This window comes from Priestia aryabhattai B8W22, assembly GCF_000956595.1.
Classification (GTDB): Bacteria; Bacillota; Bacilli; order Bacillales; family Bacillaceae_H; genus Priestia; species Priestia aryabhattai.
Genome location: NZ_JYOO01000013.1, coordinates 1 through 57,671, shown reverse-complemented (window position 1 = coordinate 57,671; position 57,671 = coordinate 1). Strand labels below are relative to the sequence as shown.

Genomic DNA, 57,671 nt, shown 5'->3' with positions numbered 1-57,671 from the left:
AGCAGAAGCATGTTTCCTGAACTGGTGAAGGAACTAAAAGAAAAAACGGCTATCGACGTAGAGCTCATTCAAAAAGGCTTATTAAAAGTCGCTGTAACAGAAGAAGATGCACACGTATTAAAGAAAAAAGCCGCTCAGCACCACCGGTGGGACAAAGATGTAAGATGGATTGATGTAAAAGAAGCGCGTTTGTTAGAACCCGGGCTCTCTCCAGACATATACGGAGCCATTACAATACCGGGAGACGGTCAGCTGGCTCCGGCTAAGTTAACGCAAGCTCTTGCTCATGGAGCCTTGTATCACGGAGCAGATGTATTCGAATACTGTGACGTTCATTCTCTTATTATGGAAAATGAAACAGTAAAAGGTGTACAGACGTCCAAAGGCTCTTTTTATGGAGAAAAAGTAGTTATCGCAGCTGGCTCATGGGCTAAACGCTTTATTTCTTCTGAACATTTAGGTGAGGTGTTTCCTGTAAAAGGAGAGTGTATTGCTCTGCAAAGTCATAAGCCCCTGCTTTCTAAAACGATTTTTTTAGATGAAGGTTTTTACTTAGTTCCTAAGACTGGTGGAAGAATCGTAATCGGGGCAACTAAGCTGCAGCATGATTTTACTAAGACCGTTTCTGCACAAGGTATTCAATTTTTGCTGAATAAAGCTTCTGCGCTTCTGCCGGCCATTAAAGAAGCTACATTTGAAAAAGCATGGGCAGGTCTTCGTCCACAAACAAATGATGGCTGGCCTTATTTAGGAGAGCACCCTGAAATAGCGAATCTACACATGGCTTTTGGCCACTACCGAAACGGTATTTTATTAAGTGCTGCAACTGGAAAAATTATGGCTGATGCTTTGTTAGGGAAAAAGCCGAATCATTCATTTTTTACATCATTTCAGCTAACAAGAGCAATGGAGGGAGTTCATTGAATCTAATTATTAATGGTAAGACCGTCACTGTCGGAAATGAAATTGAAACGGTCGAGCACTTGCTGCAGGCTCAGAGTCTGCATGAGCGAGTTGTAATTGTTGAATTAAACAAGAACATTTTGCAAAAAGAAGAACATAGCGATGCATGTTTAAAAGATGGAGATACATTAGAAGTTGTTTCATTTGTTGGAGGAGGATGAAGAGTATGTTAAAAATTGGACAATATACATTTAATTCACGTTTATTATTAGGAACAGGGAAATTTCCGGACTTTACGACTCAGCGTCAAGCGGTAGAAGAGTCGGAAACAGAAATTTTAACATTTGCTGTTAGACGAATGGATATTTTTGATCAAAATCAGCCTAATTTATTAGAAGCACTTGATGTGAAGCGTTTCACTCTTTTGCCTAACACTGCTGGAGCAAAAAATGCAGAAGAGGCCGTACGTATTGCTAAATTAGCAAAGGCTTCTGGACTTTGTGACATGGTAAAAGTGGAGGTAATTGGATGTAATAAAACGCTGCTTCCTGATCCAGTTGAAACATTAAAAGCTAGTGAAGAACTGTTAAAAGAGGGCTTTACCGTTTTACCTTACACATCAGACGATGTTTTACTTGCGCGCCGTTTGGAAGAGTTAGGCGTACATGCCATTATGCCAGGAGCTTCGCCTATCGGTTCAGGTCAAGGTATTATTAATCCGTTGAACATGCGTTTTATCATTGAACAATCAACTGTTCCAGTAATTGTAGATGCAGGTATTGGAACGGCTTCAGACGCAGCTCAGGCTATGGAGCTAGGAGCAGATGGGGTGTTATTAAATACAGCTGTTTCAGGAGCAAAAGATCCTGTGAAAATGGCTCGTGCTATGAAGCTAGCGATTGAAGCAGGACGAGCAGCATTTGAAGCAGGACGTATTGAAAAGAAACAATATGCAACGGCAAGCAGTCCAACAGAAGGGATGAGTATCGGTTGATTAATCGTTATTCCCGCCAAGAATTGTTTCAACCTATTGGAAAAGGCGGACAGCAGCAAATTCAAGAAAAGCATGTTCTCATTGTAGGAGCAGGTGCTCTTGGAACAGGGAACGCCGAGGCCCTTGCGCGAGCGGGAGTAAAGAAAATAACGCTCATTGACCGGGACTATGTAGAGTGGAGTAACCTTCAGCGGCAGCAATTGTATAGTGAAAAAGATGCTGATAAAAGAATCCCAAAAGCAATTGCCGCTAAAAAAAGGCTTCACGATATTAATCATGATGTAAAAGTAGAAGCCCACGTAGCAGACGGTACCCCTCAAGTTTTAGAACAGCTTGTTGAGGGGGTAGATGTTATGATTGATGCAACCGATAATTTTGACACACGCCTTGTAATGAATGATTTATCACAAAAATATGATATTCCTTGGATTTACGGAGCATGTGTAGGAAGTTACGGAATTAGTTATACTATCATACCAAGTGAAACACCGTGTTTATCCTGTTTGCTTGAATCTGTACCGCTTGGAGGGTTAACATGTGATACAGTGGGGATTATTAGTCCTGCTGTACAAATGGTAGTCGCTCATCAAGTAACAGAAGTGTTAAAAATATTAGTTGGAGACTGGAATGCACTCAGGAGGGAACTTGTTTCGTTTGACTTATGGAAAAATGAGTATACGAGCATTAATGTGAACGTGTTTCGCAAATCCGCTTGCCGCTCATGCGGCAGTGAACAAACGTATCCCTTTTTACAATATGAAAATCAAACGAAAACAGCTGTGCTATGCGGCAGAAACACGGTACAAATCCGTCCGGGTAAATCAGCCAAGCAGCCGCTGCAGTCTTTAGGTGAACGATTAAAAGAAAAAGGATATAAAATTGAACAAAATCCGTATCTGCTTTCTTTTTATGTAGATGATTACCGTTTAGTGATGTTTCAAGACGGGCGCGTCTTTGTCCATGGAACAAACGATATAGTAGAAGCAAAGTCACTTTATCATCGGTATATTGGGTAAGAAAGAGATGGAGGTTTCAAGCATGACAGTACCAAAAGCATTAACCATTGCTGGATCAGACAGCGGTGGAGGAGCAGGCATTCAAGCAGATTTAAAAACATTTCAAGAGCGTGACGTTTTTGGCATGTCTGTTATTACAGCTGTGACTGCACAAAATACAGTTGGGGTTCAAGGAGTTTATCCTTTAGAAGTAGAAGCAGTTGAAACGCAGTTAGATTCAATTGCGACTGACTTATTTCCTAATGCAGTGAAGACAGGTATGTTGTTCAGTGCTGATATTATTTACGCAGTGGCTCGTAAAATCAAACAGTACGGACTGCAAAATGTTGTAGTTGATCCCGTTATGATTGCAAAAGGCGGTCAGTCTCTTCTTCAAAGAGAAGCTGTACAGGCTCTAAAAGAATTATTGCCTCTTTGTGAAGTGATTACGCCGAACATACCGGAGGCGGAAGTCATCACGGGTAAAGAAATTCACACGATTGAAGACAGAAAAGAAGCGGCAAAACAGATGCATGAGCTAGGTGTAAAGTACGTGGTAATTAAAGGCGGACATGATCAATCTCATCAAGATATGATTGATCTAGTGTATGATGGCCATACGTACGTTGAAATCAAGCATGAAAAGATGACCACAAAGCATACACACGGAACGGGATGCACGTTTGCTGCTTGCGTCACGGCTGAACTAGCGAAAGGCAAAAGCGTAGTTGAAGCAGTTCAAACCGCTTCGGATTTTGTTCACTATGCGATTAAGCATACGCTTGAAATTGGTTCCGGACATGGTCCTACTAATCATTGGGCGTATGGAAAATACTTTCGTTCAAATATATAAAAAAAACGTGCCTACAATCTAGGCACGTTTTTTATGAAGAAGGAATATGTGTCGGAATCTCTCCATCGATGCCTAAATAATAATGTCTAAGGGGCTTTAAATTATCATCAAGCTCATAAACAAGCGGCACGCTTGTGGGAATATTCAAGTTCGCAATGCCATCAGGTGAAATGTTATCCAAATACTGCATCAGAGCTCTAATCGTATTACCGTGAGCGGAAATAATAACCTTTTTGCCAGCTTTAATAGAAGGAGCAATAGTTTCGTTCCAATATTCTAGAACCCGCTTTTCTGTATCGGCTAAGTTTTCCGTTACAGGAAATTGTCCCTTAGCTAATTCCTTATACTTCGGGTTGGAAGCTTCATAGCGAATATCTGTTGTCTCTAAAGCAGGAGGGCGTTCGTCCATAGATCTTCTCCACAAATGTACCTGCTCTTCTCCAAATTTTTTTGCGGTTTCTTCTTTGTTCAAGCCTTGAAGAGCTCCGTAGTGACGTTCGTTCAGTCTCCAAGATTTATATACAGGAATCCACATAAAGTCCATTTGGTGTAAGATAATCCATAGAGTACGAATGGATCGTTTTAAAACAGAAGTATAGGCGATATCAAAAGCATATTCGTTTTTCTTTAGCACTTTTCCGGCTTCTCGCGCTTCTTGTAATCCATTTTTAGAAAGGTCTACATCCGTCCAGCCTGTAAATTTATTTTCCAGGTTCCATACGCTTTGTCCATGCCGAATCAATACAAGTTTTATCATCATATTCTCCTTTCAACAGTGACTAAGGACTCTATTCTTTTTTATTATGAGAAGGAAAGAGTTTTTTATCCTAAAGCCGGGGAAAGGAGTTTTTAACATTTAGAAAAAGTGATGCTGAAAAGTAAAGCTTTAACTTTTTTACGCATATGATAAAAATAAAAAAGGGAAGGGAAGATAGTGGATGAGTGACCAAGAACGTCAGATTCAAGCGCTGCACGGCCAGATTGAAGATTTAAAAGAAGAAATGTATCAAATGAAGCTTGATATTAGCACATTAGAGAAAGAAAAAGGAAAGCCTGTTTTGACACCGGCTCTCGTTGGTCAAATAGGAGGTTTTGTTCTAGGTGGATTAGCCATAATCGGTATTTTTTGGATGTAGAACTTCTCGTTTTGAAAACGAAAAGTTCTCCTGATTTTTCAATAAGCAATTCCAACGCGGCATTTGGGAAATTTTTGAGCCCATATCTCATGGTAGGTAAAGTGAGCGGTATCTCCCGTTGAAATTTTAACAGCATCAGCTGGTAAAATATCTTTTTCCACTCGGTACGTGCCTGTTATTTCACCCTCAGGCAAGTATGTTGGGCATATAACAGTCCAGTTTAGATCACTTTCCTTCAAGTGTAAGTATCCTTTTAAATGATCTTCTGCTGCTCTGGTCGTTTTACGCTTTGATTCATTTGATTGAAAACGATATTTTTCTGGTTCTGTTCGTGATTGTAAGATGCCTGCAGTTCCAATAGTAATAATACGATGAACGCCGTAATGCTTCATGCTGTTTATAATGAGCGGCATACTTTTTGAAATGGTCTCTGCACCATCTGTATTTAACGCGCTGACTACGATATCTTGGTGCTTGAGGGCAAAGTTGATATTTTCTTGATGACAGACATCGCCTTGTAAGATATGTAGGTTTGGATGACTAATCTTTAGCTTGTTGCGGTCTCTAACAAGTACAGTAACGTCGTTTTCATCTTTTAGCATCATTTTTAATAAAGACTGTCCAACTCGTCCTGTTGAGCCTAATAGTAAAATTTTCATTGGCTACACCTCTCTATAAAAGATAGTATCTATTCTTTAGGATATACAATCTGTATACTTATTCATAATAAAACGCATGCGTAGCATAAAGTAATACAAAGTTGATGAATGAAATATTCAACAACAAAAAAATTTGATATGATAAAAAGACAGAAAAATCAAAAAATAGGAGAGTGAATGTCTTTTGGGAGACTTGCCTCTGAATCAAATGATGATATTAGTCGTTTTGCTTATGTTATCAGCTTTCTTTTCATCTGCTGAGACAGCCTTTTCAAGCGTAAATAAAATTCGTTTAAAACACTACGCTGAGAAAAAATATCGAGGAAGTAAAAAAGCGCTGCATATTGCTGAACACTTTGAGCAGACGCTATCGACAATTTTAGTAGGAAATGTTGTTGTAAACATTGCTGCGTCCTCTTTGGCAGCTAAAATTGCCCTCGATATGTTTAAAGGAAACCTAGCACTTGTGATTAGTATCATCGTTATGACCATCATCATTTTGATTTTTGGTGAAGTCTTACCGAAATCGTTAGCGAAAGAGCATGCCGAATCTTTTGCGCTGATGATTTCTTCCTTGTTATTTCTTATTATTAAATTATTAACCCCGATTTCCTTCTTATTTTTACAGGTGAAAAAAGGAGCTTCTCACTTGTTAGCGTCTGCTCCCACACCAACGATTACAGAAGATGAAATTAAAGTGATGGTAGATTTAAGCGAAGAAGAAGGAACGATTAATAATATTGAAAAAGAGCTAGTTCATCGTTCACTCAATTTTAATGATATTGTGGTGGGGCAAATTTTAAAACCTAGAATAGATGTCACAGCAGTTGACGTAAATGCCGATATTGATTCGGTTTGTCAAATGTTTCTTGAAGAGAGGTATTCGAGAGTTCCTGTATACGAAGATCATATTGATAATATTATTGGCATTTTATCGGAAAGAGAATTTTTAACCTGTTTAGTCCAAAGAAAAGAGATTTCTATTCGTGATTTGTTGAGACAACCTATTTTTGTAGTAGAATCCATGAAAATATCTGTTCTATTGCCAGAGCTCCAAAAAAGTAAGGTGCACATGGCAATTGTAGTTGATGAGTTTGGTGGAACGGCCGGTCTTGTGACCTTAGAGGATATATTAGAAGAAATTGTAGGAGAGATTTGGGATGAACATGATGAAGCTGTTAAGTATGTACACCAGATAGGGGAAAAGGAGTACGAATTTAACGCCGACATCCCTATTGATGAATTTTTAACCTATGTAGCAGTTAGTTCTCCTGACAGTACGTGCCATACCTTAGGGGGATGGATATATGAGCAGTTTGATCATATTCCTGCTAAAGGAGACTTTTTCTCATATGAAGAGATATTGTTTACCATTAAGGAAGTAGAAAATCGACGTATTCGCAAAGTTTCCGTAAAATCATTTGCGAATACGAATGAGGAAGCTGATTAAAAGAAACTAGAAAGCGCTCCAAGAGATCTTGGAGCGCTAAAGCCATAATATGAAATTAGTTAATATTAGTACTTGCCGCCTAAGTTTTGCTCAGCTAATTGTACTAAACGTTTTGTGATTTCGCCACCAACAGATCCGTTCGCACGAGCTGTTGCATCTGGTCCTAAGTTTACACCAAACTCACTAGCGATTTCGAACTTCATTTGATCGATAGCAGCTTGAGCACCAGGCGCTACTAACTTGTTTGATGAATTTCTGTTTGATGCGTTTTGATAATTTGCCATGTGTATTCATCTCCTCGTTAGATAAAATAGATTGTAATGGTTGAGTTAGCTGGAGTTGAACCAGCCGAGCAGATGCATCGATTAGATCTGCTTGCCTACCGCGGCGTAACTCAATGTTTGCGAGCCGTTGTGCTCGGTTGTTACTAGTATTATGGCGAAAGGGAAAAAAACATATACATAGAAATTAATTGGTAATTTATAGAAAATATTATGTGGAGTTTGATAAAGAGTAAGAGAGTTTTATTCCGTGCATATTATAGGTACATATTGATCAGGTAAAGAGAGGTGTGCGGATGTCGATTTGTTCCTTATGTAATGGGTTTAGTGATGTACAAATGACGTGCAAAACATGTGGAGGACTGCTGGGGGATATGGGAAAAGTCAGCGATTATTTTGATGATTACAGTGCTTACATGGAAATCGATCAGTTAAAAGTAGAAAATGGGTATCCTAGTGATTTAGCAAATCACCAATGTATTCATCTCTTTTACTGCTCTGCTTGTCACAGTGAAGAGTTGAAGCAAATACAGGAATAAAAAAAGACCCTAGGGTCTTTTTTTATTCGTGTTCAGCACGGATGCGCTGTTCGGATTCTGCATCAAAGAAATGCGCTTTGTTCATATCTAATGCTAAGTCTAGAGATTGAAGCGGTTTAATATCTGTTCTTGAATCTACGCGTGCTACAAAATCTTGTCCGCCAAGTTTAGAATAAAGCATGGTTTCAGCTCCCATTAACTCGGATACATCCACTTTGATTGTAACTTTTGTGCCAGGTGAAGATTCAATAAATACAGGCTCATCATGGAAATCTTCAGGACGGATGCCTAAAATAATTTGTTTGTTTAAATATCCTTGCTCGCGAAGTATTTTCATTTTACCTTCCGGAACTGCAAGAAGAGAATCGCCTACTTGAACCTTTCCGTCTTTTAACGTTCCGGTTAAGAAGTTCATAGCAGGAGAACCAATAAACCCGCCTACAAATACATTTTCAGGTTTTTCATATACTTCTTTTGGTGTACCAACCTGCTGGATAATCCCATCTTTCATAACAACTAGCCGAGAAGCCATTGTCATTGCTTCGGTTTGGTCATGTGTTACGTAAATTGTCGTTGTACCCAAACGCTGGTGAAGCTTCGCAATTTCAGAACGCATTTGCACACGTAATTTCGCGTCTAAGTTTGATAAAGGTTCGTCCATTAAGAAGACCTTAGCATCACGAACGATTGCACGACCTAGAGCTACACGCTGACGCTGTCCGCCGGATAATGCTTTTGGTTTGCGTTCTAAGTATTGCTCAAGTCCTAAAATACGAGCGGCATCTTTTACGCGGCGGTCGATTTCATCTTTTGGTAATTTACGAAGTTTTAAGCCAAAAGCCATGTTGTCATATACGCTCATATGCGGATACAATGCGTAGTTTTGGAATACCATTGCAATATCGCGATCTTTTGGGGCAACGTCATTTACACGCTTGCTGTCAATATAAAAATCACCTTTGGAAATTTCCTCTAGGCCTGCAACCATACGAAGCGTTGTCGATTTCCCGCAGCCTGAAGGCCCAACAAATACAATAAATTCTTTATCTTGAATGTGAAGGTTAAAATCTTTTACCGCCGTCACATCTTTATCATACATTTTATAAATATGTTCTAAACGTAATTCAGCCATTTCCATTTCCCCCTTGTATGTATTCTGTGAAACCGTTTTCTTAACTCTAGTGTAATTTTTTTTTATGAAACGGTAAATGGCAAACATGCACAAAAAAAAGAAAGAGTTTTCGTGCACTATTTACGAAAACCCTTTCATTTTATTTTTCATCCTGCGAATTTTTTAAAGCAAGAATAGCTAAGTAAGCAGACACAGCTCCTGTGAAGTGTTTGATATCAAGGTGTGTGCGATCAATAAATTTCTCAATTCTATACTGCAAGCTGTTGCGATGCATGTACAATTTCTTAGCAGCAAGAGATACGTTTAAATTACATTCTAAATAAATTTTAATCGTTTCTAAAAGATCTCCATCATCTTTTACTAAATCAAGTAAATGTATCATATGGTTTTGGATTGCCCTTGAAGACTCTTGCAGAACCAAATGGGGTAAAACGTCGATAAAATGGATAACATGTTTTTGTTCGACTGTATGCTTAATTTGATAAAACCATTTCTTTTCACGTTCAAAAATTAATTGCGGTGAAGACGGAAAAAAGTGAATTTGTCCTTCAAAGAACTGAATTGAAGTTTCAAAATCATGACATAGCACCTCGATAGAGTCTGATAAATTTTCGGTTAAGTCATTAGGATCATCAAAGGTTTCGATAACGATACCTGATTGTTTATCGATCCACAACACAGTGATGGAGGTAGAATACAAGGCGTGAAGCGCATTTTCAAACTCTATTTTTTGTTCAAACAAACGTTTAATTAAAAACTGGGTGAAGCGAAAAGAATGGTGCGTATGATGAGAGTGAATGACTTTTTCAGGTGATTCAAACAACAGGTTTGACCAATACAATTGTTCTGGCGTCAGTAAAGAAACTTCCTCATCATAAGGCGTTAAAAAAGCAGAAAGTAACGCCTGCTCTTTTTGAGATAAAGCCGTGTGTTCAATCCCAATGAAGCCTTCATCACATGAAAACCATTTGTATCGTTCAAATTGAGAAGGGATTTTAGCCTTAATCATTTTATCCCCAAATAGTGTGTGCAGCTGTTTCATCTGTGCTCGTTCCCTTCGGCGAAAGCTTACTATTCATAAACGTGAAAAAGCATAAGCTCATGAATATAATCAATTAATTGTGTTTCATCTATTTGATTAGAAAGCGCAGTTTTCCATACAATTTGTCCATCTTTTAAATAATCAGCCTCATAATAAACCCGATTCATATAAAACGAGATATGCCAGCCCGGCATTCGATTATTTTGATAGAGTGGTTTAACCTGAAAATGTGAAACCATAAAGAAAATCTCCTTTCTCAATTAGTTATTATAAGCTTACCATGAGAAAAGGAGATGAAAAATCATTTAATCTAAAAATTTTGTTAATTTATAAAATATGTTGCATATGTGTTTAGCACCTTGCGTTTGAATGTCTGTTTCATCAAAAATCATTGGTTTTGCATTCACTTCAAACAGATAATACTGCCCTTGGACTGACTTTGCCATATCGAGAGAAAATTCTTCAACTAGAGGGAAGGACTTTTGAAGGACTTGCCCGCACGTATTTACAAAAGATGAAAGAAAGGAAGTATCTACTTCATCTTCAAGATCTTGAAAAGGTGAAATGCTTCCGCCGTTTAACGTATGTGTTGTAATGGATTGATAGGGACTATGTCGAATACCGACGCCGCTAATAACATATCCACTATCTTTGTGATGCGCTAAAATACGTAAGTCATAGCGCCGGTCTTTGAATGGCTGCGTCTCAATTGCTTCTTGAATGAGATAAGCAGATCTGGGAAGGTCAATTGCTTGTAAAGAAGAAAATTCTTCTTTGCGAGTATGATCTTGATAAGTAATTGTATGCTTATCGGAAGATAATCGAAAAATTCCAGCGCCTTTACTGCTGTTAATAGGCTTAAAATAAAGGGAAGAGTGTTTTTGCAGAAGCTTAGCAATATCAATTTCTGGTGTTAAACGATAGGTTTTAGGAAGGTAAGAAGATAGTAGTGGATCCTTTGAAAATAACTGATAGACTTTCCATTTTGAAAAGAAAGCGGAATTAAAAAGGGGGATGTGCCTGCTTTTTATTTTTTGGTGTAAAGATGTCAGCTTTTTGGTTTCTGATTTTCTTCCTGGATAACGATTATATATAACGTTTGGCAGCGGCAAAGTTGTTTTGATCCACTGCTTTTTTGCACGGTCAAAGCAATACCCTTCAAAGAAGTGATGAGACATTGTTTCTTCAGCGAATAAAGCAAGAAGCCCGCCTTTCTTTTGCAGGGTATGATGTAAGAGTTCTAATAAAGGACGCTGTTTTACATTCAGTTTTTCTAAAACAGCTTTGTTCGTTAAAACTCCCACAATAGGACCTGCTTTTTCTCCTTTTAAACGAAGAAAAGCTTGAGTAGAAGAAATGTTTTGAGTAAAGGGAAGTTCAATTTCTTGAACTCCCCATGTGTAAGATGCTGAAGGGTTATTATGAAACCACTGCTGCTTTTCTTTGTGATAGTAAATTGTAATCATATGCTGATGCCTTCAGGTGTATTTAGATAGTATCCAGATAAGTAAATCGCATATTCTAGAGAAAGTTTTCTAGTGTGTTGATCCGCTTTTCGTAAGGCAGGGTGTGAAAAAATAGAGCGACCGGGTTTAGAGTTAGCTTCAAACAGCCACACGTTTCCTTGATAATCCACTCCAAAATCGAATCCAAGCTCTCCAATTAATCCGTTCAATTCCTGTTCAAGCACATGACTAATTGAGATAGCGGCATCTTTTAGCTTATTTTCAATTTCTTTTTTGTAAGAAGGGTTGGTGAATATTTTGGCTGTAGCTTCAATTTCTCCGCCGTAATCAAGATGCGTAGTGATGCTGTTGGGACCGGCTACTTTAGCAGCTAGAGCAGTAAGCACCCATTGGTTATTCCCGTCTTTATTCGTATGCACGCGAAAGTCTACACAGCGCTTTTCTTTTTTGATTAATGAAATACCTTGCTGAGCAATGTAAGAAGGATTAGTAAGTAAATATTCAAATTCTGATAATAACTCCTCTAAGGTTTCTTTTTCTTGAACATGAAGACCTTTTTCTCCTTTGTAAGTCAGCGTGTACATGGAATCTTTAAAAGATAGTGTATAAATGCCGCGGCCTAAGCTTCCGTTTTTCGGTTTTAAATAAACAGTTTGATGAAGAAGTAGAAGTTTTTTTATTTGCTCACACGAAGGACTTTCAACCGTGTAAGGTAACAAATAAGCTGTCTGCTCGTTCAGTTTTAAAAGCTCATGAATTTCCCACTTGTTGAAAAAATCAGGATTAAAAAATGGAATGCCGTAATCAGTCATCATCTTTTCTTTAATGAACTTAAAAGGAGCTAACCCTTCTGTTTTTCGATTTGGCAAACGATTATATACAACATTGGGAAATGGAACTTCATGCTGTGTCCAGCCGCTTTCTTCATAAAAATAGCCGTTTATGGTCCCGGTTTCCCAGTTGATATGATGGGTTCCAAAAATAAAAGGCAGTCCCCCTGTGATACTTGCAGTGGAAAGAAGTTTAGCTAAGTGAAGGGAACGCTTTCCAATTGGCCGCAGCAGAGAACCAGTAAAACCAGCTGATAGCACACCAATTAAAGGTCCTAAGTGAATGGTCTCATTCACAATAATAGGGTGCATCATATGAGCGAAAGGAATTTGCAGTTTTGTCATTAGCTCAGCTGAAATCTGAATTTCTTCACGTTCTGAAGATTGTATAAGGCATGAAGCTGTCATTGTTCCAAAAGCTGCTTGTTTTAAGGAGTCTTTGTAAAGAGATGCAGGAACAGAAAGATCGCATCCTAGCTGCTCTACTACAACAAGGCGAGTAAGAGTTTTTTTCATAGCATTACTCCTTACGATACGATAGTGTGTTAGCTAAATAGACGCAGTAAGACAGGACATTTTTATACATGACTTCTTTTTGTTCAGGGGCTGTCTCCATTACTATTTTTCTTCCCGGTTTCGAATTTACATCTAGAATCCAGATGCTGAAGTCTCTCGAGATACATAAATCAATACCTAATTCAAAAAGAGAAGGAAAATGATTTTCCAGCACGGACGGAATCGTTTTACAAATGGTGTTGATTTCATCCATTACATATTGACGGTGAACGCGAGGGATGCGAGGCAGCAAGTTCTCAAAAGGTACAATAGAGGCTCCTGAACTTACATTTGTTACGATGGAGTCCCGTTCACCTTGTCTAAGTCCTCTTCCAATTTCTTTCCAAGCACCATCGTTTCCTTTTTGTAATAGCAGTCTTATATCAAAAGGAGTGCGTTCGTAAGGGAAAAATGAAATATGGGGCTGAGCAATATACAATACATCACGGGTCGTTTTCGTAAACCAGTTCTTAAACTCCTGAAAAGAGGAAAATAGAATGGTGTTTACAATGTCATTTTGTTGATAAGAAGCTTCAATTTCACGTCCGCGCTGTCTTAATTTCACAATCCCTTTACCTTGTGAGCCGTTGGCAGGCTTAATCATTAGGCTATCGTTTGTTCGAAGCAGCTGAACAAGCTGCTCTACACTTTCGATTGGAGTGGTGGGAGGAATATATGAAGATAAATAGCTATCTTTTTTAATTACTTCATAGACATCTAGCTTATTGGGCAATCCATGGCCTAAAAATGTAACATCTTCCCGCTGCTTAAGCCAGTTTACAATAGGGCGAGCCTTTTTAGACAGCGAGTCTTTTCTATAAAAGCAGCGATCGTAAATAAACGAAGGAAGTAAAAAGGAATCTTCTATCCATTTTTTTTGTTGTAAATCGTAGCGGAAGCCTTCAATATTTTCGGTGTTAGGATGAATGTTAAAAGGAGTAAAACGGTATATTTCAATTGAAAACTCAGAAGCATGTTTAGCAATTTCGGTTACGTACTCCACTTCTTGCTGTGGGTGAATCGTTAAAAAGCCTAATGAAATCATCGTAAATCCTCCTTGGCAAATTGAAAATTCGTTGCATGCAGACAATAATCAAGCAGTGCTTTTGTTGAGGGACGAACAGAGAAAGCGCTTGAATCTAATTGTTTGGAAGGTTTGACATTTACTTCAATAATCCAAGGCTTTCCTTCTTGATCGATTGCTAAATCAATACCAAATTCTGCATAAAGTTCAGACGGGTGAGAAAGCTGTGTGCAAATTTCAATCGCAATCTCTTTTAAAAGTGAAAGGATATGGCGCGTAGTTTTTGAATCATAGAGCTGAGTTAAAACTTGCTGAGGAGGATGAATATCTCCTCCACGGGCAAGATTTGAGACGAAATTGCCGGGTTTTGATACACGTGTGACAATGGACGTGATTTTCCACGTCAAGTCGTCTTTTTTATGACAGAGAATGCGGAAATCAAAAGGGCACTGTTTGTATGCCTGCAGTGAAATTCCTTCTTGGATGAGAAACCCTTGCCTTTTTAATTGACTATAAAGCGTTTCAAATAAGTCATAGAGAGATTCATATTCTTTTTCATACGTCTGCGTAAACGTTGTATAGTCTAAAATATACTTCTCTTTCTTTGAAATTTTAAAAATATTTTTTCCTTGGCTACCATGAACAGGCTTCAGAAAAACATCGTCATGAAGTTCCAAAGCGTCAAGAAGATCTTGACGTGAACGAAGCTGATACGTTTTTGGCAAATATGGAAGCAAGTGTACGACATCTTTAAGCTGTTGAAAAACCGTCCATTTATTTAAGTAGCGTGCGTTAAAGAAAGGAACGTCATGCTCTTTTAAAAATGTTTTAAAGGTTTGAAAATCAGCGCTTTGCTCGGTTTTCCTGGCATGAATCCGGTTGTGTACGATTCCAGGAAAGGGAACGTCTGAATAAACCCATCGATCAGCGCGATAAACATATCCTTTAGGTGACAATGACTTCAAGTCGCTCAATTTGCTCACGTAGCAAAAACACCCTAACTCCTTGCAAGCTTGAACAAATTCCTTACAAAATACAGAAATGCTGCCAAAGGGTTCTTCATCTTCTCGAACTTCTGTTACGATGCTAATCACGGGTCCCAGCCTAAACGTATTCTCTTCATAAATGCCTCTCAGCTGATGCGTTTCATACGGAAAACGAAAGTCTGTAAATAGAGTTTCTGACATCATGAAGCAGCATTCTCGATGTTGAAAAACAGTGGCTTTGACTTCTTTCGTAATGGAGCCTACTGTTAATGTAAACTCATGCTTGCATTTCACACGTGAGAACAGAGCAGAACTAATGTAAATGTCGTCGCTCATATGGTTCTCTAGTGGTTTTAGAGAAATGGTAAAAGTATTCATAAACGAATCCTCTTTTTCTTTCCTTTAGTAGGCGAATGCTGATATATACTATGAGGAATTAGCCCAATCCGTGAAGAGAATTTATCGTTTTCTGAGAAAATAAAGGTCTTAAGCTGAATTTTATATAATAATTTGTTATAGTTAGGGAAGTCAAGAAATTATAGAACTTAATTAGGAGGAACTTAACGTGTCTGTAAATTTACATGATGTAGCAAATGATTTAGAAAAAGCAATTCGTCACAGCGACGATTACACAAACTTAAAAAACTTATATGCAGCAGTAAACGCTGATCAAGGTTCAAAACAATTATTTGAGCGTTTCCGTACAATGCAAATGGAGCTGCAACAAAAGCAAATGATGGGCCAAGAGATCACTGAAGAAGAAGTTCAGCAAGCTCAACAAACAGTTGCAATCGTTCAACAAGATCAAAATATCGCGAAGCTAATGGAAGCTGAGCAACGTATGAGCATGGTAATTGGTGAATTAAACAAAATTATCATGAAGCCACTTGAAGAACTTTACGGTGCGGCTGAATAAGAGATAGGGAAAAGAGGAAAAGAGAAATCTTTTCCTCTTTTTTTTATGCGGAAATTTCTTCTAATTGTGCAGTTCTGCTCATAAGCTTAGTAACAAGGCTACACATGCCGACTATCATGAAAAGGTCATTTATAACCGTATCCTAACGGATTAGACATCTATGAAAGAAGGGGTTCTCATATGGCTTATCGATTGCTAGCGTTGAATATTGATGGAACCATTTTAAATAGCCAAGGGCGCGTTACAAAAGAAACGAAAGACGCAATTCAATTTGTGAAAAATAAAGGGGTTTACGTTACATTAGTAACAAACAGGCATTTTCCGTCTGCTAAAAAAATTGCTCGGTCACTTAAAGTTCATCCTGCAATGCTCATTACTCATAGCGGTGCCTTTATCGGAACATCGATAGACAAACCGATACTAGATAAGAGAATTAGCGAGGAAAAAACATTTAATCTCATTCAGCTTTTTGAAAATTTTAATTGTCATGTCCGCATTTTACATGAAAGGTTTTCAATTGGAAATCGTGTAAAGCTTCCTAACAATATTGTAGCTAAAAGCGTGTTGAAAACGGGAGAACCGCTCTTTTATCCCGTGCAGTTCGTAGATTCATTAGGAGATACGCTTCGTGATGAACCTGTTTCTACGCCAAAAATAGAAGTTTATTTTGCAGATCGTAGAGAAAAAGAATACGCTGAGCAAACAATTGCTAGTGCAGTTCCGGATATTGAATGGTTTTCGTATCCAAATGAAAATAGATGTTATATTACGCCAAAAGGAGCCACAAAAGCTGCCGGCGTTCGTTATGTAGCAAATCGTCTAGGGATACCAATGGAAGATGTGGTGGCAATTGGAAATTGCTATGATGATTTAGAAACGATTGAACATGCGGGAATGGGTGTGGCCATGGGCAATTCACCAACGGAATTAAAAATGCTTGCGGATTGGGTTACTCGTTCTAATAATGAAAATGGTGTAGCCTATATGGTGAAAGAATTATTTAGAAAGCAGCAGCGCCTTGGTTATCTTCATCAAATTGACAGCTTTCGTTTAAAATAAATAAAGGAAAAAAGAAGCTAGGACAAAAGTAGTTTAGTCGAAGGGAAGATCCGAACGATGAATCAAGATTCCTGATAGAGAATCCAATTCGTTCGGATTTTTTTATTGGTAGGGTGAACGTAGGTTTCATATATGTAGGTGCTTCTAGCTGTTGATTAGAGGGCAAGGCGAAGACTCCTGAGGGAAAAGGGCAAGCGATGAGGAGGCTTATCGGCCGCCAGCGGAAAGCAAAGCCTTGCACGGAAACCAACAGAGGTGTAACAAGCAATTCATATGAGCTCATTTATCCCATTTGTTCGTCCTTAGATTGAATTAATGTAATTATGGCTCAATCTCTTTTTCCGTTTGTTTCCTGTTTGCGTATTCCCTTGAGCTGAGCACCTTGACCGGACATACGTAGGTTTTGTAAACTGATTACTTAGATAGAATTGATTTGAAAGGTGATTATATTGAACATTTATATAAAAGGTATAGAAGATGAGCGTTTTTTACGTCCGCTTCACCGAATTTCAGATTTGTTTTTTGAAGAAAGCAACGTTTCCTTTGAGGATGATAACGAAGCTCAGCTGAAGGTCGAAGTAGAGCTAAAAGTTCATGAAGAAATTTATGCGAAAGCAGTGCTGCATGATGCTGCAACGGACAAGGTGTTTACAGAAGAGCTTTCTAAATCGTTTACGCCGTATGAAACAGAAAAAGAAAAATTTAAGCAAATAAAAAATGTAGTGCTTCGCGTCTACTTATCTGTGTTACAGGAGTATACAAACATTGTTCAAAAATGGGGTATTTTAACTGGTATACGTCCGACGAAACTGCTTCATATGAAACTGCAGTCAGGCAAAAGTAAAGAACAGGCACATCGTGAGCTAAAGGAAGAATATTTAATCACCGATGACAAAATTAATTTAATGCAGCATATTGTGGATCGTCAACTAGCAGCTATTCCTGATTTACATGAGTTAAAGAACGAGGTAAGCATTTATATAGGCATTCCGTTTTGTCCGACGAAGTGTGCATACTGTACATTCCCAGCCTATGCGATTAATGGACGTCAAGGATCCGTTACGTCATTTTTAGGCGGCTTGCATTATGAGATGCGTGAAGTAGGAAAATGGTTAAAAGACAATAACGTCAAGATTACAACCGTCTATTATGGCGGAGGCACACCAACGAGCATTACCGCTGAAGAAATGGACATGCTGTATGAAGAGATGTATGAATCGTTCCCGGATGTACAAAATATCCGTGAAATTACGGTAGAAGCAGGAAGACCTGATACGATTACGGAAGAAAAGCTAGCTGTTTTGAACAAATGGAATATTGACCGGATTAGTGTAAATCCACAGTCTTATATTCAAGAAACCTTAAAAGCTATTGGACGTCATCATACAGTTGAAGAAACGATTGATAAATTTCATCTTTCTCGGAAAATGGGGATGAATAACATTAACATGGACTTAATTATTGGGCTTCCAAATGAAGGTGTAGAAGAATTTCAGCATACGCTAGACGAGTCTAAAAAATTGCTTCCTGAATCTTTAACTGTTCATACGCTATCGTTTAAACGCGCGTCTGAAATGACTCAAAATAAACGGAAATACAAAGTAGCAGATCGCTATGAAATTGGTAAAATGATGGATTTAGCGACTGAGTGGACTCAAGAACAAGGATATGAACCTTATTACTTATATCGCCAAAAAAATATTTTAGGTAATTTAGAGAACGTTGGATATTCATTCCCTGGTCAAGAGAGTCTGTACAATATTATGATCATGGAAGAAAAGCAGACGATTATTGGCCTTGGGTGCGGGGCATCCAGTAAGTTCGTGCATCCAGAAACAGGAATTATTACAAGGTTTGCGAATCCAAAAGATCCAAAATCGTACAACGATGGATTCGAGCACTACACACAAGAGAAACTCAAGATTTTAGGTGAATTGTTTAAGAAATAAAAAGGTCACTTTTTAGTGATCTTTTTTTATTTTCAGCAGGGAAATGTCGGAATCTGTTGAATATATAAAAAAGTTGTAAGCGTTTTCTTATTATGACGATGCGAGGTGCCGCTTAATGATGAATGTACAGTTAACCGTACCATCTATGATGGAAAGAGCTGAAAAGCTGTTTGGTAAAAAAGAAGTGGTTTCTAAATCTTCAAAAGGAATTCAGCGTTTAACTTATAATCAGTTAATAAAACGGACTCGGCAGCTCTCTAGTATGCTAGAACGAATTGGAGTGAAGCGAGGAGAAAGAGTCGGAACGTTTGCATGGAATCATCATAGACATCTAGAGGCTTATTTTGCTGTGCCGGGAATAGGCGCTGTTCTTCACACAATTAATATTCGGTTAGATTCTGAGCAAATTGTATACATCATTAACCATGCACGCGATAAAGTCATTTTACTTGATGAATGCTTTTTACCTTTATTTGAAAGCATTCATCAAAAGCTTCCACATGTTGAAGCCTATATCATTATGTCAGATGAAGGTGAGCTGCCAGAAACAGACTTGCCAGTTTATCATTACGAAAATTGGATTCAACAAGGGCATGCATCGCATTCCTTTGTTCAAGATTTAAGCGAAGAAGAACCAGCAGGCCTTTGTTATACCTCTGCTACTACAGGAGAGCCAAAGGGCGTTGTATATTCTCATCGCGCTATTTATTTGCACTGTATGGCGCTAGGGCTTGCTGATAGTGCTGGATTATCAGAAGCTGATACCGCTATGCCTATCGTTCCAATGTTTCACGTAAACGCATGGGGAATTCCTTTTGCTGCGGTCTGGTTTGGAACAAAGCTCGTGCTGCCGGGTGCTTTTTGTACTTCGGAGACGATTGCTTCTCTGATTGAACAAGAGAGAGTAACTCTTGCAGCAGCAGTACCTACCGTTTGGTTAAATTTTTTACAAGAGTTAGAAAAAAAACCTTACGCAGTTGATAGTTTGCGAGCTATTTTATGCGGCGGATCAGCGGCCCCCAAAAGCGTCATTCGAGAATTTCAGGAAAAATATAAAATTGAATTTATGCATGCATACGGAATGACGGAAACGAGCCCTGTGGTGACCGTCTCCCGCTTAAAAAGCTATCAGTACAGCGAAGACACTGAGTATCAGCTCAGCGTAAAAGCGAAGCAAGGTTTCTTAGTTCCTGGCGTAGAAATGAAAGTAATAGGTCAAAATGGAGAAGTTGCTTGGGATGGAGTGGAAATGGGTGAGCTATTACTAAAGGGGCCGTGGGTGGCTTCTGAATATTACAAGGATAAAAGAACAGAAGATACGTTTAAAGACGGCTGGCTGTATACGGGAGATATTGTGACGGTTGACGAAGAGGGAACGATCAAAATTGTAGACCGAACAAAAGATTTAATTAAAAGCGGAGGAGAATGGATTTCATCTGTTGATCTAGAAAACGCGCTTATTGCCCATGAAGCTGTTTTCGAAGCCTGTGTCATAGCAGTCCCTCATAAGGTGTGGCAAGAGCGTCCAGTTGCTTGTGTCGTGTTAAAAGATGCATATAAAGGTGTCGTTTCGTCAGAAGAGCTAATCAAATTTTTAGCGCCGCAGTTCGCAAAATGGTGGCTTCCAGATGAAATTTTATTTATGGATGAAATCCCGAAGACAACGGTAGGAAAGTTCTTAAAACGTACGCTTCGTGAACAAGTCGTCAATCATTATCAGAAAGGGTGAGTAAGATGACCGTCGAATTAAAAGTAGTAGAACTAGTTTTGCAAGAGCGCGTCGCCACAATTTCGTTTAACAGGCCGGATGCGTTAAACGCATTAAACGAGGAAGTGCTAGAGCAGTTTATACAATGTTTAAAAGTTGTCGAAGAAAGCGAAGCAGATTTTTTAATAGTAAAGGGAAACGGAAAGGTATTTTCAGCAGGCGGAGATATTAATATGATGATGTCACCTTCACAATCAAAACGTTTTGAGCAGGTAATGGATTTGATTAATGAAGCCGTGCTGACTTTATACAGCCTGCCTCAAATGACGATAAGTGTGCTGCACGGTGCGGCAGCAGGGCTAGGGCTCAGCATCGCGCTTGCTTCTGATTATATTATTGCAGAAAGACACACAAAAATTGCGATGAACTTTATCGGCATTGCTCTAATTCCAGATGGAGGCGGTCACTTTTTACTAGAAAAGCGCATCGGTTCTCATCGTGCGAAACAGCTGATTTGGGAAGGAAAGACATTAAAAGCAGAGGAAGCTCATCAATTTGGCCTAATTGATGAAATAAAAGAAGGAGATTTGGCGAAGCATGTAGAAGATTATCTCTCATATTGGCTAAAAAAACCTTCACGTGCTTTGAAGGAAACAAAGCGAATTTATGTGGAGACATCTATTTCACAATTAAAGCAAGTGCTTGCGCTTGAGAAAAGAAGTCAGTTTGCTATGAGCCAAAGTTTGGATCATAAGGAAGGTGTACGTGCGTTTCTGGAAAAGCGAGTGCCTGTTTTTAATCAAAGTGAAAAAGATATTTCCGAAAATTAAGTGAACTAGTTTAAAAGCCAGTATTTTTGTCTATCATATTGATAGAGCATGTTTAAAAGTTGCAAAACAGTGGTAACACAAGATAATGTAGAAACTAATGAGGTGATTGGAAATGAACAAAACAGATTTAGTAAACGCAGTGGCAACAAAATCAGAGTTAACAAAAGCAGATGCATCTAAAGCAGTTGACGCATTACTAGAAACAATTTCATCAACACTAGGTGAAGGTGAAAAAATTCAGTTAATCGGCTTCGGTACATTTGAAGTACGCGAGCGTGCTGCTCGTACAGGCCGTAACCCTCAAACGGGTGAAGAAATGCAAATTCCAGCATCAAAAGTACCGGCATTTAAAGCTGGTAAAGAACTAAAAGAAGCTGTAAAGTAATATAAAACGCCGGAAAGCTAAACCTTTCCGGCGTTTTGTATTAACGATGAAATAATACAAGTTTTCCGCTAGAGCTAACGCATCGATGTGTTTTTTCTAAATAGGCAAGATCTTCTAACTTTTTGGTGCCGATAGTCTTTGCTTCTGTTTCAGAAGCTGCTTCGAAACTTTCATCTATTAATTTTTCTCCAGTCTTTTCAAAAGCGGTTAATGTATAAGTACTCATAAAATCTACTCTCCTCTTATAGTATAATTGTAAGCGTATTCAAAATATTTCTCGTCTTATTCCTCTAAATCCTGCTAAGGTTTACAGATATCATTTTTTTCCATACAATAAACATAGGTTTATTTACAAAGGAGGAATTAAATGTCTCTTTCTATCCGTGAAGTTTCAAAAAGGTACGGTGAATTTACAGCTGTAAACGAACTATCTTTGCAAATTCCAAAAGGTGAAGTGTTTGGTTTTTTAGGTGCAAACGGTGCTGGCAAAACAACGACGTTTCGAATGATTTTAGGGCTCATTGAACCAACCTCAGGTCACATCCAGTGGAATGATAAATCTTTAACTTACAGTAGAAGTCATCTAGTTGGTTACCTTCCAGAAGAAAGGGGATTATATCCGAAATTAAAAGTCAAAGATCAGCTTGTTTACCTAGGACGGCTGCGCGGAATGAAAAAAGCGAACGTGCTGCAAGAAATGGAGCGCTGGTTAACTCGATTTAATATTCCTCAATATGCTTCAAAAAAAGTAGAAGAGCTATCCAAAGGAAATCAGCAAAAAATTCAATTTATCGCTTCCGTTATTCATCGTCCTGAGCTGCTTATTTTAGATGAACCTTTTAGCGGCTTGGACCCTGTAAACGTAGAGGTACTAAAAGAAGCGGTACTTGATTTGAAAAAGCGCGGAACGACGATTGTTTTTTCAAGTCATCGAATGGAACATGTGGAAGAACTTTGTGAATATTTATGTATTATGCATCATGGTACGCCTGTTGTATATGGAAGACTGCCGGAGATTAAGCGTTCATTTGGCAAGAAAAATGTCATTGTACACGGAAAAGGTCCGTTTGAGAGAATTACGGAGCTTGAAGGTGTTGTAAAAGTGAAAAAAACGGTTGAAGGCATAATTGTTCAAATTCAACATGAATCCGTATCGCAATTCATTTTTCAAGAACTTAAACACTTTTCATTTGTATCTAAATTTGCAGTGGAAGAGCCTTCATTAAATGATATTTTCATTGAAAAGGTAGGTGCTTCCTATGAATAAATTTTGGGTGATCGTTTTTCATACATATCTTAATAAATTAAAAACAAAATCTTTTATTATTACGACGATTATTACTGCTCTTATTCTAGTTGCTCTTACAAATATGGAGAAAATTATCGACGTTTTTAATTCAGACGATAATGGCACAAATGTGGGTGTTATCTATGAAGTGGAAAGCGTATATACGTTGTTCAAACAAAATGTAAATGCCATGGATAAAGACATTCATTTAAAAGAATTTACGTCTGAGTCTAAGGCAAAGCAAGCGGTAAAAAGCGGGCAGCTCGATAGCTATTTACTTTTATCTTTAAACGATAAGCAGCTGCCCCAAGCTATGTACAAAGCTAACTCTTTGGCCGAGTCAAATCTTTCGTCTACCTTAGAACAGGCGGTACAGCAAACAAAAGTGGCTATGGCTACAGTAAAAATCGGTTTAGAAGAAAAGCAAATTGATCAGCTTTACAGCCCTGTTTCATTTAAAAAAGAAGCGTTAGTTGAAAATGCCAAAACAGAACAAGAGCTAAATCAAGCAAGAGGTCTTGTGTATGTGCTGCTGTTTGTTATTTATTTTGCCGTTATCATGTATGGGAGCATGATTGCGATGGAAGTCGCTACTGAAAAATCATCCCGCGTTATGGAGATCCTTGTATCGAGCGTATCACCTATTACACAAATGTTTGCTAAAATCATTGGAATTGCACTGCTCAGCTTAACACAACTTGCAGTGATACTGAGCGTGGGCTACACATCATTAAAAGCCAGTGTGGAAACAAATCATAACGGCATCTTTTCGTATCTCGGATTTAATGATGTTCCGCTGACTACATTCGTGTATGCATTTGTCTTTTTCATATTAGGGTACTTTCTTTTTGCTACGCTCGCGGCTTTTTTAGGTTCTCTTGTGAGCCGTATTGAAGACGTACAGCAAATGATTACGCCCATGACCCTTGTAATTGTGGCTGCTTTTTTAATTGCTATGTTTGGACTTGGTGATCCTGAAACCACAATCATTACGGTCACATCTTTTATCCCGTTTTTTGCTCCGATGATTATGTTTTTGCGTGTAGGTATGTTAAATGTTCCAGTCTGGGAAGTGAGTGTATCGATAGGGATTTTAGTTGTAACGATTACTGCTTTAGCTATATTTGGTGCCCGTGTATATAAAGGAGGAGTCCTTATGTATGGTCAATCCACCTCTTTTAAAGATATTAAAAAGGCGCTGCAGTTAACGAAAAAAGAAACGTAAAGAAGTCAGAGGGTGAGACAAAAGTAGTTTAGCTGAAGGAAGATCCGGACGAACAACCTAGATTCTTGATGGAGAATCCAACTCGTTCGGATTTTTTATTGCTATGGTGACCATAGTTTTCATGCATGGAGTTGCTTCTAGCTGCGTATTGGAGAGCAAGACGAAGATTCCTGCGGGAAAAGCGGAATAGGTGAGACCTCGCAGGAGCGGAAGCGACGAGGAGGCTCAGCTGCCTCCCGCGGAAAGCGAAGTCTTGCACGGAAATCAACAGCGGTGTCTCAAGAAGTTCAGCTCCTTTATCCAATTTGTTCGTCTTTAGGCTGCATTGATTTTGTTATGCCGCAATCTCATCTTTTATGAAAAAGCGTCTACCCGTGCATTCGGTGCCAAGCGATGGTAAAATGAAATGTAAAGAGCTGTAAATAAGCGGACGAAGCGATAAGAGCTTTGCTATCAAATACATAGAATGAAGTGGTAAGGAGGAAAAGATCATGACAAAAGGAATTGCTCAATACGAAGTAGGAGAGCAAGTTGATCTTTATTTTTTAATTAAATCCTCAACGAGAGGAATTGCAAGCAATGGAAAGCCATTTTTAACGGTAATCCTACAGGATAAAACAGGTGATATTGAAGCCAAGCTGTGGGATGCATCCCCAGATGACGAGGAAAATTATGCTGCTCAAAAGATTGTGCGAGCTGCTGGAGAAGTAATGAATTACCGTGGGCGCAACCAGCTGAAAATACGCAACATTCGTCCTGCACAGCCCCAAGACGGAGTGCGCACATCTGACTTTTTAGAAGTGGCGCCTTTATCTCAAGAAGAAATGGTCGAACATATTACAAAGAGTATATTCGAAATGAAAAATTCGAATGTCCAGCGCATTACTCGCCATTTGTTTAAAAAATATCAAACGGAATTTCTAGAATATCCGGCAGCAACTAAAAATCACCATGAGTTTGTATCAGGACTTGCCTACCATGTGGTGTCTATGCTAAAGCTGGCTGAGTCATTTTCAACCCTTTACCCAAGCTTAAACCGCGACTTGCTGTACGCTGGAGTGATTCTTCATGACCTTGGTAAAGTATTTGAACTTTCAGGTCCTGTTTCGACGATATATACAGTCGAAGGGAACTTGCTTGGCCATATTTCGATTATGGTGAATGAAATTGGAAAAGCGGCAGAAGAATTAGCGATTGAAGGAGAAGAGGTTATGCTTCTTCAGCACCTTGTGTTATCGCATCATGGTAAGGAAGAGTGGGGAAGTCCGAAAAAGCCGTTAATTAAAGAAGCTGAGATGCTTCATTTGATTGACAATGTAGACGCTAAAATGAATATGCTAGACCGAGCATTAACAAAAGTAAAGCCTGGTGAATTTACAGAGCGTATTTTTGCACTTGATAATCGCTCATTTTATAAACCAACGATTGATTAAAAAGGTATAAGTCTTTCTTCCTTCGCATATAGTGGTTGTAAATAACTGTGATGGGGGATCAATATATGGTGACACTACCAATTTGGATTTATTTAGTTGTAGCAGGCATTTTCTTTAGTGGATTTATGGCAATTCGTGCTGCGCAACATGATAAGCAAGTGGATGATTCGTTTATTGAAAAAGAGGGACAAGTTTTCATCGAAAGAATGCAAGTGGAAAAAGAAAGACGCAACAGCGATTCCATCTGATTATATAAAAGAGCCTGTCACATGAGTGACAGGCTCTTAGCATTACTGCTGAGGAGTTTCTACGCCAGATTGACTATCTGTCGCACCTTCTTCGAAAATTGGTTTTACATTTTTATCTTTGACTTCCACTTTTGCTTTATCAAGTTCTTTTTGAATCTTCTTGTTCGCTTCTGCTTGATCTACTTTTGAACGTTTGATTTGCTGCTCAAGTTCGGGTTTCTTTTTCTCAAACGATTCTACTTTCTTTTTATCAACTAGTTTAATGATATGGTAGCCGTATTCTGTTTTGATTGGTTTACTTACTTCACCTTTTTTCAGCTTGTAAGCCGCTTCTTCAAACTCTTTAACCATTTGGCCTTCACCGAAGTAGCCTAAGTCGCCGCCGTTAGCTGCAGACTGCTGATCCGTTGAATATTCTTTTGCCAGACTAGCAAAGTCCTCGCCTTTTTTGACTTTCGCTTCCACTTCGTTTGCTGTTTTTTCGTCTTTTACTAAAATATGGCTTGCGCGAATTTGAGGTTTTTGAGCTTTATATTCATCATAAGCTTTTTTCAGTTCTTTGTCCGATACCTTAATACCTGCTGTAGCAGCTTTTTCACGGAGAATATCAACTTTTAGCATATCTTTGACTTCTTTTTCGCCTTTTTGCTTAATAACTGAATCAACCTGATCACCGTATTGTTCTCTTAGAATGTTCAACTGCTGATCAAGCTCTTTATCCGTTACTTTATATTTTTTACTCAATACTTTTTCTTCGGTAACGCTTCGTACGAGTGTATTAAATTGGTCTTGTCCGATTGTATCTTTCATTTGCTTATACAAATCACCTTGCGTGATATTGCCTGCTTTTGTTTCTACAATTACTTTTGAAGAATCGTTTGCATTTGAAGCATCACTTCCCCCACTGCATGCTGATAAAGCAACGAGACTGGCTGCCGTTGTTAGTGCAACTAAGCTTTTTTTCATACGTAAACACTCCTACTCATCATTTTTACTTATGTAGCTTGACTCAAGATTTACTATATCACATTTCCTGATGTTAGCAAATGAAGTTAAAACCACGTAAATTTACATTTATTTTCCACTAAGGATGGAGTGATTATACGCTTATGACGTCTTTTTTATAAAGCGTTTTCAAAATGGTGGACAAACTCGCAGAGTACTCTCTAAACGAGAAGCAAGAGAAATAAATTATGGAGTTTGGGCTAAAAGCCTAGACGTTTTTTGAGCTAATGCATAAGATGCAGTATTAGTAAACAAAGGGGGTGCTCAAATGAGCGGATGCGGATATGGAGGCGGTTTTGCACTATTAGTTGTACTGTTTATCTTATTAGTCATTGTTGGTTGTGCATGTTACCACTAGGAAACAGATGAATATAAAAGGAAAGGGGCGATAGATATGGGTTCTTACGGATGCGGATACGGCAGTGGATTTGCGCTATTAGTCGTATTATTCATCTTATTAGTTATCATCGGCGCTAGCTGTTTTTGCTAAGCCTATAAAAAAGCGGTGAGACATCTCACCGTTTTTTATGTAAATGATACTTCAATATAAGATGAAACTAATAAAATGGTAATTAATACATTAATCGTACGAAAAACTTTAGGCTGTTTTTCAGCTGGAATTTCTTTTTGAATACACAATGTATTTGTTAGTGCATTGATGTAGAATAAAATGAATAGTGCAAATACAATAAAGAATATGTACATAAAAATCCCCCTAACAAAATCAGTGTGACGAAGACAAAAAGTCTTATAGTCATTTATATAGTACAGCTTTGTATGAATTTACAAATATCTATATTAACATTACCAAAAAAGCGGTAAAATAGATAGTTATATATACAGTTGAGCAAAGAATTTCAAAAGGTATTTACACAGAAATGCGGTTTTTATTTTATAAAGGGTAGTTAAGAAGTTGAGAAATAGGTTTTAAACAAAATAGCAAAGTGAATGGATAAGAAAATGAGTAACAATGAGCCATTGTGCAAAAGGATTGTTAAAAAGGACAGAGGGATTTATATTAATATATGCAGTGAGTACATAATCAGTATATGAAAATCTTTATACGGTGCTACTCAAACAGGAAATGTGATTGACGAAGAAAGAATTATTTGGAAGAACATGAATGAATCATGTACAATATGGAGTAGAGGTATATGAACGTTGAAGGAGTAGGGGAAGCGGATGGAAACTTTAGAATCTCGAGTATCACGTTTAGAATATTACATAAAACTGTTATCTGGGACATCTGAACAAGAAGCTAAACCATTTATTGATTTAGTGGTAAGAAATCAGCTTACAAAGAAGGAAGTAGAGGAAATTTTAATTCTGTGTGAAGATACAAAAAACGAATATATTGAGCAAAAAGCGGAAGGTCTAACAGACTTTGTTCCGCTTCTTACACAATTTGTTGGCATGCTGAATTATAAGTTAAATCCTAGAGAGACGGTCGAATCGCTTCGTTATCAACCTTCTTATCAAGATGTGATGAATGAATTTTTTGAAATTATTCAATGGATAAGGGACTAACCATTAAGAGTTTGAAATAGTCTCCTGGTGGTTCTCTTTATCTTTCTTGACAAGCTTGCCATCTTCTTCAGTGAATTCCTCTTCGATATGATGGAAAGATCGCTCGAAGATATCCATAAAATCTTCACCGTAAATTTTGCGGATGACGGTCATTAGTTCCATAAACTCAGGGAATTTGCCGTACAAGTCGCGCAACGGAAGTGCGCCGCTGAATACTGAATTATTAGAAGGTTCGTAATGTTCCATTAAATCTAGTAAAATGGCCTCGCCTTTATCAGTCAGCTGAATGTACGTATTTCGCTTGTCGCTTTCTTTTTTAGAAAACTCAAGTAAACCTCGTTCTTCTAGTTTTTTGGAGAAATTAAATGCAGTAGAAACATGCATAACTCCAAACTTGGCAATTTCGGAAATGGAAGCCCCATTTAAATGATATGAAATCCACAAAATATGATGCTCGTTAATATTAAGGTCATAAGGCTTAATCCATTGCTGCCAATCCTTCTCTACGGTTTTCCAAAGGGCTTTACTTAATTGGGCAATGCGTTGGCTAAATAGAAGTGCTTCTTTCAAACTGTAATCTTGATCACTAGTCTTTTTCATCTTCTCCCACCTACTTAGTCTCTTTTTTTATTTATCTTCTATTATGCCAATAAAATAAAAAATTATAAAGATGTAAATTTACAAAATTTTAAAAAATTAAAAAAGAAGGCGCTTTAACCTTCTTTTTTGTCAATTTTTTCATTGGTATTTTTAGTTGTCTGTACATGTTCCTCTAGGTTTGACAAAGAATTTTGGATTTCTTTCAAATGATGCTGAATGGATTCCTTATGAGGGACAATTTCTTCTTTAAACTGACCAAGGGTAGTAGAAAGGTCATTTGCGATATTTTTCACTATAGTATTTCCTTCTCTGGCGGTCATTTGTACTTGTTGAGAAACAGCTTTTATTTTTGTTGAAAGCTCTTGTTGTGAAGCGTTAACTCGGTCTTTTCGAGAACTGACACGCTGTTTAAGTTCTCGTCCTGAATAGGGAGTAATTAGAAGCGTTGTAATAGCGGCTACGGTGCTTCCGATTGCTGCTCCAGCTGCTAGTTTTTTCATTCTACTCATTATTTATTTCCTCCTATGTAGTAAAGTAATTGCTAACACTTCCTTCTGACATAATCATAAAAAAATGCATAGATTTATACAAAAGAAGGAGGTTATCAACATGGGATAGCTTTATTCATTCTTTTGATGATTAGCCTGAGTTTTTTTCTGGCTGCCTTTAAATGGTTTAGCCTTACGACTAGAACGGCATCATATCCACCTAAACATGTGCTTAAACAGAAGTCTCTTACATGTGCGACAGTGGCTTTTGCGAGTTTTTTATTGGCGCTTATACTTTATTATGTAACCTAGGATGGGGAACTTAAACCTTTATTACATAGTAAGTCTTCATACCTATTGTATGAGCTGCAAATGAAATTTAAGTGAAAAGCATCCTGTACCATTTCTTTTTAAACAAAAAGTTAAGAGTCGAACTGTAGGCTGTCTTTAAAAGATCAGCAACATACTATAAATAAACCGTTTTATCTGAAGGTCCGCCACGTTTTGGCGGGCCTTAGCTTTTGGTGTAAAAAAAGAGCCTGATTCTTAATTAAATCAGGCTCTTGACGTTACGATAGTTTTGCTTTGATGCTTGTGCGTTTTAGAACGGATTGAACAATTGGATAAATAACGATCATAACGATTGTATTCACTACTGTCGCAGGTAATACAACTGCAGCAACAAGTGCCATGACGCTATTTCCGCCCGGTAAGCCGACGATTAGCGCGGCAGCTGACAAGAATACGGTTCCTGATACGAGTGTACCAACAGCTGTTAAAGCAGCGGCAACTGGTGTTTTAATGCCTGTTGCTTTTTTCACAAGCATAAACAATGCAAAGAAAACAAATGCTGTAATTGGTTTATCAATCAAGTTTGCAATTTGTCCGCCAGGAAAGCTTGTTGTTAAAGCGGAAATAACCGCTGTGGTTAAGCTAACCAATGCAACATTTTTTACGCTAGGAAACAACAGGATTGCTAAAAACATCATTGTTAACATCATATCTGGCTTCATTCCAAATAAAACAGGAGGTACCACCGTGTGGAGAACCGCTCCAATTCCGACTAATAACGCTAAAGAAACTAAAACTTTTGTATTCATTTCTCATCTCTCCTCTTCTAAGCTAAGCTCGAAATATACCAATAGTGCGTCTATGCCCATTGCATATATTTACGTACTGATTATAACATATTTATGTGAAAAAAGAATCAGTTAATTCTGCCAATTATTCGTTTGCCTGTGCAAATTCATCCATAAAGACGGCAAGAGCTTCACACGCTTCAAGCGGTACAGCATTGTAAATAGAAGCGCGGCATCCGCCGATTGAACGGTGTCCAGCTAATCCTACGAAGCCTTTTTCTTTTGCTTGCTGTAAAAACGCAGCGGTTAACTCATCGGTTGGTAAAGTAAACGTTACGTTCATAATTGATCGGCTTTCCTCTGTAGCGTGAGGGGTATAGAAACCATTTGAACGTTCCATGCTTGTGTAGAGTAACTTAGCTTTTTTATGATTTTGGGCTTCAATTGCTTTAACGCCGCCTTGTTCTTTAATCCAATCTAAAACAAGTGAAAGCATATAAATGCCAAACGTTGGAGGAGTGTTGTAAAGAGAGTTGCTCTTTACGTGTGTCTCATAATTCAGCATTGTTGGTAAACCTTCAGGAATACGTTCAAGTAATTCTTTCTTCAAAATGACAACCGTGACACCGGATGGTCCGAGGTTTTTCTGAGCACCAGCATAAATGAGTGAGAACTTAGATACATCAATTTGACGGCAAAGAATGTCGCTTGACATGTCGGCAATTAAGTCTACTCCTTCAATAGAAGGGTAGTCAGCCCATTGTGTACCAAAAATAGTATTGTTGGACGTGATATGCAAGTATCCAATCTCTTCTTTTGGAAGCTTTACATCATCTAAAGTTGGAATAGAGCGGTAGTTCTCTTCTTTAGTAGAAGCAACAACTGCTGTTTTTCCAAGTTTCTTTGCTTCTTTTAATGCTTTTTCCGACCATGATCCCGTTAGCACATATGCCCCGACTTGATCAGGAGCTAAAAAGTTCATTGGAATCATAGAGAATTGCAGGCTTGCTCCGCCCTGCAGGAATAAAATTTCATGTGTATCTGGAATATTAAGCAATTCCGTTAGTGTTTCTTTAGCATGTGTTAATACATCTTCAAACTCTTTGCTGCGATGTGATAATTCCATCACAGACATACCTGTATTTTTGAAATTAACTAGCTCCTCTTGAGCAAGTTGTAAGACAGGTAGGGGAAGCGCAGATGGACCTGCATTAAAATTATAAGCTCGGTTTAACGTAATCACATTAATTCCTCCTCAAATTAGTTCGAACACTCATCATACAAAATGGCTAATGACTGATGTCAGAAAGAATATCATTATACTATCATGAAAACCATGGATTGTGGAGGTAACTTTTCAAAAATTTTAATTAATCTGTAAAGAGGAAATAATAGAAAAAAGATAAATAAAAAGTATACGTAAACATGTTTTGGCAAACATGTAAATGAAATGTTTATATGCTATACTGATGGAAGAAATAATGTGGAGGAACAGAATGAGAGTATTAAAATATGCAATATTAGGGCTCTTAAATCAGGAGGAGCTCAGCGGGTATGACATTACCAGACTTTTTAAAGAAGAGGTTGGTAATTTTTGGAGCGCTAAACACAGCCAGATTTATCCCGAGCTAAAGCGATTAACAGAAGAAGGATTTATTCGCTATGAAACGGTGATTCAAGGCAAAAAATTAGAAAAAAAGATGTATTCGATAACGGAAGAAGGAAGAGTCGAGCTAAGCAAGTGGCTTACTACAATTGATCCTATTCCTGAAACAACTAAAGATGAATTTATGTTAAAAGCTTATTTTGCTTCATCCATGTCAATAGAAGAGTTAAAGCAACAAATAGATAATCAATTATCAAGCAGGAAAGTGAAGCTTACTTTCTTAAAGAAACGAATGGATGACCTTTTAGAAGAAGTTAATCACCACATTACCGTTTCTTCTCCTCAATTTGGTCATTACTTGGTGCTATCTCGCGCTCAAGACCGGGAGACAAGCTATATCAATTGGCTTGAACGTACGCTGAATTTAATTGAAAAAGAACAATAAGAAAAGGTGAGCAGATTATGAGTTGGTGCATAAAATCATTTCAAGAGCTGACAAACGATGAACTTTATGAAATTCTACAGCTTCGCACCTCTATTTTTGTTGTCGAACAGAAGTGTGCTTACTTAGAAGTAGATGGAAAAGACAAATTTGCTTATCACTTGTTCAAAAAAGAGAATAAGAAAATTATCGCATACCTTAGAGTTTTACCAAAAGGAATTAGCTATAAGGAAGCTTCTCTTGGGCGCATTATTGTAAAACAAGCACAGCGCGGTACAGGTCTCGGAAGAGAACTAGTAGCAAGAGGAATTGATTTTCTAGAGAATGAATTGCACGAGAAAACAATTAAAATTCAAGCACAAAGCAGACTTCAAAAATTTTATGAATCGTTTGGTTTTAAACCTATTTCCGATATTTATGCAGATGAAGGGCTCCCCCACGTAGATATGCTAAAGACACCTTAGAAACTTCACCAATTGTGTGAAGTTTTTCTATTTCTGAAACGGGTAAGGTGAAAGAAAGATGTTAGGCTTTAGTACTGCGCAGATAGAATCGATATGACTACTACTAAATTAGTAATTTATGAATAAGATAGATAATAAATTTGTTTCTTTTTACTTATTCTTTGATTTTAAGTAAGTGATATATTGAAGAAAGTAATAATATTGTATATAATGATTTTTGTAACAAAAATGTAACAATTACGTAATATTCTTAATATTTATTGAGAAAGAAATTTGTTGTACATATTGCTTGGAGGCATTTTTATGAGTGCAAAAGAAAAGAAAAATAGGTATATATATAGTTTGGATGGACTTCGAGCCTTCGCTGTTATGTCTGTCATTGCATATCACTTAGGATTTGGATGGGCATCTGGAGGATTTTTAGGAGTTGACGTTTTCTTTGTATTATCAGGGTATTTAATTACCTCAATTTTACTGGTGCAATCTTGGGAAAATCCTTTGAAAAATTTGAAGCATTTTTGGATCAGCCGAACGAGAAGACTTCTTCCAGCTGTGTACGTGATGGTAGTATTAACTGCAGCGTGGGTTATTTTATTTAACCGGCCATTGTTAACAACGCTACGAGGCGATGCATTATCGTCTATTTTTTATATGAGTAACTGGTGGTTTATTTTTCATAAAGTTTCATATTTTGATAGTTTTGGATCACCGTCACCATTAAAGAACTTATGGTCACTTGCTATTGAAGAACAGTTTTATATTGTGTGGCCACTTGTTTTATTGTTGGGTTTGAAATTTATTAAAAAGAGAGGAATTCTTTCTCTTTTCATTTTAGCTGGAGTAATGGCCTCAGCCATTCTAATGTCTTTTTTATACGAGCCAGGAGGGGATCCTAGCCGCATTTATTATGGAACCGATACTCGGCTGTTTGCCCTTTTAATCGGGTGTTTACTTGCATTTGTCTGGCCGATGTATCGTTTATCATCAAAAAACCTTCCACCCGTAGGCAAGCAAGTATTAAACGCGGTAAGTATGGTGAGTTTCTTTGTATTTATTCTCTGCGTATGGAGCGTTGATGAGTATACTCATGCATCTTTTCTTTATCAAGGTGGAATGCTGCTGATTTGTTTAAATGCTGCTGTACTGGTTGCAACGATTAGTCATCCTAGTAGTTTTTTAGGAAAAGCTCTGGCGTTTAAACCGCTTCGCTGGCTTGGTACTAGATCATACGGTATCTATTTGTGGCATTATCCGGTTATTGTTCTTACAACACCTGTAGCCGAGATTGGCCGCCCGGTCTATTGGCATGCGCTGTTACAAGTAGGACTTACATTTATCATTGCTGAACTTTCGTACCGTTACATCGAGGTGCCTATCCGCACACGCGGCTTTCGCTATTATTTCCGGCACTACCATCCGAGAGAGCTTTTTAAATGGCGTAATCTCTCTCGTTCGAGACAAGCGGTTTTGGGCAGTCTCATTTTCTTTTTGGCGTTGTTTACAGCGGACATGACAAGCTTTGCTATTAGTACGCAGCAAAAGGATGAAACGGCAGCCAAAGAGAAAGAGGTCAAAATTCAAACAAATCATAAAGAAAATGCTTCAACTTCTGTCAAAGACAAGATCAAAGCGGAGGATAAAAAAGCAGAGAACGCGAAAAAGAATTCCTCAGAAGAAAAATCTGATGCAAAAGAAGAACAGCAGCCGAATTCTTACAGAGATGTTCTTGCGATTGGAGATTCGGTCATGCTGGATATTGCTCCTAATCTTAAAGAGATGCCGCTTAGTATTACGATTGACGGAAAAGTAGGGAGGCAGCTCAATGAAGCACTGCAGCTAACTCCTAGTTATCAAGCATTTAATAATCCGAACAGCGCAGTGATTATTGAGTTAGGAACAAACGGCTATTTTACAAATGAAGAACTTGAACAACTGTTAAAAGCTTTTTCACAAGCGGACGTTTACTTAGTGAATACGCGCGTTCCTCGTTCCTGGGAAAGCACCGTGAACAAGAATTTGAAAGCTGCTTCTGAAAAGTTTGATCACGTCACGCTTGTAGATTGGTACTCTGAGGCTTCTAAGCATCCTGAATACTTTACATCAGATGGTGTCCACTTGGTACCTGAAGGATCAAGAGCATTAACAAAATTGATTGAAGAACGTATGAATTTAGAAGTTAAGACGGAAAGTCGTTCATAATAAGTGAAAAGCCGCACTATGTTTTATATCACACACTGATTAAACCTGTGTCAAATAAATAGAATAAAACAAAAAAGCTTACATGTGTAAGCTTTTTTTGTTTCAAGAAAGACGAGAAGAAATGTTGCCAGCGATTTCTTGAAGTTTTTCAGGCGTGTATTCGCTTGTATGCTCTTTCCATACAGCACCGAATCCATCGCCTTCCCCATAGCGAGGAATAATGTGCATATGATAATGAAACACGGATTGACCAGCTTTTTCACCATTATTATTTAAGATGTTTAAGCCGATTGGGCTGTAGGTTTCTTTAATTGCATTAGCGATTTGAGGAACCACTTCAAATAAATTGCGTGCAATTTCCGGCGTTAGTTCGTGAATGTCTTTTTTATGTACTTTTGGAATCACAAGCGTATGACCTTTTGTTACTTGGCTAATGTCTAAAAAAGCTAATACATGTTCATTTTCAAATACTTTTGCACCTGGAATTTCACCACGAATAATTTTGCAAAAAATACAGTTTTCATCATGTGTGCTCATTATGTTCACCTTCCGTTACCAATATAAATGTATGGGGATACATGTACGTTTATTTTACCACAAAGTAGAAATGCAATCAGCAGGCAAGAAATAGCCACTGGTATTTTATACACAAAAACGGGATGCAAACGATTATGCATCCCGTCATGTGAAGAAGGAAAAATCAGCTTTTAATGCAGCATATGATCTTTAAGGAACACCTCATTTACGTAATTCCATTGCCTAATGAAACAGTAACTTGAAAAAGTATATTCTCTTTAACAAACACCTCATTTAAGCATTGAGCTAAAAAAATATACAATGTGAACGAAATCGTTCTTGGTCTTTGACAAACACCTCATCTACACAGTAATAAATGAACATTATTGTCTACCCATTATATATATTCTTACTACGTTCATGACTACCATCCCCTTATGAATCAAACATACATCGATTTACAATAAGGTTTTCTGAAATATGCCTGCTGTAGACACCTCATCCCAAATGTAAGAAGCTTTGTAATGATTAGTTGTAATCAATAACTTGTTTTCCTTCTTCCCTATATAGAATGTCCCGATATTTCGTTTATATTCTGGAAAAATTAACCGAAAAGAATTGAAAACGATGTGAGGAAGAAAAAGATTTGGTACAATAGAGCAAATAGCGCTTGCGCTTGTAGACAAAAAAGAACAAATAAAAGGAGATCGTGATGGGTTCTTTATTGCAAATTAACAATATTACAGGGGGATATACAAAAACTCCCGTCTTAAAAGATGTATCGTTTGATGTAAATGCAGGTGAATTAGTTGGGTTAATCGGCTTAAACGGAGCCGGCAAAAGTACAACGATTAAACATATCATTGGATTAATGGAAGCAAAAAAAGGAAGTGTATCCATTAATAATAAAACCTTTCAACAAGACCCGACAGGCTATCGAAGTCAGTTTACGTTTATTCCAGAAACTCCTGTGCTATACGATGAATTAACATTGAAAGAACATTTGGATATGACAGCTATGGCTTATGGACTTGAGCCTCAAGCATATGAAGCCCGTCTGCAGCCGCTTTTAAAAGAATTTCGTTTAGACCGGAAGTTAAAATGGTTTCCCGCGCATTTTTCAAAGGGAATGAAGCAGAAGGTTATGATTATGTGCGCTTTTTTGGTTCAGCCGTCTCTTTATATTATTGATGAACCTTTTTTAGGTTTAGACCCGCTTGGTATTCAATCTTTACTTGATTTGATGACGGATATGAAAAAACAAGGTGCAGGCATTTTAATGTCCACACACATTTTGGCGACCGCGGAACGCTACTGTGATAAATTTGTTATTTTACATAACGGAGAAGTAAGAGCACAAGGCACGCTTAAAGATCTTCAAGAAGAATTTCAGATGCGCAATGCTACCCTTGATGAAATTTATATTGAATTAACAAAGGAAGAAGGCTATGAGTAAGATTGATGCATTATGGAAGCAACGATTTCAGCAGTATTTAGTGGATGTAAGAAGATATACAAAATATATCTTAAATGACCACATTAAATTAGTGTTAATTTTTGCGATTGGCGGTTTGGCCTACTATTATCAACAGTGGTTGAGTACACTAACACCCGCGTTTCCTTCGGCTGTAGTGATTGCGATCCTTATGGGATTAATTTTAACAATGGGCCAAATTCAAACGTTTTTAAAACGACCTGATTTAGTCTTTTTACTTCCTTTGGAGACGAAGCTGCAGCCTTATTTCAAAAAATCTTTTTGGTTTACCTTTACGATTCAGCTTTATATTTTATTATTTGCAACGGGTGCAGCAGCGCCTCTTCAGGTAAAAGTAATGCATGATTCGTACTCAAATATTTTTGTGTTTTTTCTGCTATTACTCATCTTGAAAGTTGTAAACTTAGGCATGTCTTGGTGGGCCGTATGGTTTGAAGAAAAGTGGGCGAAGTGGACAGATTATATCGTCAGGTTTTTCTTAAACGCGGTTTTTACTTATTTCTTATTTTCGCATGCATACGTATTTTTTACAGGAATTGTAGCGGTAATTATGATTGCGCTAGCCATTTATTATCGCTCTCTGACAAAAAGGAAGCCGATTAAATGGGAAAAGCTAATTGACTTAGAAGAAAAGCGTATGGGCTATTTTTATCGATTAGCTAATTTATTTACGGATGTTCCCCAAGTAAAAGAACGAATCAAACGCCGTAGGTATTTAGATTGGCTATTAACACGTATTCCATTTCGCCAAAGTGCCACTTACCATTACTTGTACACCAGAACATTTTTGCGATCAGGAGATTATTTAAGTTTGCTCGTTCGTTTAACTGTCATTGGCGGATTTTTAATTGTAGCTGCGCCGTTTCAATACGGCAATATAGTGGTTGTTTTATTTGTTGTATACATGACGGGTTTTCAATTACTCCCGCTTTGGAAGCAGCACAAGCAGATTTTATGGCTTTCTCTTTATCCCGTCGAAGCTAAAGAACGAAAAAGGGCATTTTTGGACGTATGGAAAAAAGCGCTGTATGTACAAATTCTTGTGCTCGCCATAGCGGTGGCTTTTTCTAATATAGTTGCTGCACTGCTGTCCGTGGCAGCAGGTGCTATATTTATTCACTTATTTGTAAATGCATATGTAAAATAAAAAATTAACGTAAAAAAAGCTCCGAATGGAGCTTTTTTTACGTTTTTTAGGCTACTTTTGAGACGAAGATAATATCCGAAAGCGATAGACGTTCATCGCTACTTTTGTGAGATGATCAAGAAGCTGATAATTAGCATACGCACCTACAACAGCTCCAATCCCCGGCATCAGCTGAAACATTTTCACAACATCAATGTAATCGCGATATTCTTGTTGAAAAGCTTTCCAATCAAGCTCAAGAAGTTCCTCTTTCTTTTCCTCCCAGCTTTCTACTACTTCGAGCAGCTTAGTTCTATGATCGTCGCTGCAAAAGGCAAGATGAAAAATATACAGCATATAAATGCGTTCTTCTTTTTCTTTTACATCAAAACCATACGTAGCGGCAATGTCAAATAAGCACTTCATTTTTATGGAAAGAAGAAGTGGGAAATCTGCTGCACCTAAAAGGAGACCGCCTGCACCAGTACCAGCTCCTTCTACAGCAGCAGTTTTTTTGTACTTAGGTATGAGCTCTAAAATTCTTTTCTCTTTTTCTTCAAACGAAAGACTGCTGACATCTCTTTTTTTAGTCGTGAAATCGGACCCAACAAGCGTGGTTTCAACCATTTTTTTTATACTTTCAGTTATAATTCTATGGACTTTAGCAGGGATTTTTTCGTTTATTTTAAGCTGTAAAGATTTTGCGGTACGCTGAAATTTAGAAGGTCGTTTCAACATGCTAAATTTCCAATGTTCAGCTTCTCGTAATACTTTTTCTTCATACGTATTCAAAAAAGTCACCTCTTTTCAGTCGATATAAATACTACGTTTTAAGTGAGAAAAAGTTTCCTAAAATATAAAACAGCAAGCACTCGTCTATTTATCTGTACGAATGCTTGCTGAATGGTCAATTAGCTTTTATTGCGTTTTTAGAAGGAGCTTGTTCTTTTAAATACTCAACAGCAGCCGTACCAAGCGTTTTAGCTGCGATAAGCATTGCTTTTTCGTTAAAATCAAATTTAGGATGATGATGAGGATAAGGAGCATCTACACCTTCTGGCTGAGCTCCCGTAAAAAAGAACGTTCCTTTAATATGCTGCAAATAATAAGAGAAATCTTCTCCAGTCATGTGAGGCTCCGTTTCTTCGACTGTATGAACTTCATCGATTTGAGAGGCAGCAGAAGCAAGAAAAGCCGTTTCTTCAGGGTGGTTTACGACGGAAGGATAGCCGCGCGTATAACTCAGCTCATAAGAAGCATCAGCTGTTAAGCATGTACCTTGGACAATTCGTTCGATTTCTTTTTCGACATCATTTCTCACATCTTCGTTAAAAGTTCTTACCGTTCCAATTAGCCGAGCAGAATCAGCAATAATATTAAATGCATTTTCCGCTACAAAAGAACCTATGCTCACGACCGCTGAATCAATTGGGTTTACACGTCTGCTTACAATTTGCTGTAAATTAACAACAAGCTGAGAGGCGATGACGATTGAATCTTTTGTTTTATGGGGCTGTGCACCGTGTCCGCCTGCTCCTTTGATCGTAATCTCAAAGCGATCAGCAGCAGCCATAATAGGGCCCGTTCGATATTGAATCACACCAGTCGGAGTTAATGACCATAAATGCGTTCCGAATATCGCGTCTACACCGTCTAAGCATCCGTCTTCAATCATGGACTTGGCGCCTCCTGGAGCGTACTCTTCGGCGTGCTGATGAATGAAGACGATTTTACCAGGCAGAGAATCTCTTATTTCAAAAAGCGCTTTAGCAAGGACTAAAAGAGTAGCCGTATGACCATCGTGGCCACATGCATGCATCACGCCCGGAACAGTTGATTGATAGGGTACGTCTTTTTCATCTTGAATAGGAAGGGCATCAAAGTCGGCTCTCAAAGCTACAGTAGGACCAGGTTTTCCTCCTTGAATACTTGCTACAATGCCGTTTCCTCCTACATTTGCTCGGTAAGAAATACCGATTTTGTCATAAAAAGACCGGATGTAGGCAGCAGTTTGAAATTCTTTAAAAGACGGTTCTGGATACTGATGCAGATAGCGGCGAATTTGAACCATTTCATCAAATTTTTCTTCAAGTAAAGTATGTAGCTTGGAGTTCACATAACCATATCCTTTCTGTGTAAGTTGAATAAAGTTTTGAATTTTTTGACATTTTAATCATTATATCATTATCTATAAAAAAGAAAAGAATGTAAGCGTTGTTATTAAAAAAAGTAATTGAATCATGAAATATTTTATATACATAATAGATACATAAGATGAGAAATAGGGATAAAGAATGAGTTTTTTACCAATTTTCTCGTGAGATAATAGGAGGTAACGATATGGTAGATTCACAAACTGTATCTCTGTACAAAAAATTGATGTGGGCATTTGGGATTGCGGGTCTCGTTTTTTTAGGAGTGTTGTTTGCTGTGTCGACAGATTCTTTTCAAGGAGACCGCTGGCTTGTTTCAGCTATAGATGACAGCACTATTCTTCAGTCAGCGTCATCTGTTTTTCACGGCCTGTCTTTTTTAGCTTCAAAAATGATGATTATGGTTCTTTTAGCTGTACTTATTGTTTTTTTATTTTTTAAAAAAGATTATATTGGCATGATATCCTCATTTTTACTTATTTTAAGCGGCGATATTATTAACAAAGCAGTTAAAGATGCGGTAGAACGAAGCCGTCCTCTTGAAGGCATCGAAGGCTACAGCTTTCCAAGCGGCCATGCGATGATGGGAATTCTTATCTACGGTCTGATTATCTTTTTTCTAACAAAACATATGAATAATCAAAAGGTAGCAAAGCGGTACCAGCGTACAATTAGTTTACTAATTTTATTAATCGGTGTAAGCCGTATTTTATTAAGAGAACACTTTTTAACAGATGTCTTAGCTGGCTACAGCTTAGGGCTCATGTGGCTTATTGTAGGAATCTTCTTTTATACGCTTGTTTATGCATATGTAAAGCCGTCAGCAGAAAAAGAGTTTCCAAAAGGCATGTAAAAAATATATACTTAGGGCCCCCTTCGTAGAAAGAAGGGGGCTTTTGTTTAAACTAGAAACATTGCGACAATCGTTGTAACGACTAATCCAATTGCTACAGGTTTTAAATTGCGTCTGGCGAGTTCAAACGGACTGACTCCGCAAATCGCAGCAGCTGGAATCAGCGCCCATGGAATCAACGTTCCCCCTCCAACCCAAATCGCAGCAATTTGCCCCAAAGCAGTTAGCGTGGCAGCGCCCGATCCTAAAACAGATGCAAATAAATGAGAGACAGAGCCTACGAGTGAAATACCCGAAAAGCCTGAACCGTCTAATCCTGTAATAGCTCCTAGCGCAGTTATTGTCACAGTAGCGACCTGTGCGGTTAACGGCACAGTGGAAGCAAGCGCAACGCCTAGGTCATTTACAAGTCCATGTGATCCTTTCGGAAGAAAGTCACCAATAATTGTTTTGAACCCAGCATCTCCTAAATAGAAAAAAGCGGCAATCGGAATAACGGGACCGAATACTTTAAAACCAAACTGCAAGCCTTCAATCAAATAGGAAGTTGTTTGTTCAAGACCTTTTCCTTTATGAGCAATAAGCGACACCACTACTAAAATAAATAGAGCTGTACCTCCAACGAGAGCAGTGGCATCTCCTCCCTGTAAATGAAGGGCGAACATTGCCCATACGTCTATAGCAAAGAAAAGGGGAACGATAATGGCTAAAGCCCGGCGTAGTGAAGGAGAAAGAGGTGTGGATTGGTTAGAAGAGCTGCTTGTTAAAATTGTCGGTTGCGCCTGAATTCTATTGTGCTTCATATCTTGTTTTAGAAAGTAAAAAGCAGAGAGCGTTGTAACGACTCCCATCACAATGACAAGAGGGACACTTGCTTGAACAACCTCGTGAACCGGAAGACCTGCTGCGTCAGCGGTTATCTTAGGGGCGGCTTGAATAACAAAGTCACCTGAAAGCGCAACGCCGTGACCGAATAAATTCATCGCTACAGCTACGCCTATAGCCGGAAGCCCTACGCGGATGGCAACTGGTAACAGTACGGCTCCAAGTAAAGCAACGGCTGGAGAAGGCCAGAAAAAATAGGAGATTGTCATCATAACTAATCCAATAATCCAATAGGCAAGAGCAGGTGTTTTAATGAGGCGAGCAAAAGGGGAAATCATCGATTCATTTATTCCTGTAGCCATTAAGACTTTACTCATGGATAAAATAATTGAAATAATTAAAATGGTAGGAAGCAGTTCTGTAATGGCATAAATGAAGCTGGAAAAAACAGCGCTGACGGAGTGGCTTAACGAAGAGGTAGCCGTTAAGGAAAGCAAAAAAATCCCGAGTATACAAAGGATACTCGTATCTCGCCGCATAATCATAAAGCCGATAATGAAGGCGATAAAAAGGACATACATCCAATGAAGAGCTCCAAGCTCTATGCCCATAAAAATTCCTCCCAATAGGTAATGTAGTATACAATATGACGTTTGTGACTATTGTGATACTCGCCTACTAGGAGGATGTTTACTTATTTAACTACGTGGTATGAGGTCACATAAGAAGGGCGAGAAAAAATCGATGGCTGCTGATCCACACCTTCTGACGTACCGCGTTTTTTGTGTGCTTCATTATAGGCTTTTGAAGACTGCCAATCGCTAAATGAACTTTCATCTTTCCATCCTGTAAAGATAATGTAGGTGTCATTTTGCAATGGACGAAGCACGCGAATAGCTGAAAAGCCTGCTTCATTTTCAATTAAACGAGCTCGTTGGCTAAATCGCTGTTCAAACAAAGGACGGCCTTCATCTGTAACTGAAATATTATTTAGTACAGCAAATCCGCTATCTGCAAGATCTCCAGAAGCATCTAATACTTCATAAGCATGTCCCTCTTTAAAAATTGTATCTCCATCTGTTTCGTGGACTAGTGCAAATTGATCGTCATCTTTGTGAAGCAGTAATAAACGTTCACTCGGATGTTCGTCGATCAACTTTTGAAGGTAAGGGCCTGTTCCGTAAGTAATAAAGATCTTCATGGATTATACTTCCTTTCTAATTGGGAATTGCATACAATTTACAATTGTAAATCATACTAAAATTATAAAATTTTACACACAAAAATTCAAAAATTGTGAACTTCTAATGAAGATGGTAAAGTAAAACATTGATGAAGTTGTTTTCCATATTATCAAAAGTTTAGCGAAAGAAAAGGGGTGGCACGATGTACAAAAAAGGCTTATACGCAATTGCTGCCTTAGTTGGAATTTTTCTATTAGGATTGATTGGATATATTATCATCTTGTTTCTTGGAAACTATGTAATTGATGAGAAAAAAATCGTCATGGACTCGGCTACGAGGTTAGTGGACGAAAATGGAGACGAATTAACAAAGCTCTATGTGAAAAATCGGGACTTGGTTTCAATTGACAAGATTCCAAAGCATGTGCAACAAGCATTTATTTCAATTGAAGACGTTCGTTTTTATGAACACCACGGAATCGATTTTAAATCTATTGGCCGAGCATTATACCGAGATATACTGGCTGGGGGAAGTGTTGAAGGAGGAAGTACTTTAACACAGCAGCTGGCTAAAAATGTGTTTTTATCGAATGATAAAACGCTGCTTAGAAAAACAAAAGAAGTAGTGGTGGCCATTAACTTGGAGCAGCGTTACAGTAAGCAAAAACTGCTTGAAATGTATTTGAATCAAATATACTTTGGACACGGAGCCTATGGAATCCAAGCTGCATCCAAGCTTTACTTCAATAAAGATGTCTCCGAATTAACGGTAGAAGAAGGTGCACTGCTCGCTGCACTGCCAAAAGCACCAAATTCTTATTCTCCTATTTTACATCCAGAAAAAAGTATAGAACGTAGAAATGTTGTGTTAAATGCCATGCAAAAAGCAGGTTATTTATCAGCTGAAAAAAATGTACGTTTGCAGGGAAGAACGCTGGGGTTGAACATAAAGGAGCAGGGTAAAAATCCAGCGTATTTAACCTATATCGATATGGTTATTCAAGAAGCAGAGAAGAAATACAGCATTTCGAGCAATGAGCTTCTGCGCGGAGGTTATACGGTCAAAGTACCGATGAATATAAAAGTACAAGAAGCCGCCTACGAGCTGATGAAAGAAAATCGTTATTTTCCAGGTACAGATAATAGTGCCCAAGGTGCTTTTGTATTAGTCGATAACAAAAGCGGAGGAGTTTTATCTGTTATGGGAGGACGAGATTATGTACAAAAATCGCTCAACCGCGTAAATGTCAAAAGACAGCCAGGTTCTACGATGAAACCTATTGCGGTATATGGCCCTGCGTTAGAAGAAGGTCAATTCAAGCCTTATTCGTTGCTCCAAGACAAGCTTAGAAGCTATGGGGGATACACACCTAAAAACGTAGACGGGCAATATGCTAAAAAGGTAACAATGTACGATGCCCTAAAAGATTCTAAAAACGCAGCTGCTGTCTGGACATTGAATCAGCTAGGAGTTGAAACAAGTAAGCAGTATCTCACAAAGCTAGGAATTCCTTTAGAAGATAAAGGGCTTGCGATTGCTCTTGGAGGGTTAAAAGCAGGAATTACACCGCTTCAATTAGCAGGAGCGTACCGGGCATTTGCTGAAAACGGAGAAACCATCCAACCGTACTTTATTCAAGAAATAAAAGATCAAGACGGAAAAGTGATTGCAAAAGCTGCTCCCGACACTCACAAAGCATTTTCAAAACAGACGGCTTGGTATATGACAAAAATGCTTCAAGGAGTTGTTAAAGAAGGAACGGCAAAAAATGGAGAGTTTAAAGGAGAGTTAGCAGGAAAAACAGGGTCTACTTCGTATACGAATGTTAAAGGAGCCACAAGAGATGCTTGGTTTGTTGGATATACGCCAGATGTTGTAGGAAGCATGTGGATGGGATATGATTCTACAAATGACCAGCATTATTTAACAAAAGGAAGTTCTTATCCGACTCTATTATTTAAAGACATTTTAACAAGAGCTGGTTACGACGAAGCTGCATTTCAAAAGCCAGCAGGCGTTAAAGATCTGCCAAAACCAATACGCTTAGAGCAAGTTAAAGACTTAAAACAAGAATTAACATTCCATCCATTCGGTTTGCTAACGGTAAATTTATCGTGGACACCTTCACCTGATAAAAGAGCTGTTTATTATGTTTATGAGAAAAAAGGTGATAAAGCCGAAGTAATTGGCAAAGTGAAGGGAAAAGGAGCATTTGAAAAAGAGCGTGTGAATCTGCTCGACAGTCCTACTTATTATGTAGTTCCTTACAATTCCCAAACAAAACAAAAAGGAAAAAAATCCAACGAAGTAACACCTGCTCTTTTTCAATAAAAAAAGAAGAGTAGGGCGATTTTTTGACATTTTTAGCAGGTGGCTATACAAGTCGTAAAGAAATGGGTATAGTGACAAGTAGAGAATATAACGTGAAACTTTAATCAGTAGAGGAACCGGTATGTTCCTTTGCTGATTATTGTCTGTCTAATCGAAGAAAATACGGATGGAAGACAATCGAGAAAGGTGGAAATTATGAGTCAAGGAACGTTTAACGATACTTTTTTAAAAGCCTGTAGAGGGGAAGAAACGGATCATGTTCCGGTTTGGTATATGCGCCAAGCAGGGCGTTCACAGCCGGAATACCGAAAGCTAAAAGAGAAGTACTCTCTATTTGAAATCACTCATCAGCCCGAGCTTGGGGCATACGTAACACGCCTGCCCGTTGAACAGTACGGAGTGGATGCAGCTATTTTATATAAAGATATAATGTCACCGCTTCCTTCAATTGGAGTGGATGTTGAAATCAAGTCAGGAATTGGTCCCGTCATTTCTAATCCAATTCAATCTTTAAGCGATGTAGAAAAGCTAGGAGAAATTACGCCGGAAGAAGATGTTCCGTATGTATTAGATACGATTAAACTGTTAACAACAGAACAGTTAAACGTACCTCTAATTGGTTTTGCCGGTGCCCCTTTTACAGTGGCAAGCTATATGATTGAAGGAGGACCTTCAAAAAACTATAATAAAACAAAAGCATTTATGTACACGGAACCTAAAGCTTGGTTTGCATTAATGGATAAGTTAGCAGATATGACGATTACATATGTAAAAGCGCAAATTAACGCTGGAGCAAAAGCCATTCAAATCTTTGATTCATGGGTGGGTGCTTTAAATGTAGCGGATTATCGTTATTTTATAAAGCCTGTTATGGAGCGGATTTTTACCTCTTTGCGCGAAAAAAATGTACCGCTTATTATGTTTGGAGTAGGAGCAAGTCATTTGGCAAAAGAATGGCATGACCTGCCGCTGGATGTAGTGGGATTAGATTGGCGAACGCAGCTGGATGAAGCACGTGCACTAGGCTTAACCAAAACACTGCAAGGAAACTTAGATCCTGCTATTTTGTTAGCTCCATGGGAAGTTATTGAAGAACGTGTAACAGAAATATTAGATAAAGGGATGGCCAGTCCTGGTTACATCTTTAACTTAGGGCACGGCGTCTTTCCACAGGTTCAGCCGGAAACGTTGAAGCGTTTAACAACCTTTATTCATGAATATTCTGCAAATAGACAATAAATTGTCAAATAATTTGGAGCGCTAAACTTTGAATTTTTCTTTTTATTCATGGCAAAATGAAGACAAGTATTGAATCTAACAAAGAGGTGTCGAACACATGAGTAAAAAAGTAATGGGATTACTTGTAATGGCATATGGAACGCCATATAAAGAAGAAGATATTGAACGTTACTATACACATATCCGCCGCGGACGTAAACCTTCACCGGAAGCCTTAGAAGATTTACAAAACCGCTACGAAGCAATCGGAGGCATTTCACCTCTTGCAAAAATTACGCAGCAGCAAATGGAAAGTCTGGAAAAGCGCTTGAATGAAGTACAGGATGAAATTGAATTTAAAGCGTATCTTGGCTTAAAGCATATTGAACCGTTTGTTGAAGATGCAGTAGAAGCCATGCATAAAGACGGAATTAAAGAAGCGGTCAGCATTGTGCTTGCACCTCACTTTTCAACGTTTAGCGTAAAGTCCTATAATGGGCGTGCCAAAGAAACGGCTGAAAAATTAGGAGGACCAATCATTCATTCCGTAGAAAGCTGGTACAGTGAGCCAAAATTCATTCAGTACTGGGCTACACGTGTTAAACAAACGTTTGATTTAATAGACGAAGAGAAACGCCAAAAAGCCGTATTGATTGTTTCTGCGCATAGCTTGCCAGAAAAAATTATTGCAGCAGGAGATCCATATCCAAATCAGCTTCAAGAAACAGCGGATTTAATTGCACAAGTAGCTGGTATTGAACATTACGAAATTGGTTGGCAAAGTGCTGGAAATACGCCAGAGCCATGGATAGGTCCTGATGTCCAAGATTTAACAAGAGAACTGTATGAAGAAAAAGGCTATACGTCGTTTGTCTATACCCCGGTTGGATTTATCGCAGACCACTTAGAAGTACTTTATGATAACGACTACGAATGCAAAGTGGTGACAGATGAAATTGGGGCTGATTATTACCGCCCTGAAATGCCGAATGCACAGCCTGAATTTATCGATGGGTTAGCTACAGTTGTGTTAAAACGAATTGCCCGTTAAGTCAATATAGATTCTTTGTACGTTGAACAGGGACGAAAAGTAACTTATAATCAATATAAAGAAAAGTAAGAAGCGAGCTATGGATTTCCATAATCGCTTCTCTTTATATTGAATTTTACAGAAAAGGCGATGATAACATGACGGATAGACGAAAAAAGGTTGTCATCATCGGTGGAGGAATAACAGGTCTTTCAGCTGCCTATTATTTGCAAAAAAAATAAAGGATCATCAGCTGCCAATTGATCTTCAACTAATAGAAGCGACGCATCGGCTTGGCGGGAAAATTCAAACGGTCAGACGAGACGGTTATTTATTTGAAAAAGGTCCTGATTCATTTTTAGCGCGTAAGCTAGCTGCTACAAAGCTGGCAAAAGAAGTGGGGCTAGGTCGAGAGCTAGTCGGAAATGAAAAAGGAAAATCCTATATTCTAGTAAAAGATACACCGCATGCGCTGCCTGATGGTGCTGTAATGGGGATACCAACCAAGTTATCTCCTTTTATCACAACAGGGTTATTTTCACCTGTTGGCAAGCTGCGCGCAGCAGCTGATTTTTTCATACCGAAGACAAAAAATCAGGATGACCGTTCGCTAGGCGTATTTTTTAGAAGACGGTTTGGTGATGAAGTTGTTGAAAATTTAATTGAGCCTCTATTATCAGGAATTTACGCAGGAGACGTTGATCGTTTAAGTTTAAGATCAACATTTCCACAGTTTCTGCATGCTGAACATAAGTACAGAAGCTTAATTGTTGGAATGAAAAAGCTAAAAGAAATTCACCCACAGCACGGTGATGATTCGGAATTTAAAAAAAATAGCGTCTTTTTAACATTAAAAGAAGGTCTTCAATCGCTAGTAGATGGGGTAGAAAAAGCAATAGACCCTGATATTATTACAAAAGGAATAAAAGTAGAGAAAATTTATAAAGAAGATACCACATATGAATTATCGTTAAATAGCGGGAAAGTAATAAAAGCAGACAGCGTTATTGTAACTTCCCCTCATGCAGCTGCTCAGTCTATGCTTTCGGACTATAAAATATTCGAACCGTTGAAGCATATGCCTTCCACTTCAGTAGCTACTGTTGTGATAGCCTTTGCACAAGAAGCGCTGCAAGACAATCTAGATGCAATGAACATCGCCGTTTCAAGAAATAGCGATTACACGATTACGGCATGCACGTGGCTAAATAAAAAGTGGCCGCATGCCGTTCCGGAAGGGAAAGTGCTACTGAGATGTTTAGTGGGACGAACCGGAGACGAAGCTGTGGTGGATCAGCCTGACGATGAAATTTTCAAAATTGTCCTGGAGGATTTGAAGAAGCTCATCACCATTTCTGCTGAGCCCGAATTTTATGCGGTAACGAGATGGAAGCAGTCAATGCCTCAGTATACGGTCGGACATCATGATATGCTAGATACAATGAACGAACAGCTTGAAAAAGAGCTTGCCGGTCTTTATGTAGCGGGAAGCTCATACGAAGGTCTGGGTATACCAGAATGTGTAGAGCAAGGAGAAGATGTGGCTAAAAAAGCGGTTAAATATGTGCAGCAACTGTAGAAGTGGAGCGGTGAATCAATGCTCCGCTTTTTTTGTCTACTACTTCTAGAGAAAGGTTATACTAAGAGAAAAGATTGTGGTTGAAAAGCAAAAGAAACTTATGCTATAGTAAAACCGTACTTGTTGACCGAAATATTCATTTGGTCAGAAAGAAGGGGATAACGTGGCTATAGACCGAAAGCAATCAGTTGTTGATGCAGCGTCAAAATCATTTGCGCTGTTTGGATATAAAGCAACGACTATGGAGCAAGTGGCGAAGCTTGCAAATGTCGGAAAAGGAACGATTTATACTTTTTTTAAAAACAAAGAAGAGTTATTCGATGAAATTGTTACACGAATGATTCGAGAAATGACAGATGCAGCTGAAACTGTCATTGACAGCAGCCGTCCTTTTTTTGAAAATGCTCAAGCAGCTATTTTTCGAATCTTAGAATTCCGCACTGAGCATCAGCTCATGCTGAAGCTGGTACAGGAACAGCAGTTAGGCACTACAGCAGTGCAAGAAGTGCTGGTGCGAGTAGAAGAAGAGATTTTAACTTATATAAAAAACAAAATCGAAATAGCGATTTCTAAAAAAGAAATCAAACCGTGCAACCCGGAGCTCACAGCTTTTTTATTATTTAAAATGTACATTGCACTTGTCTATGATTGGGAAAAACGGCATGAGCCGCTTTCAGAAGAAAAAATTGCTGAATTAATTGAACTATACTTTTTACGCGGTCTGTCTCAGTGAGATAGGCTTTTTTCATAGAAAAAACAAAAAAGGTCTCATGAAGAGACCTTTTTTATTGTTCACTATCATCTTTTTTTACACCGTTTAATTCCGTATTTCCTGTTTTTGCATCTTCTTCTTTTTGCTCTACTTCTTTTTCGCCTTCTTTTTTAAGGTCGAAGTAAGCTTTTATCACGTCACCAGTAACAGTTTTACTTAACGTATTAGATGTACCGGCTACATAAGCAGAAGGAATAACAACCGCTACTGCTACTTCGGGATTATCATAAGGGGCGTATGAAACGAATGTAGAGTTACGAACGCTTACGCCTTTATTAAAGGTTTCCGCGGTACCAGATTTACCAGCAATATTATACTGACGGTATTTTCCTGTATTAAGTAAACGTCCTGTACCATGTGACCCTGTAACTACTTGGCGAAATCCTTGTTTGACAAGGTTAATTTCTGACTGGCCCATCGTAATACGGTTTAATACTTCTGGTTCAACAGAACTTTGAATACTTCCTTTTAGTTCGCTATCAAGCTCAGGTTCGCGGATTTCTTTTACTAAGTGTGGCTTCATGCGGTATCCACCGTTAGCAATCGTTGAGATGTACTGAACAAGCTGAAGCGGCGTGTACGTATCATACTGTCCAATACCAAAATCCAGTGCTTTACCTGGTTCGTTTGTTACGGTATTGCGAATACCCGTTGATTCGTTTTCTAATTCGATGCCCGTTGAAATTCCAAGACCAAACTGGCTATAGTATGAGCGCAGCTTATTAAAGATAGACGGTGGAATGTTCAGTTTGCCGCCAGGGCGGTACGTTTCACCAGCCATGCTCATAACCGTACGGTACATGAACACGTTTGATGATTGTTCCAAAGCATTTTGGATCCCAGTTGCTCCAATTGGGTGAGACGACTTTTTAATTGTTCCGCCAGCAAACTTCAGCGGCGCATCGTAAAAAACCGTACCAGGCTGAATAGCGCCTGAATCAAGTCCTGCTAGAACAGTAGCTCCTTTAACCGCGGAACCTACTTCATAAGAAGTTGTCATGTTACCAAGAGCAAAGTCTTGTACTTTACGTGCTCCAGTTTGCTTATCGGTAACAAGCTGTTTTCCACCCATTGCTAAAATGTCTCCCGTGTGAGGGTCCATCATAATAGCAAACGCGCGATCCATTAATCGTGAACCAGCAGCTCCAGATGTCACAGCTTTTGTTAAAACATCTTCGACTTGTTTTTGAAGTTCCATATCAATTGTTAAAATTAAGTCACTGCCGCGCTGACCTTCTGTAACGGTCTCTTGGCTCACTAAGTTGCCCGAGCGGTCCGTTACGTTTTGCACGCGAGCTTTTTGACCGCGAAGGACGTCTTCATACTGCTTTTCTAAATAACTTTTTCCTACTCGGTCATTTCGGCTGTAGCCGTGGGACAAGTAGTACTGTAAGTTTTCGCTTGGCAACCCTTCATCTGCCGATGTGATTTTACCAAGCAGCGTGCTAAGTAAGTCATCGTATGTATACATACGGTCCCAGTAAGTTGTTGTATCAACGCCTGGCAAGTTCCCTAATTGTTCACTAATAACGGCAAGCTCTTTATCTGTTAAGCCGCTTTTAATAATTTGAGCGGTTAACGCGTAGCCGCCTTCCATCTTGCTTTTAATAGCAATCACTTCAAGGTCATCTTTCACCGATAAAAGTTCGTTTTTGGTGATGCGCTTCAGCTGAAGAGGATACAAATCATCTTCAGAAAGCTGACCTTCTTTTACTTTTTGCTTATCTGCTGCGGTAATTTTTTTCGCAGCTGCTTTTGGATGAGTTGCAATCCAATAATCTTTTAAGTCGCGTTCTGTTAGCTTAATCGTATTTTTATCTTTCTTTTTATCCGATTTGCCAAAAACGTCTGTTGTAACAGGAACATCAATAAGAGTGGCAAGCTTTTTAGCTACTTTTAGCTTGTCTTCTTGAGTGACGCCCTTCAAACGCGTGTACGTGACAGCGTTCAACGGTTTATTATCCACGATAACGCGGTCATAGCGGTCTAGCATCTTTCCGCGAGGAACCGGTGAATCTACCGTTTCATCTTCTGTTTTTTCAACTTCTCGTTTATAGTTCTCTCCGTACACAATCTGTACGAAGCCTAATCGTAAAATGAGTGCAGAAAAAAGCAGGAAAACCACAATAAACAGCCAGTTAATTCGAAATGAGACATGTGTTTTTTTGCGCTTTTTAGTTTTCATGTAAACCCCTTCACTTTGTTTATACAAGTTAAAAAAATTCATAAATTTTCTTATGAATCTATCACTCTACATATTAACATAATTTTGTCTATAAATGTTATTAGGTGGAATAAAACAGATAAAAATTTTATAGAAATTATTGTGGAAGAAGAGAGACCTGTCGAAGGGTGCTGAAGGGGGGTGTTCAATATTTTCCACTCGGTTGTTCAATATTGTTACCTGTTCAAATGTCCTAGAATCGGTAAAATAAAGAGAGATAGATATCAAGGGGGGCAAAACGAATGAAAATGAAAAGGCTTTCAATAATGTCTGGCGTGTTAGCAACATCACTTTTATTTGCGACAGCATGTTCAAACTCAGGTACGGATTCAAAAGCAAGTAAATCAACAGGCTCAGGTGATCAAGTTGTTATTGATATGTTCCAGTTTAAAGTGGAAATTGCAGATCAGCTGAAAGAATTAACGGATGAATATACAAAAGAACATCCAAACGTAAAGTTTAACATCCAAACAGTCGGCGGAGGCGCGGACTATGGTGCAGCATTAAAAGCACAGTTTGCCTCTGGAAATGAACCTGATATCTTTAATAATGGAGGGTTCCAAGAAGCGCAAACGTGGAAGGATAAATTAGAAGATTTATCTGATCAGCCGTGGGTAGATAATCTGTATGATATCGCTAAAGAACCGATGACAATGGACGGGAAAATCTATGGTCAGCCGCTAAACTTAGAAGGTTATGGTTTTATTTATAATAAAGATTTATTTGAAAAAGCAGGCATTAAAGAGTTGCCTAAGACGCTGTCGGAATTAGAAGCAGCTTCTAAAAAGCTGAAAGCAAAAGGCATTACGCCATTTTCTAACGGATACGGCGAGTGGTGGGTGCTAGGTAACCACTTATTTAATATTCCAATGGCGCAGCAAGACGATCCAGATGCGTTTATTAAAGGTCTAAACGAAGGAAAAGCAAAATTTGAAGGCAATGAAACGTTTAAGCAATTTATGAATCTGTTCGATTTAACGTTAAAGTATGGAAATAAAAATCCATTAACGACGGATTACAATACACAAGTTACTCAATTTGCTTCTGGTGAAACAGCGATGATGCAACAAGGTAACTGGACGGTAAATATGATCACGAAAATCAATCCGGATATGAAAATGGGCTTTATCCCAATGCCAATCAGCAACGATGCGAAGAAAAATGATAAATTAGCAATTGGAGTTCCAAATAACTGGGTAGTGAACAAAAATGCACCAGATGCAGATAAAAAAGCAGCGAAGGAATTCTTAAATTGGATGGTTTCTTCTAAAGAGGGTCAAAAATTCTTAGTTGAAAAGTTCAAGTTCATTCCAGCGTTCAAAAACATCGATGGAAAAGGAATCGATTCTTTATCTGATGACATCTTAAAATACTCTGAAGAAGGCAAAACATTATCTTGGAACTGGTTTAAGTATCCAGAAGGAACGGTTCAAGAAGTAGGCGCAGCAATGCAGTCTTACGCAGGCAAACAAATGACGGAAGAAGAATTTATGAAGAAATTAGATGCAATTTGGGCGAAAATGAAAAAATAACCAAAAGGTCCGCGTGGAAAACGCGGACTTTTTGGTGTGAAAAAATAGCTGGTTAGATTCATAGTTATGAAAAAATAATAGTTAATTGAAAGCGCTTTTAATGTATAATAATAGTCATAATGTATGACATTAGTCAAAGGAGGTTATTTGTGAAAGGCTGGAGCATACGCAAGAAATTAATTTTGTTTTTCTTATTCGCAACCGTTGTTCCATTTTTAATTTCAACGATTTTTACGTATCAATACACAAAAGAAACGGTTAAGAATCGATTTATTTCTACCAACTATCAAGTTATTAAAAATGGAAGCAATGATTTGAGTGATTACTTAAATGAAATTGCTAATATTACCAAAAGGCTGTACGGCTACCACCCATTTATTAAAGTGTTAGATGAAGGCGTATCAAGTGACTTAGGAGCCAATCAACTGGAAATATCACGCACTCTTCTTTATTTATATAATACTCGTCCAGAGATTGAACAGCTCCATCTTTATATTGAGAACGGGCATGACTCGTATACAGCTTATAATTCGAAAGTGAGCAGCAGAGGGAAGTACGATGATATTTACACTCAGCCTTACTATTCTTATTTAAATAAAAATCATAAATTTCTTGCCATTGAGCCTACCCATGAAATTTATAGCTACAATAATTTATCAACGTTAATTGATTCACTGCCGAATCAAGTTATTAGCTTTCATCAGCGGATTGATGAAATTCCATCAGACAAGTTGTTAGCTTATCTATCTTTAGACATTAACATGACACAAATTCAATCTATATCGCAGCGTTTATATAATGAAGAGTCAGAAGATTTTTATTTAATGAACAATAAAGGGAAGGTTTTGTATTCTTCGGATTCAAAGGTTATTGGAAAAAATGAAAACTACCCGTGGCTAAAGGCGCTTACGTCTCAAGAGGATCACAGCATGGAATGGGAAGATAAAAGCTTCTCAGGCGTATTAATGTATGAAAAGCTCAAACAGCCTTTTGAGGACTTGTACATTGTGAAACGAATTCCTTACAGTGTTTTATATGAGGATGCAAGAAAGACAGCACTTATGAATGTATTAATTGGCCTGCCATTTTTGTGTATGCTCGTTATCGCTACGCTTTTTATATCAGTACGTTTTACACAGCCAATTAACGTATTGATTCGCAATATGAAAGAAGTGGAAAAAGGATCATTTGAAGTGCGGTTTAAGTCGCTTGGAAACGATGAATTTGGTGTTTTAGGAAGGCATTTTACCTCTATGGTAGAAACAATTAATGACTTGATTGAACGTAAATTTCGCTTGGAATTAGAAAATAAATCAACGCAGCTAAAAGTGCTGCAGTCACAAATTAATCCGCATTTTTTATACAACGCATTTCAATCGATTGGAACTCTTGCCCTTAAGCATAAAGCAGTTGAAGTATATTCTTTATTAACCTCACTTTCTCACATTATGCGTTACAGCATGAATATGAAAGAGGATATCGTAAGCTTAAAGCAAGAAGTCGATCACGTAAAAGCTTTCTTGAGTCTGCAGAAGCAGCGGTTTGGTTCAAAGTTTGAGTATGAGTTAAATATCGAAAAAGAGGCAGAGCTTATGCGAATACCGAAAATGATCTTGCAGCCTCTTGTTGAGAATTCTTTTAAGCATGGATTCGAAACCCGCACAGGAAGCGGAAAGCTGTTGATTTCAGCGAAGTTGAACGGAGAAGAACTGATTCTAACTGTTTCTGACAACGGAAAAGGGATAGGAGAGCAAGAGTTGAATCAATTAAAAACGAGACTTCAGCAATCGTATAATCAAACAGATGAGCATATTGGGTTGCAAAACATTTATGAACGACTTCGCATCTACTATGGAGATCATGCTTCAATGCAAATTAGCAGTCAAGAAAATCACGATTTTACCGTTGTCATAAAGCTAACAACAATTGAAGAAAAGAGGGATAGTGATGAAAGTATTAATCGTGGATGATGAAGAGCATGTAAGAGAAGGGATAAAGCTCCTTGGACAGTGGCAAGAGCATGAAATTACAGATGTGATAGAAGCTGATAGCGGTGAGCAAGCGATTGCGCTTATCGAGGATCACGGACCGGAAATCATTTTTACTGATATGAAGATGCCTAATATCGATGGAATTGCTTTGTTGGAGTGGATTAAAGAGAATTCACCTTCTAGCAAAACGATTGTGGTAACAGGGTATGATGACTACCACTATATGCGTAAAGCTATTCATTTTGGAAGTACGGATTATATTCTAAAGCCAGTGGATCCTTCGATTTTAAACGATACGCTTATACGAGCTGTAACTCAATGGAAAAAAGAAGAAGAGTCAAGAAAAGTCCATAATAGCAGCTATCGTTTAATCAATGAAATGAAGCCGATTTATCGAGATCGAAAACTGACGCAGTTAATGAACAATTATTTGCTAAATCAATCAATCTATGAAGAGTTTGGTTTCCATCTGACTAGAGAATATGAAGTGGGGATTGTACGTGTAGATGAATCCATTATTCGTTCTTTTGGCGGTGACCGGGATTTAGCCTATTTTTCAATTTTAAATGTAATCAATGAAATGCTGATGGCAGAAGAAAATGGGGTAGCCTTCCGTTATTTATCCAATAAGTGGGAAATTATCGTTATATTTTGGAATGATTTTGAACGCATAACCTCTTTACTGACGACTTTACATACAGCAATTCGCCGTACGTTAGACGTGAGCTGTCGGATTGCAAGAGGGTGCAGAGTTTCTTCTATTGATCAGCTAATGAAATCCTATGAACATGCGAAAAACTCGCTTTTATTAAGCAATGTTCTTGATCAAAATAAAGTGAAGGTCTACGGAGAGCAAGACGTTTTAGCAAGTGCTTTATTAATAAATATGATGGATTATAACAGTAAAATTGAAGAAGCGCTGCAAGTAGGAAAGTTTGAAGCCTTTTTGCCGGTATTCAACGAAATTATCACAGCTTTTGAAGCACAAAATTACCTATCATTAAAGCAAATTCTGCATTTTGAGCAGGAATATCAGCTGTTAAGCCAGCATTGGTTAAAAAGATATCACATTCCTTATACGATAAATAACGGTCCTGAATATGTTCTTTCTTTTTTCTATAACCAAGATGGGCAGTTTCAGCTAGCAAAGTATGTAGAGAGAAAGAAGCGTGAAGTAAAGCGCTTTTTAAAAGTAGTAAAAAGGTATAGCAAGCAAAACAATCGCGACGTTATTTATGAGATCGAACAATATTTGCAGCAAAATTTTCATCGAGATGTGAAGCTTCAAGAAATATCGGAACGTTTCTATTTAAGCCGTGAATACATTTCGAGAAAGTTTAAGCAAGAATTTCAAGAAAATATTTCAGATTATATGGTGAAAGTCAGAATGAATAAAGCCAAATCACTTTTACTAAATGAAGAACTAAAAATCTATGAAATTGCGAATATGATTGGATATCATGATGATAAATACTTTCGAAAAGTGTTTAAAAAAGTAGAAGGCATTACGCCAAACGAGTATCGCAGTTTGAGCGTATAAAAAAA

General features: G+C 38.2%; 58 protein-coding genes and 1 pseudogene (1 of these 59 running past the window's edge). 36 read left to right on the top strand and 23 right to left on the bottom strand.

Annotated elements, in window-relative coordinates; genetic code table 11:
* The 5 genes in view from thiO to thiD are tightly spaced (at most 22 nt apart) and all read left to right on the top strand, a layout consistent with a single transcriptional unit that may run on beyond the window.
* A protein-coding gene (gene thiO / locus N178_RS12055) for a glycine oxidase ThiO (protein ID WP_045292434.1) crosses the window boundary here: on the top strand, positions 1-924 show its 3' portion. Its footprint begins 204 nt before the window's first position; 924 of the gene's 1,128 nt are visible here — the last part of the coding sequence; its start codon lies off the left edge, out of view; the stop codon is at positions 922-924.
* Entirely contained in the window at positions 921-1,124 is a 204-nt protein-coding gene (thiS, locus tag N178_RS12050) for a sulfur carrier protein ThiS (protein ID WP_045292431.1), read from the top strand. The genes thiO and thiS overlap by 4 nt, the downstream gene beginning before the upstream one ends.
* Before the next feature lie 5 nt (positions 1,125-1,129).
* Positions 1,130-1,897 (top strand): thiazole synthase, encoded by a 768-nt coding sequence (locus N178_RS12045; RefSeq protein WP_045292429.1) that lies wholly within the window; start codon positions 1,130-1,132, stop codon positions 1,895-1,897.
* Entirely contained in the window at positions 1,894-2,913 is a 1,020-nt protein-coding gene (locus tag N178_RS12040; protein ID WP_045292428.1) for a thiazole biosynthesis adenylyltransferase ThiF, read from the top strand. Before N178_RS12045 ends, N178_RS12040 begins: the two co-directional genes overlap by 4 nt.
* A gap of 22 nt (positions 2,914-2,935) precedes the next feature.
* Entirely contained in the window at positions 2,936-3,745 is an 810-nt protein-coding gene (gene thiD, locus N178_RS12035) for a bifunctional hydroxymethylpyrimidine kinase/phosphomethylpyrimidine kinase (protein ID WP_045292427.1), read from the top strand.
* Positions 3,746-3,776: 31 nt separating this feature from the next.
* Here the strand turns inward: thiD and gpmA are convergent, their stop codons facing one another.
* Entirely contained in the window at positions 3,777-4,502 is a 726-nt protein-coding gene (gene gpmA / locus N178_RS12030) for a 2,3-diphosphoglycerate-dependent phosphoglycerate mutase (RefSeq protein WP_045292426.1), read from the bottom strand.
* A 181-nt stretch (positions 4,503-4,683) separates the two neighbouring features.
* On the opposite strand from gpmA, the gene N178_RS12025 reads away from it, so the two are divergent.
* Positions 4,684-4,881, top strand: a complete 198-nt coding sequence (locus N178_RS12025) for a hypothetical protein (RefSeq protein ID WP_016762958.1) — start codon at positions 4,684-4,686, stop codon at positions 4,879-4,881.
* 38 nt (positions 4,882-4,919) lie between these two features.
* Here the strand turns inward: N178_RS12025 and N178_RS12020 are convergent, their stop codons facing one another.
* The gene (locus N178_RS12020) at positions 4,920-5,540 is read right to left on the bottom strand and encodes an NAD(P)-dependent oxidoreductase (RefSeq protein ID WP_045292425.1); all 621 of its coding nucleotides are present in this window, start codon (positions 5,538-5,540) and stop codon (positions 4,920-4,922) included.
* A 184-nt stretch (positions 5,541-5,724) separates the two neighbouring features.
* Between N178_RS12020 and N178_RS12015 the strand changes: the two genes are divergently transcribed.
* A complete protein-coding gene (locus N178_RS12015; protein ID WP_045292423.1) occupies positions 5,725-6,990 on the top strand; it encodes a hemolysin family protein in 1,266 nt (421 codons plus the stop codon).
* 65 nt (positions 6,991-7,055) lie between these two features.
* Here N178_RS12015 and N178_RS12010 read toward each other — a convergent pair whose 3' ends face one another.
* Positions 7,056-7,274, bottom strand: coding sequence for an alpha/beta-type small acid-soluble spore protein (locus N178_RS12010; protein ID WP_013055290.1), 219 nt, complete (start codon positions 7,272-7,274; stop codon positions 7,056-7,058).
* 293 nt (positions 7,275-7,567) lie between these two features.
* Here N178_RS12010 and N178_RS12005 point away from each other — a divergent pair, with 293 nt between their 5' ends.
* Positions 7,568-7,810 (top strand): hypothetical protein, encoded by a 243-nt coding sequence (locus N178_RS12005; RefSeq protein WP_045292421.1) that lies wholly within the window; start codon positions 7,568-7,570, stop codon positions 7,808-7,810.
* Between the two features lie 22 nt (positions 7,811-7,832).
* Here the strand turns inward: N178_RS12005 and N178_RS12000 are convergent, their stop codons facing one another.
* The 7 genes from N178_RS12000 to N178_RS11970 form a co-directional block, all read right to left on the bottom strand.
* The gene (locus N178_RS12000; RefSeq protein WP_013055292.1) at positions 7,833-8,942 is read right to left on the bottom strand and encodes an ABC transporter ATP-binding protein; all 1,110 of its coding nucleotides are present in this window, start codon (positions 8,940-8,942) and stop codon (positions 7,833-7,835) included.
* A gap of 139 nt (positions 8,943-9,081) precedes the next feature.
* A complete protein-coding gene (locus N178_RS11995) occupies positions 9,082-9,984 on the bottom strand; it encodes a PucR family transcriptional regulator (RefSeq protein WP_045292419.1) in 903 nt (300 codons plus the stop codon).
* Between the two features lie 29 nt (positions 9,985-10,013).
* On the bottom strand, positions 10,014-10,223 hold the full coding sequence (locus N178_RS11990) for a YheE family protein (RefSeq protein ID WP_013055294.1): 210 nt from the start codon (positions 10,221-10,223) through the stop codon (positions 10,014-10,016).
* Between the two features lie 66 nt (positions 10,224-10,289).
* Positions 10,290-11,450 carry a YheC/YheD family endospore coat-associated protein gene (locus tag N178_RS11985; RefSeq protein WP_045292418.1) on the bottom strand — a complete coding sequence of 387 codons (1,161 nt, stop codon included), beginning with the start codon at positions 11,448-11,450 and terminating at the stop codon, positions 10,290-10,292.
* Positions 11,447-12,796, bottom strand: a complete 1,350-nt coding sequence (locus N178_RS11980; protein WP_045292416.1) for a YheC/YheD family endospore coat-associated protein — start codon at positions 12,794-12,796, stop codon at positions 11,447-11,449. Before N178_RS11980 ends, N178_RS11985 begins: the two co-directional genes overlap by 4 nt.
* A 4-nt stretch (positions 12,797-12,800) precedes the next feature.
* Positions 12,801-13,880: a YheC/YheD family endospore coat-associated protein gene (locus N178_RS11975; RefSeq protein WP_045292414.1), complete on the bottom strand. Its 1,080-nt coding sequence runs from the start codon at positions 13,878-13,880 to the stop codon at positions 12,801-12,803.
* Positions 13,877-15,223: a YheC/YheD family endospore coat-associated protein gene (locus tag N178_RS11970; RefSeq protein WP_045292413.1), complete on the bottom strand. Its 1,347-nt coding sequence runs from the start codon at positions 15,221-15,223 to the stop codon at positions 13,877-13,879. The genes N178_RS11975 and N178_RS11970 overlap by 4 nt, the downstream gene beginning before the upstream one ends.
* Before the next feature lie 187 nt (positions 15,224-15,410).
* On the opposite strand from N178_RS11970, the gene N178_RS11965 reads away from it, so the two are divergent.
* From N178_RS11965 to N178_RS11940, 6 genes are all read left to right on the top strand, one after another.
* The gene (locus tag N178_RS11965; protein ID WP_045292411.1) at positions 15,411-15,761 is read left to right on the top strand and encodes a YlbF/YmcA family competence regulator; all 351 of its coding nucleotides are present in this window, start codon (positions 15,411-15,413) and stop codon (positions 15,759-15,761) included.
* A 180-nt stretch (positions 15,762-15,941) separates the two neighbouring features.
* Positions 15,942-16,820: a Cof-type HAD-IIB family hydrolase gene (locus tag N178_RS11960; RefSeq protein ID WP_013055300.1), complete on the top strand. Its 879-nt coding sequence runs from the start codon at positions 15,942-15,944 to the stop codon at positions 16,818-16,820.
* 446 nt (positions 16,821-17,266) lie between these two features.
* Positions 17,267-18,769: a coproporphyrinogen III oxidase gene (locus N178_RS11955; RefSeq protein WP_170836845.1), complete on the top strand. Its 1,503-nt coding sequence runs from the start codon at positions 17,267-17,269 to the stop codon at positions 18,767-18,769.
* Between the two features lie 115 nt (positions 18,770-18,884).
* The gene (locus tag N178_RS11950; RefSeq protein WP_045292409.1) at positions 18,885-20,498 is read left to right on the top strand and encodes a long-chain fatty acid--CoA ligase; all 1,614 of its coding nucleotides are present in this window, start codon (positions 18,885-18,887) and stop codon (positions 20,496-20,498) included.
* A gap of 5 nt (positions 20,499-20,503) precedes the next feature.
* Entirely contained in the window at positions 20,504-21,307 is an 804-nt protein-coding gene (locus N178_RS11945) for an enoyl-CoA hydratase (RefSeq protein WP_045292407.1), read from the top strand.
* Between the two features lie 112 nt (positions 21,308-21,419).
* Positions 21,420-21,692, top strand: coding sequence for an HU family DNA-binding protein (locus tag N178_RS11940; RefSeq protein ID WP_013055305.1), 273 nt, complete (start codon positions 21,420-21,422; stop codon positions 21,690-21,692).
* A 40-nt stretch (positions 21,693-21,732) separates the two neighbouring features.
* On the opposite strand, the gene N178_RS11935 is transcribed toward N178_RS11940, so the two are convergent.
* Complete coding sequence (locus N178_RS11935; protein ID WP_045292406.1) at positions 21,733-21,918, bottom strand: YhzD family protein; 186 nt, start codon at positions 21,916-21,918, stop codon at positions 21,733-21,735.
* A 141-nt stretch (positions 21,919-22,059) separates the two neighbouring features.
* Between N178_RS11935 and N178_RS11930 the strand changes: the two genes are divergently transcribed.
* From N178_RS11930 to N178_RS11915, 4 genes are all read left to right on the top strand, one after another.
* Positions 22,060-22,959 (top strand): ABC transporter ATP-binding protein, encoded by a 900-nt coding sequence (locus N178_RS11930; protein ID WP_045292404.1) that lies wholly within the window; start codon positions 22,060-22,062, stop codon positions 22,957-22,959.
* Positions 22,952-24,205 carry an ABC transporter permease gene (locus N178_RS11925; RefSeq protein ID WP_045292403.1) on the top strand — a complete coding sequence of 418 codons (1,254 nt, stop codon included), beginning with the start codon at positions 22,952-22,954 and terminating at the stop codon, positions 24,203-24,205. Before N178_RS11930 ends, N178_RS11925 begins: the two co-directional genes overlap by 8 nt.
* Positions 24,206-24,696: 491 nt before the next feature.
* A complete protein-coding gene (yhaM, locus tag N178_RS11920) occupies positions 24,697-25,638 on the top strand; it encodes a 3'-5' exoribonuclease YhaM (RefSeq protein ID WP_013055309.1) in 942 nt (313 codons plus the stop codon).
* Between the two features lie 65 nt (positions 25,639-25,703).
* Entirely contained in the window at positions 25,704-25,886 is a 183-nt protein-coding gene (locus N178_RS11915; RefSeq protein WP_013055310.1) for a sporulation YhaL family protein, read from the top strand.
* Between the two features lie 42 nt (positions 25,887-25,928).
* Here N178_RS11915 and N178_RS11910 read toward each other — a convergent pair whose 3' ends face one another.
* On the bottom strand, positions 25,929-26,852 hold the full coding sequence (locus tag N178_RS11910) for a peptidylprolyl isomerase (RefSeq protein WP_045292402.1): 924 nt from the start codon (positions 26,850-26,852) through the stop codon (positions 25,929-25,931).
* A gap of 307 nt (positions 26,853-27,159) precedes the next feature.
* Here N178_RS11910 and N178_RS25950 point away from each other — a divergent pair, with 307 nt between their 5' ends.
* Together N178_RS25950 and N178_RS25945 are read left to right on the top strand one after the other, a co-directional pair.
* On the top strand, positions 27,160-27,249 hold the full coding sequence (locus N178_RS25950; RefSeq protein ID WP_074682953.1) for a YjcZ family sporulation protein: 90 nt from the start codon (positions 27,160-27,162) through the stop codon (positions 27,247-27,249).
* A 36-nt stretch (positions 27,250-27,285) separates the two neighbouring features.
* Positions 27,286-27,381, top strand: a complete 96-nt coding sequence (locus tag N178_RS25945; RefSeq protein WP_016762974.1) for a YjcZ family sporulation protein — start codon at positions 27,286-27,288, stop codon at positions 27,379-27,381.
* A 35-nt stretch (positions 27,382-27,416) separates the two neighbouring features.
* Here the strand turns inward: N178_RS25945 and N178_RS11905 are convergent, their stop codons facing one another.
* Positions 27,417-27,596 carry a hypothetical protein gene (locus N178_RS11905; RefSeq protein ID WP_013055312.1) on the bottom strand — a complete coding sequence of 60 codons (180 nt, stop codon included), beginning with the start codon at positions 27,594-27,596 and terminating at the stop codon, positions 27,417-27,419.
* A gap of 477 nt (positions 27,597-28,073) precedes the next feature.
* Between N178_RS11905 and N178_RS11900 the strand changes: the two genes are divergently transcribed.
* Positions 28,074-28,418 (top strand): DUF1878 family protein, encoded by a 345-nt coding sequence (locus N178_RS11900; protein ID WP_013055313.1) that lies wholly within the window; start codon positions 28,074-28,076, stop codon positions 28,416-28,418.
* Between the two features lie 3 nt (positions 28,419-28,421).
* On the opposite strand, the gene N178_RS11895 is transcribed toward N178_RS11900, so the two are convergent.
* Together N178_RS11895 and N178_RS11890 are read right to left on the bottom strand one after the other, a co-directional pair.
* Entirely contained in the window at positions 28,422-29,018 is a 597-nt protein-coding gene (locus N178_RS11895) for an HTH-type transcriptional regulator Hpr (RefSeq protein ID WP_014461677.1), read from the bottom strand.
* 113 nt (positions 29,019-29,131) lie between these two features.
* On the bottom strand, positions 29,132-29,527 hold the full coding sequence (locus N178_RS11890; protein WP_045292400.1) for a YtxH domain-containing protein: 396 nt from the start codon (positions 29,525-29,527) through the stop codon (positions 29,132-29,134).
* A 72-nt stretch (positions 29,528-29,599) separates the two neighbouring features.
* Between N178_RS11890 and yhzF the strand changes: the two genes are divergently transcribed.
* Positions 29,600-29,818 (top strand): membrane protein YhzF, encoded by a 219-nt coding sequence (gene yhzF / locus N178_RS28090; protein ID WP_465245805.1) that lies wholly within the window; start codon positions 29,600-29,602, stop codon positions 29,816-29,818.
* 257 nt (positions 29,819-30,075) lie between these two features.
* On the opposite strand, the gene N178_RS11885 is transcribed toward yhzF, so the two are convergent.
* Together N178_RS11885 and serC are read right to left on the bottom strand one after the other, a co-directional pair.
* Positions 30,076-30,606, bottom strand: coding sequence for a tryptophan transporter (locus tag N178_RS11885; RefSeq protein ID WP_045292399.1), 531 nt, complete (start codon positions 30,604-30,606; stop codon positions 30,076-30,078).
* Between the two features lie 124 nt (positions 30,607-30,730).
* Positions 30,731-31,828: a 3-phosphoserine/phosphohydroxythreonine transaminase gene (gene serC / locus N178_RS11880; protein WP_045292398.1), complete on the bottom strand. Its 1,098-nt coding sequence runs from the start codon at positions 31,826-31,828 to the stop codon at positions 30,731-30,733.
* Between the two features lie 253 nt (positions 31,829-32,081).
* On the opposite strand from serC, the gene N178_RS11875 reads away from it, so the two are divergent.
* From N178_RS11875 to N178_RS11865, 3 genes are all read left to right on the top strand, one after another.
* Positions 32,082-32,636 carry a PadR family transcriptional regulator gene (locus N178_RS11875; RefSeq protein ID WP_045292396.1) on the top strand — a complete coding sequence of 185 codons (555 nt, stop codon included), beginning with the start codon at positions 32,082-32,084 and terminating at the stop codon, positions 32,634-32,636.
* A gap of 17 nt (positions 32,637-32,653) precedes the next feature.
* Positions 32,654-33,097 (top strand): GNAT family N-acetyltransferase, encoded by a 444-nt coding sequence (locus N178_RS11870; protein WP_045292394.1) that lies wholly within the window; start codon positions 32,654-32,656, stop codon positions 33,095-33,097.
* 303 nt (positions 33,098-33,400) lie between these two features.
* The gene (locus N178_RS11865) at positions 33,401-35,296 is read left to right on the top strand and encodes an acyltransferase family protein (protein WP_045292392.1); all 1,896 of its coding nucleotides are present in this window, start codon (positions 33,401-33,403) and stop codon (positions 35,294-35,296) included.
* 102 nt (positions 35,297-35,398) lie between these two features.
* Here N178_RS11865 and N178_RS11860 read toward each other — a convergent pair whose 3' ends face one another.
* The gene (locus N178_RS11860) at positions 35,399-35,833 is read right to left on the bottom strand and encodes an HIT family protein (protein ID WP_014461670.1); all 435 of its coding nucleotides are present in this window, start codon (positions 35,831-35,833) and stop codon (positions 35,399-35,401) included.
* 691 nt (positions 35,834-36,524) lie between these two features.
* On the opposite strand from N178_RS11860, the gene N178_RS11855 reads away from it, so the two are divergent.
* On the top strand, positions 36,525-37,268 hold the full coding sequence (locus N178_RS11855) for an ABC transporter ATP-binding protein (RefSeq protein WP_034267986.1): 744 nt from the start codon (positions 36,525-36,527) through the stop codon (positions 37,266-37,268).
* On the top strand, positions 37,261-38,454 hold the full coding sequence (locus N178_RS11850; RefSeq protein ID WP_045292390.1) for an ABC transporter permease: 1,194 nt from the start codon (positions 37,261-37,263) through the stop codon (positions 38,452-38,454). Before N178_RS11855 ends, N178_RS11850 begins: the two co-directional genes overlap by 8 nt.
* A 51-nt stretch (positions 38,455-38,505) precedes the next feature.
* On the opposite strand, the gene N178_RS11845 is transcribed toward N178_RS11850, so the two are convergent.
* Positions 38,506-39,225: an EcsC family protein gene (locus tag N178_RS11845; protein WP_045292389.1), complete on the bottom strand. Its 720-nt coding sequence runs from the start codon at positions 39,223-39,225 to the stop codon at positions 38,506-38,508.
* Positions 39,226-39,340: 115 nt separating this feature from the next.
* A complete protein-coding gene (locus tag N178_RS11840) occupies positions 39,341-40,549 on the bottom strand; it encodes a M20 family metallopeptidase (RefSeq protein ID WP_045292386.1) in 1,209 nt (402 codons plus the stop codon).
* Positions 40,550-40,773: 224 nt separating this feature from the next.
* On the opposite strand from N178_RS11840, the gene N178_RS11835 reads away from it, so the two are divergent.
* Complete coding sequence (locus N178_RS11835; protein ID WP_045292385.1) at positions 40,774-41,439, top strand: phosphatase PAP2 family protein; 666 nt, start codon at positions 40,774-40,776, stop codon at positions 41,437-41,439.
* Positions 41,440-41,486: 47 nt separating this feature from the next.
* On the opposite strand, the gene N178_RS11830 is transcribed toward N178_RS11835, so the two are convergent.
* Positions 41,487-42,875, bottom strand: a complete 1,389-nt coding sequence (locus N178_RS11830; protein WP_045292383.1) for a hypothetical protein — start codon at positions 42,873-42,875, stop codon at positions 41,487-41,489.
* A gap of 83 nt (positions 42,876-42,958) precedes the next feature.
* Positions 42,959-43,465, bottom strand: a complete 507-nt coding sequence (locus N178_RS11825) for an antibiotic biosynthesis monooxygenase family protein (RefSeq protein ID WP_013055327.1) — start codon at positions 43,463-43,465, stop codon at positions 42,959-42,961.
* A 185-nt stretch (positions 43,466-43,650) separates the two neighbouring features.
* Here N178_RS11825 and N178_RS11820 point away from each other — a divergent pair, with 185 nt between their 5' ends.
* From N178_RS11820 to N178_RS11800, 5 genes and pseudogenes are all read left to right on the top strand, one after another.
* Positions 43,651-45,780: a transglycosylase domain-containing protein gene (locus N178_RS11820; RefSeq protein ID WP_045292381.1), complete on the top strand. Its 2,130-nt coding sequence runs from the start codon at positions 43,651-43,653 to the stop codon at positions 45,778-45,780.
* A gap of 195 nt (positions 45,781-45,975) precedes the next feature.
* Complete coding sequence (gene hemE, locus N178_RS11815) at positions 45,976-47,019, top strand: uroporphyrinogen decarboxylase (protein WP_045292379.1); 1,044 nt, start codon at positions 45,976-45,978, stop codon at positions 47,017-47,019.
* A gap of 97 nt (positions 47,020-47,116) precedes the next feature.
* On the top strand, positions 47,117-48,049 hold the full coding sequence (gene hemH / locus N178_RS11810) for a ferrochelatase (RefSeq protein ID WP_045292377.1): 933 nt from the start codon (positions 47,117-47,119) through the stop codon (positions 48,047-48,049).
* 137 nt (positions 48,050-48,186) lie between these two features.
* A pseudogene (gene hemY / locus N178_RS11805) lies at positions 48,187-49,607 on the top strand (protoporphyrinogen oxidase).
* Between the two features lie 163 nt (positions 49,608-49,770).
* Entirely contained in the window at positions 49,771-50,340 is a 570-nt protein-coding gene (locus N178_RS11800) for a TetR/AcrR family transcriptional regulator (protein WP_028412542.1), read from the top strand.
* Positions 50,341-50,392: 52 nt separating this feature from the next.
* Here N178_RS11800 and N178_RS11795 read toward each other — a convergent pair whose 3' ends face one another.
* The gene (locus tag N178_RS11795) at positions 50,393-52,564 is read right to left on the bottom strand and encodes a peptidoglycan D,D-transpeptidase FtsI family protein (protein ID WP_045292375.1); all 2,172 of its coding nucleotides are present in this window, start codon (positions 52,562-52,564) and stop codon (positions 50,393-50,395) included.
* A 281-nt stretch (positions 52,565-52,845) separates the two neighbouring features.
* Between N178_RS11795 and N178_RS11790 the strand changes: the two genes are divergently transcribed.
* From N178_RS11790 to N178_RS11780, 3 genes are all read left to right on the top strand, one after another.
* Positions 52,846-54,135 carry an ABC transporter substrate-binding protein gene (locus tag N178_RS11790; RefSeq protein ID WP_033580638.1) on the top strand — a complete coding sequence of 430 codons (1,290 nt, stop codon included), beginning with the start codon at positions 52,846-52,848 and terminating at the stop codon, positions 54,133-54,135.
* Positions 54,136-54,284: 149 nt separating this feature from the next.
* Positions 54,285-56,105: a cache domain-containing sensor histidine kinase gene (locus N178_RS11785; RefSeq protein WP_045292374.1), complete on the top strand. Its 1,821-nt coding sequence runs from the start codon at positions 54,285-54,287 to the stop codon at positions 56,103-56,105.
* The gene (locus tag N178_RS11780; RefSeq protein WP_045292371.1) at positions 56,083-57,666 is read left to right on the top strand and encodes a response regulator; all 1,584 of its coding nucleotides are present in this window, start codon (positions 56,083-56,085) and stop codon (positions 57,664-57,666) included. The genes N178_RS11785 and N178_RS11780 overlap by 23 nt, the downstream gene beginning before the upstream one ends.
* Positions 57,667-57,671: the final 5 nt, after the last annotated feature.

Excerpts from the sequence above, each read along its gene's own strand:
- N178_RS12045 (WP_045292429.1), top strand. The coding sequence starts at position 1,130 with ATGTTAAAAATTGGACAATATACATTTAATTCACGTTTATTATTAGGA.
- thiD (WP_045292427.1), top strand. The coding sequence starts at position 2,936 with ATGACAGTACCAAAAGCATTAACCATTGCTGGATCAGACAGCGGTGGA.
- gpmA (WP_045292426.1), bottom strand. The coding sequence starts at position 4,502 with ATGATAAAACTTGTATTGATTCGGCATGGACAAAGCGTATGGAACCTG.
- N178_RS12025 (WP_016762958.1), top strand. The coding sequence starts at position 4,684 with ATGAGTGACCAAGAACGTCAGATTCAAGCGCTGCACGGCCAGATTGAA.
- N178_RS12020 (WP_045292425.1), bottom strand. The coding sequence starts at position 5,540 with ATGAAAATTTTACTATTAGGCTCAACAGGACGAGTTGGACAGTCTTTA.
- N178_RS12010 (WP_013055290.1), bottom strand. The coding sequence starts at position 7,274 with ATGGCAAATTATCAAAACGCATCAAACAGAAATTCATCAAACAAGTTA.
- N178_RS12005 (WP_045292421.1), top strand. The coding sequence starts at position 7,568 with ATGTCGATTTGTTCCTTATGTAATGGGTTTAGTGATGTACAAATGACG.
- N178_RS12000 (WP_013055292.1), bottom strand. The coding sequence starts at position 8,942 with ATGGCTGAATTACGTTTAGAACATATTTATAAAATGTATGATAAAGAT.
- N178_RS11995 (WP_045292419.1), bottom strand. The coding sequence starts at position 9,984 with ATGAAACAGCTGCACACACTATTTGGGGATAAAATGATTAAGGCTAAA.
- N178_RS11990 (WP_013055294.1), bottom strand. The coding sequence starts at position 10,223 with ATGGTTTCACATTTTCAGGTTAAACCACTCTATCAAAATAATCGAATG.
- N178_RS11985 (WP_045292418.1), bottom strand. The coding sequence starts at position 11,450 with ATGATTACAATTTACTATCACAAAGAAAAGCAGCAGTGGTTTCATAAT.
- N178_RS11980 (WP_045292416.1), bottom strand. The coding sequence starts at position 12,796 with ATGAAAAAAACTCTTACTCGCCTTGTTGTAGTAGAGCAGCTAGGATGC.
- N178_RS11975 (WP_045292414.1), bottom strand. The coding sequence starts at position 13,880 with ATGATTTCATTAGGCTTTTTAACGATTCACCCACAGCAAGAAGTGGAG.
- N178_RS11970 (WP_045292413.1), bottom strand. The coding sequence starts at position 15,223 with ATGAATACTTTTACCATTTCTCTAAAACCACTAGAGAACCATATGAGC.
- N178_RS11960 (WP_013055300.1), top strand. The coding sequence starts at position 15,942 with ATGGCTTATCGATTGCTAGCGTTGAATATTGATGGAACCATTTTAAAT.
- N178_RS11950 (WP_045292409.1), top strand. The coding sequence starts at position 18,885 with ATGATGAATGTACAGTTAACCGTACCATCTATGATGGAAAGAGCTGAA.
- N178_RS11945 (WP_045292407.1), top strand. The coding sequence starts at position 20,504 with ATGACCGTCGAATTAAAAGTAGTAGAACTAGTTTTGCAAGAGCGCGTC.
- N178_RS11940 (WP_013055305.1), top strand. The coding sequence starts at position 21,420 with ATGAACAAAACAGATTTAGTAAACGCAGTGGCAACAAAATCAGAGTTA.
- N178_RS11935 (WP_045292406.1), bottom strand. The coding sequence starts at position 21,918 with ATGAGTACTTATACATTAACCGCTTTTGAAAAGACTGGAGAAAAATTA.
- N178_RS11930 (WP_045292404.1), top strand. The coding sequence starts at position 22,060 with ATGTCTCTTTCTATCCGTGAAGTTTCAAAAAGGTACGGTGAATTTACA.
- N178_RS11925 (WP_045292403.1), top strand. The coding sequence starts at position 22,952 with ATGAATAAATTTTGGGTGATCGTTTTTCATACATATCTTAATAAATTA.
- yhaM (WP_013055309.1), top strand. The coding sequence starts at position 24,697 with ATGACAAAAGGAATTGCTCAATACGAAGTAGGAGAGCAAGTTGATCTT.
- N178_RS11915 (WP_013055310.1), top strand. The coding sequence starts at position 25,704 with ATGGTGACACTACCAATTTGGATTTATTTAGTTGTAGCAGGCATTTTC.
- N178_RS11910 (WP_045292402.1), bottom strand. The coding sequence starts at position 26,852 with ATGAAAAAAAGCTTAGTTGCACTAACAACGGCAGCCAGTCTCGTTGCT.
- N178_RS25950 (WP_074682953.1), top strand. The coding sequence starts at position 27,160 with ATGAGCGGATGCGGATATGGAGGCGGTTTTGCACTATTAGTTGTACTG.
- N178_RS25945 (WP_016762974.1), top strand. The coding sequence starts at position 27,286 with ATGGGTTCTTACGGATGCGGATACGGCAGTGGATTTGCGCTATTAGTC.
- N178_RS11905 (WP_013055312.1), bottom strand. The coding sequence starts at position 27,596 with ATGTACATATTCTTTATTGTATTTGCACTATTCATTTTATTCTACATC.
- N178_RS11900 (WP_013055313.1), top strand. The coding sequence starts at position 28,074 with ATGGAAACTTTAGAATCTCGAGTATCACGTTTAGAATATTACATAAAA.
- N178_RS11895 (WP_014461677.1), bottom strand. The coding sequence starts at position 29,018 with ATGAAAAAGACTAGTGATCAAGATTACAGTTTGAAAGAAGCACTTCTA.
- N178_RS11890 (WP_045292400.1), bottom strand. The coding sequence starts at position 29,527 with ATGAGTAGAATGAAAAAACTAGCAGCTGGAGCAGCAATCGGAAGCACC.
- N178_RS11885 (WP_045292399.1), bottom strand. The coding sequence starts at position 30,606 with ATGAATACAAAAGTTTTAGTTTCTTTAGCGTTATTAGTCGGAATTGGA.
- N178_RS11875 (WP_045292396.1), top strand. The coding sequence starts at position 32,082 with ATGAGAGTATTAAAATATGCAATATTAGGGCTCTTAAATCAGGAGGAG.
- N178_RS11870 (WP_045292394.1), top strand. The coding sequence starts at position 32,654 with ATGAGTTGGTGCATAAAATCATTTCAAGAGCTGACAAACGATGAACTT.
- N178_RS11865 (WP_045292392.1), top strand. The coding sequence starts at position 33,401 with ATGAGTGCAAAAGAAAAGAAAAATAGGTATATATATAGTTTGGATGGA.
- N178_RS11860 (WP_014461670.1), bottom strand. The coding sequence starts at position 35,833 with ATGAGCACACATGATGAAAACTGTATTTTTTGCAAAATTATTCGTGGT.
- N178_RS11855 (WP_034267986.1), top strand. The coding sequence starts at position 36,525 with ATGGGTTCTTTATTGCAAATTAACAATATTACAGGGGGATATACAAAA.
- N178_RS11850 (WP_045292390.1), top strand. The coding sequence starts at position 37,261 with ATGAGTAAGATTGATGCATTATGGAAGCAACGATTTCAGCAGTATTTA.
- N178_RS11835 (WP_045292385.1), top strand. The coding sequence starts at position 40,774 with ATGGTAGATTCACAAACTGTATCTCTGTACAAAAAATTGATGTGGGCA.
- N178_RS11830 (WP_045292383.1), bottom strand. The coding sequence starts at position 42,875 with ATGGGCATAGAGCTTGGAGCTCTTCATTGGATGTATGTCCTTTTTATC.
- N178_RS11825 (WP_013055327.1), bottom strand. The coding sequence starts at position 43,465 with ATGAAGATCTTTATTACTTACGGAACAGGCCCTTACCTTCAAAAGTTG.
- N178_RS11820 (WP_045292381.1), top strand. The coding sequence starts at position 43,651 with ATGTACAAAAAAGGCTTATACGCAATTGCTGCCTTAGTTGGAATTTTT.
- hemE (WP_045292379.1), top strand. The coding sequence starts at position 45,976 with ATGAGTCAAGGAACGTTTAACGATACTTTTTTAAAAGCCTGTAGAGGG.
- hemH (WP_045292377.1), top strand. The coding sequence starts at position 47,117 with ATGAGTAAAAAAGTAATGGGATTACTTGTAATGGCATATGGAACGCCA.
- N178_RS11795 (WP_045292375.1), bottom strand. The coding sequence starts at position 52,564 with ATGAAAACTAAAAAGCGCAAAAAAACACATGTCTCATTTCGAATTAAC.
- N178_RS11790 (WP_033580638.1), top strand. The coding sequence starts at position 52,846 with ATGAAAATGAAAAGGCTTTCAATAATGTCTGGCGTGTTAGCAACATCA.
- N178_RS11780 (WP_045292371.1), top strand. The coding sequence starts at position 56,083 with ATGAAAGTATTAATCGTGGATGATGAAGAGCATGTAAGAGAAGGGATA.